The sequence below is a fragment of the Bacteroidota bacterium genome (assembly GCA_018816945.1).
GTDB lineage: Bacteria > Bacteroidota > Bacteroidia > Bacteroidales.
Window position 1 is genome coordinate 1 of the sequence record JAHIVC010000074.1, and the last position, 46,896, is coordinate 46,896.

Consider the following 46,896-nt stretch of genomic DNA (forward strand, 5'->3'; position numbering starts at 1 on the left):
CGCTGCCTTCGCTTTTGGTGTTCCTCTGTGTATCTACGGATTTTACCCCTACACACAGAATTCCACGCACCTCTCCAATACTCTAGTCTATTAGTTTCGAATATAGATACACAGTTGAGCTGTGAACTTTTACACCCGACTTAGTAGACCGCCTACGGACGCTTTACGCCCAATGATTCCGGATAACGCTTGCACCCTCCGTATTACCGCGGCTGCTGGCACGGAGTTAGCCGGTGCTTATTCTTCAGGTACCTTCAGCTATCTACACGTAGATAGGTTTATTCCCTGATAAAAGCAGTTTACAACCCATAGGGCTGTCATCCTGCACGCGGCATGGCTGGTTCAGGCTTTCGCCCATTGACCAATATTCCTTACTGCTGCCTCCCGTAGGAGTCTGGTCCGTGTCTCAGTACCAGTGTGGGGGAAAATCCTCTCAGAACCCCTAGACATCGCTGACTTGGTGAGCCGTTACCTCACCAACTATCTAATGTCACGCATGCCCATCTTTAACCGCCAAAGCTTTAAATAAGAAAAGATGCCAGATCTTATTATTATGAAGTATTAATCCCGATTTCTCGGGGCTATTCTCCAGTTAAAGGTAGGTTGCATACGCGTTACGCACCCGTTCGCCACTCGTGTACTCCCGAAAGAGCCTTACCGTTCGACTTGCATGTATTAGGCCTGCCGCTAGCGTTCATCCTGAGCCAGGATCAAACTCTTCATTGTAAAAATTTGTTCTTAAATGTCTCAGATTTATTATTCCTTAAAGAATTCACTTTATGGGATATTTGCTACTATTTTTAGGCTTGTTGCTTCAATATTTTCAAAGAACTTTCGTTTCTTTCTTTTATGCTTTTACCCTTTAGGGTCAATTGCGGCTGCAAAATTAATTTCTTTTTCTGAATCTGCAAACTTTTTTTTTAAAAAGTTTTAATTTTCTTTATCTCCTTCTTAAATCGTGTCTAACTATCTGAAATTGGTTGTTTTGCAAGTTTTAAAAGAACGTGTCGCTAAATGCGGATGCAAAAGTAATATTTATTTTTTAATCTCCAAGTTTATTTGTCTTTTTTATTTAAAAAAAAATCAAAAAAGTTTCAAATACTCTTTAACTCGTTGATTGAACTTATACTACATTTTTTAAATGAACATCTTCCTTAAAGCGGGGTGCAAAGATACATTCATTTATTTTAATTAAGCAAGAATTATTTCCTGAAAAATGAAATTATTTGAAAGGTTATTTTTATTTGCTTCTATATGTTGTAATTAGCAAATTTAGTTCACCAATTATTTTTTAAAACAGATCATTCTTCCGAGTCTTTTAGGATAGATAGGAGAAGGACTGAAATGTAATATTTACTGTTTTTGTAATATTTCTGTGAAGAAAAAATAGTTATCACGAAGTAATTTCGCTCCTGTTTTTATCTTTATTTTCCTGAAAAAAATAGGACCGTCAAATACAAAAGAGTGAAATTCTCCATTTTCACCGCAAGGATCGCATGCAGTTGGGAGATCATTCAGGAAGTTTTGATCGAAAATTCGCCCTGAAAATTTAGGATCGATTGCGCGTATATCGACGCAACTTATGATTGATTGAAAACCTTTTTTAATAAATTCATTCACGATTTCGCTTGTATTTATGCCCCATAAGGGGAAAATGGCTTGCATTCCAATGCGCGAAAGTTGAGAAATCCGGTAATTTTTAACATCCTCAAGATAAATATCTCCAAAAATAACACTTGATATTCCTTGCTTTTGAAAATGAGTTAGCGTCTTTACCATTATCATTTCATAATCTTCATTGCTGCAATTTTGAGGTATCTCAATCTTGTACAGGGGGATTCCAATTGATTTTGCCTGCTCTTCCAGTAAATCTACCGAAATTCCATGCATGCTTATTCTATTGTACCCTTCGGTGATGGTTGTAATTAAACTAAAAATTTCAAATTCACCTACTTCAAGTATTTTATGAAGAGCTAAGGCACTGTCTTTTCCTCCACTCCATGAAAAAATTACTTTGGTTTTTTCTTGTTTACTCAACGGCTAGTGTATAATTGGTTTGTTTTTCGGTGAAGATAATTTTGATGATTTCCAAAACTATAAAATCTACCAAAATATTTTCTGCTTTAAATTTTGGAATCATGGCCAGGTTGCAAAATTCATTTAAGGTAATTTGAGTATGATGATTCAGGTAGTTGAGGAGAATTTTTTCAGCTTCTTTGTATTCTATCTTGATTTGAATATTTTTTTCTTTTTTGTTCCATACCTTTAATAATATACGGTCTGCAAGTAAATTCTGATCTCCAACCCTGATAAAAATCATCATTTTTCCGTCATGATTCGGGGCTTTATGTGGAATACCGGTACGTTTGGCAATTTTAATTTCTAAAATTGGTTTACCATCAACAATCCATTCCTTGGCTTGAAAAGAAATAGGAGGGGAACAATACATCTCAGCCGCCGCTTCAAGCATGTGGTATTCTTCACTTGAATTGATACCTGTTATCGAACCATTATCTTTTACACCTATTAATAAGGTGCCTCCATCCGTATTGGAAAATGCAGAAAGCGTTCGTGCTATTTTTTTTGAATCGGTGATTTCGAACTTAAAATCTAATTGTTGATGCTCTCCCCGGGCAATTAAATCTTTTATGTATTTGTTTTTCGGATGCATATTGCTTTATACAAAAAGAGCTTCCTTTTTGGGAAGCCCTAAAATATTTATTGTAAGCTATTAAATAAATACCATGTTATCTTTGGCGGTGAATTTCTCACAATAGTTACATCTTAATTTTGGTTGACCCTCTTCATCAATATGAACATCAAATTTCGTTTCAATATTTTCGTTATTCGTAATACAATTTGGGTTAACACATTTTACAAATTGCTTGATGGTTTTAGGTAGCTCGACATTCTTTTTATAGACCACTGTAAAGTCTTTAATTACAATCAGTGTAGCTGTGGGAGCAACAAGTGCAATTTTATTCAATTCCTGAGCCTCAAAGTATTTATCGTTTACTTTGATGATGCCTTTGGTTCCATATTTCTGACTTTGCAAGTTGTTTCCAAACAGAATTTGGTTTGGAATGGCGTTCAGCTTTAATATTTTAACTACCTGAAATAAACTCTTTGCAGGAATATGATCTATTACCGTACCATTTTCAATGGCCGATACTTTTAATTCTTTTCTTAAATCACTCATTTTACACCAAGTATTGAGGTTAATATTGCTTGACGGACGTAAACTCCATTTTGAGCTTGTTGAAAATAATATGCCATGGGATTTGCATCTACATCTTGGGTAATTTCATTTACCCGTGGCAATGGATGTAATACCTTCATGTTTTCTTTGGCTTCTTCCAACATGCTGTTTCTCAAAATATATGCATTCTTTACTTTTTCATAATCAATTGGATCAGAGAAGCGTTCCTTTTGAATACGTGTCATATATAATATGTCAGATTTAGGAATTGCTTCGGTTAGATCGGTATATTGATAGTATCTTAATTTTGCATCTTTAATATGTCGTTTTACATAACTGGGTAATTTTAGTTCCGGTGGTGAAACGAAATGAAAAATGGCATTGAAATTACATAGGGCGATAACTAAAGAGTGAACAGTTCTGCCATACTTTAAGTCGCCAACAAAAGTAATATGAATATTATCAAGCCTACCTTGTGTTTTTCTGATAGAATATAAATCCAATAAGGTTTGACTGGGATGCTGGTTGGCCCCATCACCTGCATTGATAATTGGAACTGGGGAAACCTCACTCGCGTAACGTGCACTGCCTTCGCGAGGATGACGCATAACGATAATATCCGAATAATTGCTCACCGTAAGGATCGTGTCGTTTAACGACTCTCCTTTTTTAACACTTGAAGAGGATGCATCAGAGAATCCTATTACTTTGGCTCCTAAATAAGAAGCTGCACTTTCAAAACTTAGGCGGGTACGGGTTGAAGGTTCAAAAAACAGGGTCGCGATTACGTTTCCTTCTAATATTCTTTGTTTGGGGTTTTTCTCAAATTCTTCTGCAAGATCAAGTATTCTAAGCCATTCTTCTTTGCTGAAATCTTCGATGGATACTAAACTTCTGTTTTTCATATGTGGGTTTAAGTTTTGTCAAAAATAGGAAATTTTATACTTCTTTAAAATTGAAATTATGAAATTATGAAATATTAATTGAAAAGGAGGGATGGCTTCCCCGAAAAAGGGAAGCCATCCCTCGGTTTGCACATTTTCAAATTGTCACACCAGCCTGTGTGAGGCAGGTTTTCAAATTATTAATTGATCTTATACTCATCCCAACTTTTAATCGTAATGTCATCCATCGTGTATTTGCAGAATGCAATGATAAAGGCACTGGCTAATCTGGCATTTGTGATGAGTGGAATATTATGATCGACGGCCGCTCGACGGATGTGATAGTCGTTGTACAATTCATCCTGACTTAAATTTTTAGGGATATTGATGATTAAATCAAGTTTACGTTCTCGAATATAGTCGATGGTATTTGGCTTTTCTTTCGAATCGGGCCAATATAGAACCGTGGATTGAATCTCATTGTCAGCTAAAAACATAGCAGTGCCCTTGGTCGCAAATAAATTATATCCTTTCTCCACCAATAATCTCGCACTATTAAGCAGTTCAGTTTTTGATCGTGAAGGCCCTGTTGATAACAGAATGTTTTTCTTTGGAATATTGTATCCGACAGAAAGCATTGATTTAAGGATGGCTTCGTAATAATCTTCGCCAATACATCCTACTTCACCTGTTGATGACATATCCACTCCTAAAACTGGATCAGCTTTCGCCAATCGGGAAAAAGAAAACTGAGGTGCTTTCACCCCAATATATTCCAAATCAAATAATGATTTATCAGGCTTTTCGACAGGAATATCTAACATGATCTTAGTCGCTAAATCAACAAAGTTTGTTTTTAATACTTTGGAAACAAAAGGAAGACTTCGGGATGCCCTTAGATTGCACTCTATTACTTTAATGTCGTTGTCCTTTGCTAAATATTGAATATTAAAGGGACCTGAAATATTAAGTTCGGCAGCGATCCGATTCGTTATTTTTTTAATTCTACGAATGGTTTCAACATAAACTTTTTGCGGAGGAAACATCATTGTTGCATCTCCTGAGTGAACTCCGGCAAATTCGATGTGTTCGGAAATTGCATAAGCCAGCACTTTACCTTTGTCAGCCACTGCATCCATTTCAATTTCCTTGGTGTTTTCCATGAATTTAGAAACAACGACCGGATATTTTTTAGACACATTAGCGGCTAAATTTAAGAAGTGTTCCAATTCTTCCTTGTTAGAAACCACATTCATCGCTGCACCGGAAAGAACATAGGATGGCCTAACCATCACTGGAAACCCAACTTTTTCGGTAAATTCAAAAACATCCGAAACACTACTTAATTCCTTCCATTCAGGCTGATCTACTCCTAATGTATCCAGCATCTGAGAGAATTTATAACGATTTTCTGCACGGTCGATAGATTCGGGAGAGGTACCTAATATAGGTACTTGCTGATTATGTAGTCGTATAGCCAGATTATTGGGGATTTGCCCACCTACAGAAACAATCACACCTTTTGGGATTTCTAAATCGATGATGTCCATCACTCGTTCAAATGAAAGCTCATCAAAATATAAGCGATCGCAAATATCATAATCCGTACTTACTGTTTCAGGATTATAGTTAATCATTACAGATCGGTATTTCTGTTCTTTTACTGTTTCTAATGCATTTACACTGCACCAATCGAACTCAACACTGCTTCCAATCCGATAAGCTCCCGAGCCGAGAACAATGACCGATTGGCCGTCATTCTCATATTCAATATCATTGAATTCACCGTTATAAGTTAGGTAGAGATAATTGGTCTGAGCCGGATATTCAGCAGCCAGGGTATCTATTTGTTTTACTACAGGGATTATTTGATGGGATTTCCTGAAGTTTCGTATCTCCAGAATCTGCTGATCTGAACCTTCAAAATTTTCTTTAAAAATTGAACGTCCCAACTGAAAATCGGAAAATCCTGCTTGTTTGGCCTTTTTAAGGAGATTTATCGGTACTTCTTTTAAGTTATCGTAAGCAGCAATTTTTACGTTAATGTCAACAATATTTTGAAGTTTTTCTAAGAACCATCGGTCAATTTTTGTGAGTTGGTGAATCTTTTCAACACTCCAACCTTTTTGCATGGCCATTGCTATTACGAATATGCGCATGTCGGTTGGCCGACTCAATTCCGTCTCGATATCATCAACTTGAATCTCTTTATTGTCAACAAATCCATGCATAGCCTGGCCTATCATACGCAGGCCCTTCTGAATGGCCTCCTCAAAAGTTCGCCCGATAGCCATTACTTCACCTACACTTTTCATGCTGCTGCCAATTTCTTTTGAAACACCCAGGAATTTTCCCAGATCCCAGCGAGGAATTTTACAAACAATGTAATCTAATGAAGGTTCAAAGAAGGCAGAAGTTGTTTTTGTGACCGCATTTTTAATGTCGGGAAGCGCAAAACCCAGCGCTAGTTTTGCGGCAACAAAGGCAAGCGGATATCCTGTAGCTTTTGAAGCAAGTGCACTTGAGCGAGATAGTCGGGCATTAACTTCGATAACACGATAATCTTCAGAATTAGGATCAAGGGCATATTGAACATTACATTCACCAACAATTCCTATGTGCCGAATGATCTTGATTGAAAGCTGCCGTAATTTATGATATTCAGAATTGGTAAGTGTTTGAGAAGGCGCAACTACAATACTTTCTCCGGTATGAATTCCCAATGGATCAAAATTTTCCATATTACACACCGTGATGCAATTATCATAGGCATCTCTCACTACCTCGTATTCTACTTCTTTCCAACCTTTAAGTGATTCTTCAACCAAAATCTGATTAGAATAAGCAAACGCCTTTTCAGACATTGCCCTTAATTCATCTTCAGTATTACAAAAACCACTTCCTTGACCGCCTAAGGTGTATGCGGCTCTAATAATGACAGGAAATCCTAATTTTCGTACTGCTAAAATTGCATCCTCAACCGTATTTACGGCAAAACTTCGTGCTGATATGACCTCAATTTCATTTAATTTGTTAACAAAACTCTCCCTGTTTTCGGTATCCATAATTGCCCGGATAGGAGTGCCTAATACTTCAACATTATTGTTTTTTAAAATATCCTGTTTAAATAATTCAATACCGCAGTTTAAGGCAGTTTGACCTCCAAATGCCAATAAAATACCTTGCGGTTTTTCTTTTTTAATAACCTTTTCAACAAAGAATGGTGTTACAGGCAGGAAGTAAATTTTATCGGCAATTTTTTCGGAAGTTTGAACAGTGGCAATATTGGGATTAATCAGAACGGTTTCAATACCCTCTTCTTTTAATGCTTTTAAAGCTTGCGAACCCGAATAGTCAAATTCGCCGGCCTCACCGATTTTGAGGGCTCCCGAACCCAGAACAAGAATTTTCTTAATGTTGAGTTTCATCTAATTTATTATTTTTGATTTCAATTTTAAGTGACTAAAGTACTTCAAGTGAATAAATTACCAGCTATATGGACATTGAGCGAAGTCGAAATGTCAGATATGCTAATGCAGAGAAACTTCGACTACGCTCAGTTTCCTTTCCAAAGTAAAAAAATCTAATTGTCTCCATATTTTCTAATTTCTATCAATTTTCGGTCGCCAAAATCTCGCTAATCCGCCTAAACTTGTTTCTTTGTAAGCATCCTGTAAATCCTTACCGGTTTGCATCATGGTATCAACCACTTCATCAAAACTAACTTTGTGAACGCCATCCGATAATAATGCATATACTGCGCATTCCCATGCTTTAACAGCTGCAAATGCATTTCGTTCGATGCAAGGAATTTGAACATACCCTTGCAAAGGGTCGCATGTCAAACCTAAATTGTGCTCAAACCCCATTTCAGCAGCGTATTCAATTTGATTTGGGCTTCCGCCTTTTAATTGAGTTGTGGCTCCTGCAGCCATGGCACATGCAGTTCCAACTTCTCCCTGACAGCCTACTTCTGCGCCTGATATAGATGCATTGGTCTTTACAAAATTTCCAATGATACCGGCAGTAGCTAAAGCTTTTAAGATCTTAGCATCCGAAAGTTGATCATGTTCTTTTAAGAAATATAAAATTCCAGGTAAAACTCCGCAAGATCCGCAAGTGGGAGCAGTTACCATCAAGTTACCAGCTGCATTTTCTTCAGAAACGGCCAAGGCATAGGCAAATATTTTTCCAATATTTTTTTGAGATCCGGTGGCATTTTGTGATTTAACGAAATAAGATGAGGCTTTTCGTCTGAGTTTCAAGGTGCCGGGAAGAACGCCCTCATTTTCTATTCCTCTTTTAACAGCCTGTTGCATTATATCCCAGACTTCTGCCAGATAGTTCCAAACATCAGGGCCCTCAATTTCTTCAACATACTCCCACATTGATTTACCTTCTGATGAGCACCAAGCAAGGAGTTCTTCCATATGGGTAATTTTGTATATGCTCGTTCCTGAAAATTTCCCTGTTTCTGAAAAATCGCCACCACCAACACTATATACTTCATACTGATCGATTTCCTCATCTTGCTTATAAGCTTTGAAGATTAATCCATTGGGGTGTTTTGGTAAAAAAATTTCGGGTTTCCATATAATTTCTATTTCCTTGCCGCTAAATACTTTCTGTATACTTTCATCAGTTTGGTGACCTTTGCCTGTTGCAGCAAGACTTCCATACAACCATGCTTTATATTTATCAGCAGATGGATTTCTGTCCAGAAAAATTTGAGCAGCCTTACGCGGTGCCATACTATGACTTGACGATGGACCGTATCCTATTTTATATATTTCTTTTATACTTAGCACTTTTAAATGATTATTTTAGAATGACTATTTTTTTAACTTTTAACTCCCGCCCGAACGTTCCGTTCGGAACGGGCGGGCATAACTCATAACTTCTCACTTAATCAGCATTTTCATAAAGTCGTTAAATAAAAAATCGGTATCAGTTGGGCCACTTGATGCTTCCGGATGAAATTGTACCGTGAAGACTTTTTTTGTTTTATGTTTAATCCCTTCATTGGTTCCATCATTGATATTGGTGAACAAGGTTTCCCAGTCGGATGATAGGGTTGAATCGTCAACGGCAAAGCCATGATTTTGAGAGGTAATGTAAGCTTTTTTTGTATTTTTTAATATGACCGGTTGATTGTGGCTGCGATGTCCGTATTTTAGTTTATATGTTTTAGCACCCGAGGCCAGGGCCGTAAGTTGATGCCCCAAACAAATTCCAAAAATTGGGATTTTTTTTTCAAGAGAAATTTTTAGGTTAGCGATGGTGACATCACACATTTCCGGGTTACCCGGGCCATTCGAGATGAATAAACCGTCATAATCTTCATGATGGTAATTATAATCCCAAGGAACTCTTATCACAGTGGTATCTTTTTGTAAAAAGTAACGAATAATATTGTTTTTAACTCCACAATCAATGAGCAGGATTTTATATTTACCGGATCCATAGATTTGTTTTTTTGCAATGCTAACCTGTGCAACCAAATTCTCCTTATTCGGATCATAAAACTCACAATCAATATCATCAATAATTATTTTGCCCAGCATACAGCCTTTTTCACGGATTATTTTCGTCAGCTCACGTGTGTCAATTCCGTAGATACCCGGAACCTGATGTTCTATCAGCCAATCACCCAGACTTTTCGTTGCGTTCCAATGATTGTATTTGAATGAATAATCCGAAATAATCAAAGCCGAAACCTGTACTTTTTCTGATTCAAAAAATTTAAGCATTTGGTCTTCCTGTTCAAATCCGGGGACACCGTAATTCCCTACTAAAGGGTAGGTCAGCACAAGTAATTGTCCTTTGTATGATGGATCCGTTAAACTTTCGGGATAACCCGTCATGGCAGTATTGAAGACCACTTCACCTGCTGTGGATCCTTCGTAGCCAAAAGAAAAACCCTGAAAAATTGTTCCGTCTTCTAAAATCAGTTTAGCACTCTTTGATTGCTTCATTTTTATTTTTAATTGTTTGCGAGTATTTTAATACTTGAATTCAAGTTTACGATAATTTTCTGTATTACTTTTTACCAATGAATTAGTTATTTATTTTAATAAAATTTTACAAAATGGTTATTAAAAGAACAATATACCAACAAAAAAGTCTAAAAAAAAGCGGCTTAAAAAGCCGCTTTAAAATTATTTTTTCAATTTGTATTTAACGATGAAGTCGTCAACGATTTCCTCCAGGTTAGGATTTCCAATTTCTTGCAAATCATAATAAACCCTTGTAGAAGGTTTGTTGATTTTAATGATACGGTTCAAGTCAATTGGGGTTCCAATAACAACTGCATCACAGTCAACATTATTAATAGTTGTTTCCAGATCCTTCAATTGTTGTGCACCGTATCCCATTGCAGGTAATAAAATACCAATATTAGGATAAATTCTGAAAGTTTCAGATAGTTTACCAACTGTGAACGGACGAGGATCAACTAATTCGGCAGCACCGAATTTTTTTGCTGCAACTGTTCCTGCACCTAATTTCATTTCTCCGTGAGTTAATGTAGGTCCGTCTTCAACAACCAATACTCTTTTTCCTTTAATCAATGCAGGATTATCAACTTTTATTGGAGATGCACCATCCACAACAATTGCTTTTGGAGCTACTTTAGCAATGCTCTCGCGCACGGTTTGAATGTCTGCGGCATCAGCGGTGTCCATTTTATTGATAACGACAACATCAGCCAATCTTAAGGTTACTTCTCCAGGATAGTAAGTTAATTCGTGTCCCGGTCGGTGTGGGTCAACCACGGTAATGTTCAGGTCCTGAGTATAAAATGGGAAATCGTTATTTCCACCATCCCATAAAACCACATCACATCCATCCGGATCCTGTTCAGCAGCTCTTAAAATTGCTTCATAATCAACACCTGCATAAATTACGTTTCCACGAACAACATGTGGTTCGTATTCTTCCATCTCTTCAACCGTACATTTGTGTTTGGCAAGATCAGAAACCTTTGCAAAGCGTTGTACTTTTTGTTCGTTTAAATCGCCGTAAGGCATAGGGTGTCGAACCGCAACAACCTTTAATCCTTTGGCCATTAACAATTCGATAATTCTTCTTGAAGTCTGGCTTTTTCCGCAACCAGTTCTTACTGCACCAACAGCAATTAATGGTTTGGTACTTTTTACCATGGTGTCCTTAGGCCCTAAAAGAATAAAATTAGCTCCTGCTGCATTTACTCTTGCGCTCATTGCCATCACTCTTTGGTAAGGCACATCACTGTATGAGAATACACAGTCGTCAACCTTTAAATCTTTTATTAGTTTTTCCAAATCCTCTTCTAAATGAATTGGAATTCCTTCAGGATACAAATCTCCTGCAAGTTCTTTTGGGTACTTCCTGCCAGCAATGTCAGGAATTTGAGCAGCTGTATAAGCTACTACATTGTAAGCTTCATTGCCCCGATAATAGGTATTGAAATTATGAAAATCCCTTCCGGCGGCACCAATGATTAATACGTTCTTTTTCATCTGTTTTTTAATTTTAAAGTTAAATATGACAGATTTCGAATCCCGCAATGCGAGAGAACCTCACACAAGCAAAATTTTGAATATGTGATTCTTTCATGTAAAAAAATATATCGAGAGCAAAGGTAAAAAATAATAATGCATGGAAATTAGAATCTAAAAATTTTATTTAAGGTTATATAACTATCTGACATTCTAATCTTTATTTTTTCTAAGAATTCAGAAGTTGGAATACATCCTAATTTGTGAAGATGTCATTTGAAATTGTTAAATAAGATTTGAATATCGATCTCGTTACAATGGGTGTAAATATGTCGGTTATAAATGGCTTTGAAGCTTCCCGAGCAATTAAAAACTTGAGTCCGAATTTAACCGAGACTAATCCTTAAAGAATTAATGAATTATTTCTATCTACAAGGTTTAGAATAAAAGGGTTTTTATAAGATAAGTCATATTTAAATAAAATATTTGTTTGAATTCTTTTTTTTCTTAAATTTATTGGCTTAAAGCTATGCCTGTTAATATACGTAATGGTCATTATTTCATTATAATACTCACCATCATTTAAGGTCTGGCATATCATTCTATGGTCAAATTTTTTTATAAAGCTTAGTCCCAATAAATAAACCTAAAAAATGTATGATGAAAAAAGTAGTTTTATTGCTAATCGCTATATTTGTTTATAGCATTAGCTATACACAGCAGCGGGTTGTGACAGGTAGAGTTCTTCTATCAGATGATTTTGGAATTGGAAATATTTTAATAACCGCAAAAAAATCAAAAGCTACCGTATTATCAAATCCGGATGGAACTTTTACAATCTTTTGTGAGGACAATGATGTTCTTAAATTTAAATCAAAAAGTTTTTTTCCAAAAACCAAGTCGGTAAGTGGAATCGATACATTAACAGTTTATTTAGTTTTTAAAGAAGGACAAAAAAATGTTGATCTGGCTCACGAAGAAGGATATTTGTCAAATGAAGGAATAAAATTTATTTCACAAAATCTTTCAAATGCTTCGAATGATTTTTCAAGTTATAGCGATGTTTTCGAGTTAATCAGAGGTAAATTTAATGGAGTGGAAGTTGCCGGTAATATAGTTCGGATTAGAGGATCTCATTCACTATCAGGGAGTAATGCTGCTACTTATCTGGTTAACGGTACTTTTGTCAACGATATTTCGGATATCTTGCCAATTACTATTGAATCAATAAAAGTGTTAAAATCTACTGAGGCAGCTATTTATGGTTCGCAAGGCCTTTACGGGGTTGTCGTTATTAATACAAAAAAGTAGATTCTGAAACAAGTAAACAGATTAATCGAATTCTATTTTTTTCTGTAAAAATTACAGTTACTTTTTTTTAGTAATGAAAGAGAATTTAAAAAGGATGGAATCCACTTAGAGGAAGCCATCCTTTTTATTTGATCGAATCTTACGAATATTATTCAGGGGTTTCTGCTCCGGGCCAATTTTGTTTGAAATCGATCCAATATTCTTTAACAGTTGATTTCATATCCTTTCTTAGTAATAATATACCAACTAGATTGGGTAAAGTCATCAATACAATTGCAATATAAGAAACCTTCCAAATGATGGTTGTATCGGTAAACGAGGCCAAGAAAAATGCTAAAATATACACCACCCTGTAATAAGGAACCCCTTTTGTGCCAACCAGGTAGGTTATCGCCCGATCACCGTAATACGACCAAGATATTACCGTTGAAAATGCAAATAAAAGTAGTCCGATGGAGACGATAAATTTACCTTTATCACCCATAAAGCTCTGTTTAAAAGCTTCGGTTGTAAGTGGAGCCGAGTGTAGCAATGATTTTCCGTTCATGACAATTCCTTCCTTTGCCAGATCTGGTTTTCCCTGAGATACGGCCACTTTACCATTATACGGAACTTCACCCTTTGAAATAATTACATTTTCTGCAAGTGAACGGGCGTGAATAATTGAAAGATCATTCTGAATCTTTCCTTCAATAACCTCTAATTCCCCATTGAATGGAGCAAGTGTTTCAGAACCTAAAATATGTTTTCGTAACTGTAAAACTCCTTGTTCATTCTGATCGGTATAACTCGATGAGAGAATTTGAAGATCACTCATCTCGAATTTGTTATCATATTTTGTGTTCCAAACTCCTGAAGAAAGTAAAACAAGTCCTGTTAAAGAACAGATGATAATTGTATCGATAAATGGTTCTAACAATGCAACCATTCCTTCAGAGACCGGTTCGTGAGCCCTTGCGGCCGCGTGTGCTATTGGTGCAGAACCCTGACCGGCTTCGTTCGAAAATAAACCACGATTAACTCCGCGATTAAATAAGAAAGCAAAACTTGCACCTAAAAATCCACCCATTGCTGCTGAACCGGTAAAAATTTGACCGAAAATTGCTCCAAAGGATGGAAGTATATTCTGATAGTTTGAAATGATGACTGCAAACGCACCAACAAAATAAATAATTGCCATTGCAGGAACCAGTTTCTCTGTAACTTTTGCAATTCGTGAGATGCCACCAATTATTACCATGCCAAGTAATACAGCAAGCACAGCACCTACAATCCATTGTTGAACTCCAAAAGTGGCATTAAGTGAACTGGAAATACTATTAATTTGTGGCATATTACCGGTGCCAAATGATGAAATTACTGTAGCGATCGCAAATATAACAGCCAACCATTTCATATTTAGTTTATTTTTCATGTAGTACATCGGTCCACCTGCTACCTGGCCTTTAGAATCCATTTCGCGGTACTTGTGCGATAAGGTTACTTCAACAAATTTGGTTGTCATACCAAGCATGGCTGTAACCAACATCCAAAATAAGGCAGCCGGTCCACCTTGATGTATTGCCAAAGCAACACCCGCAATATTTCCTGTTCCAACTGTTCCTGATAGGGCAGTTGTTAATGCCTGAAAGTGGGAGGTGTCTCCTTTGTCATCTGCTTTATCATACTTTCCTTTTACGATTCGGAGAGCATATTTGAAATAACGGATTTGTGGGAACTTGAGATAGATCGTGAAAAATAAACCTACGCCTAAAAGAAAATAAGCAAACCATGCGGCACTGCCCAGAAATCCATCCAGGGTGTCGAGAAAATTACCAAATTGATGCATAATTTAAAGGGATTGAATTTTAAAAAGGATAAAAATAGGAACTTATTCTTTCTTATGAAAATATTTTGGACATTTATGGAATAGTTATCTATAAAAGACAGATTTTTGTCAAAAGAAATCAGGTTTGAAACCATAAACTTGGAGGGATTATTTATTTTTAATTAGGGACTTTGAATTCTCATGAGAATTTTAAAAAATGGTTGACATTAAGATTAATATTCGCAGGCTGAATCACATGCTTCAGCAGCTTTCTCTTATTGGTAAGGATGAGCGAGGAGGCATAACCCGGCTGGCTGGGACGGATGCAGATAAGGAAGCCAGAGATTTGGTGGTAAATTGGATGAAAGAAGAAGCCCTCATCATCCATTTTGATAGGATTGGAAATATCATAGCAGTAAGGGATGGAATAGAAAATTCAAAGCCAGTAATGACCGGATCACATATTGACACGGTTGTTTCAGGTGGGATGTATGATGGATGTTACGGCGTTTTGGCCGGGTTGGAAGTAATAAAAACCCTTAATGAGTTCAATATAAAAACAAGACATCCCATTGCCTTAGCGGTTTTTACAAATGAAGAAGGGATCAGGTACACCCCTGATATGATGGGCAGTTTGGTTTTTTCAGGCGGATTAAAGGCTGAGAAAGCCATGAAATCAATAGGAGTGGATGGCAGCATTCTCGAAAACGAATTGAAAAAAATTGGTTACATGGGCAATCTGCAAGATGGTGCGTTGATCCCATCAAATTATGTAGAGTTGCATATAGAACAGGGCCCAATTTTAGAAATGAAGGGACTGAATATTGGGGTTGTTGAAAATCTGCAAGGCATTTCATGGAAAGAGATTATCCTTACCGGAGAATCGAACCATGCTGGAACTACACCTCTAATTTATAGGAAAGATGCAGGTTTGGCTGCTGCAAAAATCATTAATTATTTGAGTGATCTGTGCAGTTCGGTCGGAGGAAGTCAGGTGGCGACCTGTGGCAAAGTGATATTTGAACCAAATGTCATCAATGTTGTCCCGGGAAAGGTTAAAATGACCATTGATTTGAGAAATAGCAGTGAAGAGGGATTGAAGCAAGCCGAAAGTCTTTTACATGGATTTCTTGAACAACTTGCAGAACATGCATCCATTGATATTAAAATAAATCAACTTGTGAGGCTTCAACCTGTGCAGTTTGATGGGACTATGACCCAAATAATTGAACGGGTTAACAATCGTCTGGGATTGACTTATCTTAAAATGACATCCGGAGCAGGTCATGATGCCCAGATGATGGCAAGAATATGTCCTTCAGCTATGATATTTGTTCCAAGTGTCGACGGAATTAGCCATAATCCAAATGAATATACTTTTACTCAGGATATAGAAAACGGAGCAAACGTATTGTTAAATACTATTTTAGAGCTATCCAATAAAATTTAGAAGTATAAAAATGAATGGTTTAAAATGGTTCCGAATTTAAGAATCAATAATTTCAATTGGAAAAACCGAAAACAATACCCCGAGCTATACGAATATAATCATCAACTGATAGGATGATCGAATTTGTAAGTGAGCCGGCATTAAAAGCGATTCTTGTATTTTGTAAGATCGATTGATCAATATATAAATCCATATCAAAAAATGGCTTTGCAAATGGAGGTACAGCTCCGGATGTTAAGCCAGTTAATTTTTTTAACTCATCACTATTGACAAACCTCAGTTTCTTTACGCCAAATTGTTTTTTAATTGCATTTGAATCTATTTTTTTTGAGGCGCTCAAAACAAAGATTTTAAAATCATTACCCACTTTCATAATGATTGCTTTTCCTCCTATAGAAAGATCTTCTCCACGGGCTTTAGCTGATTGGGCTGAGGTTAATGTTGGCTCATGTTGAATTAGAGCAAATTCGATTTTTTGTGATTGGAGCCAGAATTTAATTTCTTCAAACATAAAGCAAGGTTTTATACAAATATAGTAATTGAAATGAGGTTAGCTATCGAGTTTTTATTGCTTAGATGGCATTAACCGATTAATTAAAAAAATATTAATTTTTAAAGAATATCTAATCAGGCAGATAGCATTCTTATTTTTTATTTCAGCAAAAATGGAAAACTTTGGTCTGCTTTTTGGAATAAGACAGGTATAATCTTTAAACATCAATGTCATGAAAAAATTAGCAATCATACTCGGGATACTTTTTATAGCCAGTCTCAGTTTACAGGCACAAAAAAGAGAAGAAAGAACTACCACCGCAAAATCATACAAAAAAGATGAGAAGAGCGAAAAAAAAGCAGAGAATAAGTCTGAAAAGAATTATAAACCAACAGTTAAAATCGAGAACCGTAAAACAATAAATTTAAATACTGTTCGATCCGCTGAAAAACGTAATACAAATTTAAATGTCCAAAGACCAAATAACCAATCTAAGGTGAATAGGAATTTGAATGTAAGACCCAATATTCAGAGAATTGGAAATGTTGACAATTCCAACAGAAGAATTATCCGCACTGACCGTCGTCCATTAAGTGTCGTTAGAACTCCAAATGTAAATAATATAAGGATCCGTCACGGGTATATTGATAATTCAAATCGTCGTTATGGATATTTGTCACATCATATTATGAATTTCCCGATGCGGGTAAGATATCCATTTTATAATAATTATCAGTTATTGCTCATGCACAGCTATCAGCCTCAAATAGAATATCCTTGGGCCATATATGAATCTGAGAATGGCGATAATACAGCTTCAATTGAAGGCGAAGTAATTGATATAGAATACAATCGCAGAACCAATCAGTATATCCTTCAATTTGGTCGTAAATCACCATATCAAAGTGCTACGGTTATTATTCCGGATTATCTTTCAAGACAACTCAATTATAGAGATCTTCGAAAACTGAAAAGAGATTATGTATCAGTGTACGGAAGATTTACTAATTATGGAAATGTTCCGACAATCATACTTAACAGCTTTGATGAATTTTATGTAAACGATATGACATTTGCAGATTTTATTTACAATAACTAAATAAATAACAGAAATCAAAAAGCCTGACCAGAATAAAGGTCAGGCTTTTTTTTGAATTGAATACCTGTATTTTTAAAACTAAAAACTTATAATTTATAACTTAAAACTTATAACTTATCCCCGTCTTATACTCTATTAAGTGAGTGCGTGGAGCATCAGGATTATTTTTGTTGATCGCATTTAATTGATACTTATAAACCGGGGAGAGGTTAAAATAGAAATGTTTGCTGAAAGGGTATTCCAAGCTTATCCCTATACTACTTTTGTAAATCAATGAATTAATATCATTGGTGTGGCCAACTGATTGATTGTTTCCCTTTCCAATAAAAACATTGTTTCTGACCAAAATATTTGCATTGAGTCCACCTAACAAATAAACGTCAATTTTTTGGTTGAGGATTTTATACTTAATAATAAATGGAATTTCGACGAATTCAAATTGCTGTATCAGATAATCATTGAATTGGGAGATTTGGTTGTTTAGATCTACATTCACCTGATAAACAGGGCTGGATCGACTTAGTAATACATTGGAAGTAAACTCAACGGTGCCCGAGTTTGTAAATGTTGAAAGCCGGTTATTATATGCTGCCTGATTCGATAAAACTGAATAATTCTGAATTTCTTGTCCTTGTTTTAGATAGTACAAGCCGGATTGTATGCTCCACTTTTCCGATAAGATGTAATTTACGGCAAGGCCACCGGAGTATGCATTAACAATTTCTTCAGAACTATTTGTAAGTGGCAAGCTTCCGGGTACGTTTGAAAAATCATATTCAGCCTCTGTCCCACTTCCTCGCTGGGGACTACTATTCGCATAGCTTGGCGAATACTCACCACCAATCGACCATCGATTTTTGATGTTTTTTGTTCGCGAGGCATCAGCAATCAAATTATTTTTTAATAAAAACTCATTTAAATCTGCTTCTAAAACTATGGGCAATTGTTTTTTCCCTTTTGATGGATGATTTAGTAGCCCGGACCATTCAAATTCAAGAATTATAGAATTGGCAGCAATGAAAGTCATTTTTGAAATTTTAATTTGATTCTCATCCTTCCGGACATCGTCTAAATCCGATTTTGCATATAAACTTTTATTGGTTGATATATTCATTGGATCGACAACTTTTTCAGGGTCCGGGACATTTTCAGCCAAATTTTCCCTAAAAGTTGGAGTTGGGACAATAATGCCGGAATCAATAATTTGAACAGTGGAGTCTGAAGCTAACTTTGTTAAGTTTGCCGGTGTAGTTTGTTGTTTATGATATAAAAATCCTATCCCGACAGAAAGTAGAATAATGATCATTGCTGCACTGGCAATAATTCTTCTGTAAAAAATCAATCTACGGTTCTTATCGGCATAATTCATACTATTGGCAATCTGCTCCCAAGCTTTTGGGGGCGGACTGACTTCAGCATTCATTAATCGCTGACGGTATATGTTTTCTTTATTTATGTCAGGTTTACTCATGTAATTTTCTCCCTGAGAGTTTAAATTGGTTCATTACTTTTTTTTGCAAATTCATTCTGGCCCTTGCTAAATTTGATTTCGAGGTTCCCTCGGCAATGTCAAGCATTTTACTAATTTCCTTATGCGAATAACCCTCAATTGCATAAAGATTAAAAACCATTTGATAAGCAGGGGGCAATTCCTGAATCATTTTAATGAGTTCACTGGTGCTGAGTTGACTTACTGCATCTCCATCTTCAATATATTCAGGATAATCGATATCTTCATTAATTGAATATAGAATTCTTTTTTTCCGATAGAGTTCGAGTGCTGTGTTCATAAATACTCTCCTTATCCAGGCTTCAAATGGACCATCACCTTTAAACTGTTCAATCTTTTGAAAAACTTTTATGAAACCATTGTGAAGTAAGTCTTCAGCATCATCCTTATCCTTCGAATAATAAAGGCACACCGCATACATTTTGCTTGCAAATGCATTGTACAATTGCTCCTGGGCTTTTCGATTACCCTTTTTGCATGCCTTTACGATATCTGATAAGTCGATTGTCTCCACTCAATTTGTTTTCATCAATGCCAAAGAACTTCAAAGATAGTCATAAGCATGGTTTCATGATTAATTTGTCATATATTAATGGTTAAAAAGTGTTAGCTTTTAAGTCCAAGACATTATTCTGAAATTTCAATCTTGCTTAATAATTGAATACTTTGCCCCGAATAATTGTACTGATAAAATCCATCTTCGCCAATTAATAAAAGATTCCCGTTTAATGGAATTACATCGTACGCGAAAATATTTGGGAAATGTGCTATTTGATGATCATCAATACTTAAGGGATCGCTCACATCATAAACTTTTAATCCTGCACTTCCATCACATATGAAGAGCAAATTCCCATCTACACCAAGCCCATAAGGTCCAACCATTGGGTATGCTTCTATTAGTTTAGGGTTTCGATAATCTTTAATCGAAATGACATTTAATTCATTTACATTATTCTGACAATTGTTCCCCCCCCGTAAAGTAACATAGGCAATCGTATCCTGAATCACGACAGGATCACAACTGGTTACATGCCAAAATTGGCTCAGGTACATAGGTGAAACAGGAACCGAAATATCATAAATCAGCATTCCATTAGTTGTCCCGAAGAACATATGATCTCCCAAAATAAACATGGTTTCAATACCCCATCCGATCCCATTTGATTTTACTAGTACCGGTGACTTAGGAACGGAAATATTATAAATATGTAGATTCGAATTATCGACAATGTATAAGGTTGTCCCTGATATACCGAAACGGGCCATCGATCCTCCTACACCAACTCCACTGCTATTAATACCTTGAGCTGCTGCATCCATCATCGAAAATTCTCTCATCAACGGGTAATAATAAAAAGTGGGGCTTTGCTTAACTTTCTTCACTTCCCAGCCAATTACAACTCCTTTGTCTTCGTCAATCTGAGCTAGAGGATAATCCTCATCATAAGGCGGCAGTATGTAAGGTAATATATCCTCACTTCGATAAACTACTTTAATATCTGTTAAATTTGATAAATCGAGGGCCACCAAATCGATATAACTGTCGGTGTATAAAATTTGTCCTTTTATAGCAATATCAACGGTTCCTGGGATTTCAATAAAACTTATATTTTGAGGTGAACTTGGGTTTGAATTATCAATCACATGAATCCCTTTCATTTGTTCCACGATGAAAATGTAGTTGTCTTTAAAATACATTTTTCCGGGTTTTTTCAATTCCTGAGGTGCAACCTGTTTTACAGCCGACCGGAGTTCTTTATAACTCATGTAAATAGGACTATTTGCCATAAAGATTTCCGATATTTTATCGGTACATGAGTTCAATATCAAAGCTATTAGTATGATTAGATAATAGATGTGCTTTTTCATTTCTATCGTGTTTATTATTTGAATAATATTCCAAGCTTAATTTCCAGACGGTTCATATCAATTTCAAGTACTTTATCAAATTCTTCCCCTTCCTTGTCATAATTGAGTCGTTGAAATCTGTATGCGATGCTAAAGGTGATTCCTAAATTTTCGCTGAACATCGATTTTATGCCAACACCGGGGTTAATTAACCATCCACCTTTTGGCTTCATTATATCATAACCCGACCAAATTGAACTATAATAAATCAAATGATATCTTTCGGTTTCATTATCGAGAGGTACTGAATATCCCCCTTGAAAGAATATAAAAGGAGAAAGTTTTTGTGTACGAAAATAATAACGGGCATCTAGAACCAAAGGCAGATAACTCTCCTGCAAAAATTCTGCACCAAATCCAAAGCCTACGGCGATCTGATCAGTCACCCCATACCCATTAATCATCATGAATGAAAAAGGTGCTTTGTTCTCATTTTTTGTAGATCCGGCCAGGATTCCAAAATTTGTAGCATTGTAATATCCTTTATGTGAGAAAGTAGTTTCGCTTTTCTCTTCCTGGCCCTGAACTGCTGAACCAAACAGCATAAGAACCAATAAAATGTTTAAATTTTTCATTATTCCCGGTTAAAGTTTAACATATACTTTATAATGATGCAGCGATTGCAAATAGGTTGCGTTGGATCAATTTTTTTTGAATTGAAACTTTAGGGGATTTGACGTACTTTTGCAAACGAATTTAAGTTGTCACAATGATTGAACAAATTTTAACTAATTGCATTTCTAAAGCCTGTCTTGAGCTTTTTGGCACACAGCCTGAGGATCAGCAGATTCAAATTCAAAAAACCAAACGCGAGTTTGATGGTGACTTGACATTAGTGGTATTTCCACTGGTGAAAATGTCGAGAAAATCACCTGTAGATACAGCTAAAATGTTAGGAGAACACCTTCAAAACGAGTTGACAGAGATCGTTGGGTTTAATGTTGTTCAGGGTTTTTTGAATTTAGTTATTGCCGATGCATATTGGTTTGATTTTTTAAGATCACATGCCAATGATCAACAATATGGTAAATCAGAATCAAAAGCACAAGCACCGGTAGTGATTGAATTTTCTTCACCAAACACCAATAAACCATTGCACTTAGGTCATATTCGAAATAACCTTTTGGGCCATTCGGTTACAGCCATTGTTGAAGCTGCTGGTTATGATGTAAAGCGTGTGAATTTGGTGAATGATCGGGGGATCCATATTTGCAAGTCGATGCTGGCATGGCAGAAGTGGGGGCATGATATTACTCCTGAAAAAGCCGGTAAAAAAGGTGATAAATTGGTCGGTGATTTTTATGTCTTGTTTGATCAGAAAAATAAAATTGAAATTCAGAAATTGATTGAATCGGGCGTAGATCCAAAAGCGGCGGAAAAAGAATCTCCATTAATGATAGAGGCTCGGCAAATGCTTCAGAAGTGGGAGCAGGGCAATGAAGAAATCAGAAGCCTGTGGAAACGTATGAATGATTGGGTTTATAGCGGCTTCGATAAAACATATGCTCGCATGGGCATTCATTTTGATAAAACTTACCACGAATCGGAAACTTATTTATTAGGCAAGAGCCTGGTTGAGGAAGGATTGACAAAGGGCGTATTAATTAAAAAAGAGGATGGTTCGGTTTGGGCCGATTTAAGTGATTCCGGTATGGATGAGAAATTACTTTTACGCGCTGACGGGACTTCCGTTTATATGACTCAGGATTTAGGAACGGCTAAACTTCGTTATGATGATTATCGTGCCGGGAAATTAATTTATGTGGTTGGCAACGAGCAAAATTATCATTTTGATGTATTGAAAATAGTGTTGAAAAAGATCGGGTTTGACTGGGCTGATCGAATTAAACACTTATCGTACGGAATGGTTGAATTACCTGAAGGTAAAATGAAGAGTAGGGAAGGGACCGTTGTTGATGCTGATGAATTGATGGAAGAAATGTTTCAAACTGCAAAAAACCTCACCAATGAATTAGGTAAAGTTTCTGATTTCACCAAAAAGGAATCTGCGGAATTATTTGAAATGGTAGGATTGGGTGCTCTTAAATATTTCATCCTTAAAGTAGATCCTAAAAAGAATATGATGTTCAACCCTGAAGAATCGGTTGATTTTACAGGCAATACAGGGCCTTTTATTCAATATACGCACGCACGTATCAGTTCATTGTTGCGTAAGGCAAAGGAACAAGGAATTACATTTGAGAATGAAGCAGATTTTAATTTTGATTTGCACCCAAAAGAAATCCGTATCCTTCACCAATTGCATGAATATCCAAATACAATTGCTTTGGCAGCCGAAAACCTAAGTCCGGCGATGCTCTCGAATTATATTTATGATTTAGTAAGAGAGTATAATCAGTTTTATCAGGAAGTTCCAATTTTAAAAGAAACCGATCATGATAAAATGGTCTTTCGACTTCAATTATCCAAATTTACAGCGCAAGTCATTAAATCGGGTATGGAGTTGCTGGGAATACAGATGCCGGATCGGATGTAATCTTAATAATCGAAATACAGGAACGAAGAGCCTTAAACTCATAAAAATAAAAAGGGTGCCTCAACTTTCATAGCTAAGGTACCCTTCTTTTAGTTCTGATCTTTTATAAATGAAAGACCAGGTATTATATTACTACATCATTTTTTTTTTCAATAATTCTTTCACTGCTTCCTCAATTTGCTGGTCACGGCCTATGGCCATTATAGCGGGCTCATTGCGTACCATGATATCAGGTTCTGTTTGGTGATTTTCCAGGAATGGTTCACCTATTGGTCGCCATCCACCCATTGGGATTCCAAAGGTAATGGTCGGATCAATCTGATTTTCCCACCAAACAAAAGTTCCTGTTCCAGGAACAGGCATTCCTAATAATTTTCCACCTCCTTTTATCTTATATGCCACCGGAAACAAATGAGCATCCGAATAATTACTTTCGCCCATGACAACAATAGATGGCTTAATCCATCTGTTTCCGGGCTGATAACCCACATTTTGTCCGTGAGGAATAATATCCATGTATTTTTTCCCGGTCAAGAAATCGGAAAGCTGATCGTGCAAGTTGCCACCACCATTAAATCGGGTATCAACTATAAGTGCATCGGCCGAAAGGTGTTTTCCCAAAGCATCTTCGAAAACTGTTCTCATGCTTGCATCATTCATGCCGCGCACATGAACATAACCTAGTTTTCCTCCTGAAAGACGTTCGACTTCCGCACGGCGAGTTTCAACCCAACGGGTATAAAGCAGTTGGCCTTCGGCACCCAATGAAATTGGCTTAACAACCTCTTCCCATCGGGTATTATTAGTTGGATTGTACATTGACAATAATACATATTTATCTGTTTTTCGGTTTAAAAGCTGATAAAAATCTATTGAAGGGGTAATCGCTTCTCCATCAATTTTCTCAATAATATCATTGCTTCGGATCTTGGATTTAGCATTGTTAAGCGGCCCACCTTTAATTACTTCAGCAACTTTTAGCCCATTTCCCAGATATGCATCATCGTATAAAAGGCCCAGCGATGAAGTTTGATCCCCATTTTCGATTCTGTTACGATAGCTTGCACCGGTGTGAGATGCATTTAATTCGCCCAACATTTCGCTCAACATTTCAGCAAAATCATAGTTATTGTTTATATAGGGTAAGAATTTTTTGTATTCGGTATAATAATAATCCCAATTCACACCTTGTAAATCTTCAACATAAAATTTCTCCCTAACCTGTCGCCAACTATGATCATAAATATAAGCACGTTCATCCGCTTGTTTTAACAACATCTCACCATTGGTTCTGATTGATTTGCTCTTACCATCCGATGTGGTAACTTTCATGGCTTTTCCATCTGCTAAAATGAATAAAAACTTTCCATCAGCAGAAATTTCCATGCTTACGCTGTTGGCACCAATTTTTGTGAATAATTTGGTTTCTTTTTTTCGCAAATCAGTCATCCACAAATCGTTTCTACCCTCAAATCGGGTTAAATAATAGAGTTTGTCTCCTTCTTTTGAAAGTACGCCATCACCTATGCTTGAGGTATTAACCGTAAGCTTTTGTTTTCGATCACGTAAGTTTTCCCAGTCAAATATCAGGTCTTTAACCTCTTTTGAATCTTTCTCTATAGCAATTGGTTTTTTATCTTTTTTATCTGCTTCGGGTTTTTTCTCCTCTTTTTTATCTTTCTTCTCTTTTTCTTCAAGCAAAGCAAAATCTTCTTCTGATAATTTAAATCGGTCAAAGCTTTCTTGTGTGAAAAACATGCCAAAAATATCTCGGAAGGCAATTCGGTCATTTTCCGACTTGGTGCCTTCACGAGAAGAAAACCAAATCATCATTTTACCATCCATGGCCCATTTTGGTCCACCATCGGAGTATCCGCTTTGCGATAGGTTCATGAGTTCACCTTTACCCGAAGCACTAATCAATCCTACTTCGCCATCCATAACACGTTCGGGTTGTCCGAATTCAACCAAAAACCATTTACTGTCGGGCGACCACTGATACCATTGATCTCCGTCTGAATAGGAATAATTGTATTTAGCAGGCAATATGGTTCGTGATTGTTTACTCGCCAAGTTAACTACTTTTAAAGTAGTCCGATTTTCAAGATAAGCCACCTCTTTTCCATCAGGTGAATAAGCGGGCTGAAATTCTTCAGCCGGAGTGGCGATAATGGTCTCTTCTTTTAACAACGTTGAAGTATAAAAATAAGGTTCTTCTGCTCTCACAATTGATTTGGAATATACATTCCAGCTTTTATCGACTTCGGCTGCATAAACCAATGATCGACCATCGGGACTGAAGCTGACACTGCGTTCCTGCCATGGTGTATTTGTAATCCTTTTGGTAGTACCGTGTTCTATACTGCTCACAAAGATTTCGCCTCTGAAAACATAGGCAAACTCTTGCCCGTTAGGCGAAAGGCTTGCATCGGTAAAGCCAGCGCTCACCGGTACGATTTTATCCAATGTACCTCGTCCATCATAAGCTATTTGAATATTAATTTTTTTGGGCTCATTACCTGAATCCATTGTATAAATTTCTCCTTGATAGCTAAAGCAGAGGGTATTGTCTTTTGAACTGGTTAAAAATCGGATCGGATTTTTAGTAAAATTCGTTATGGCAGTATTTTTAGAGGGATCGCTCAGGGAGCTTTTATGGATATTGAAAGAACCGCTTTCTTCTGATAAATAATAAAAATCATTATTGTTACTGTCGAAAACCGGATTTCTGTCCTCTCCTTTAAAATTAGTCAGCATTTTAAAATTCTTAGAGTCCATATCATAAACCCATATATCACGGGTGATAGCAGAGGTATGGTGTTTTCTCCAAATGTTTTCATAACCTTTTATATCATGAAAAATTAATTTTTTACCGTCGGGGCTAAAGGTTGCATCGATGGCAGGCGAGGTAATGATTTGAGAAACCCGGCCACCTTCTATAGGAACACTGTAAAGTTCGGTAAGGGTTCCCATCGGAAATTGAACATTGGTGTGCAAATCCTGACGAGCTGCCGAAAAAACAATTTGTTTGTCATCAGGAGTAAATGCGCTGGGAATTTCAGCATTTGAATGAAACGTTTTTCTTACTGCTTCGCCGCCGTTTGCAGGCATCATAAATACATCAAAATTACCGTATCGATCGGATGCGAAAGCAATATTTTTACCGTCGTGACTCCAAACCGCCCCATATTCATAACTGTCGCTCATATTAAGTGGAACGGCTGTACCGCCCGAAGCAGCCACTTTATAAATATCTCCTTGATAGTTAAACAAAATGGATTGACCGTTTGGTGAAATGGCAGGATATCTTAGCCACAGTGGGTTTTCCTGTGCCAAAAGAGGCACTGAAATAATAAACAACAAACCGCTTATTATTAAATTCGTGATTCTTCTCATAATAAATTTATTTAGATTATACTGTGTTTCAAATATAGGAAAATCTATTATGATATTTAACTATTCTAAAGTCAAGTTTAAAAAATTAAGGTCTTGAGCAGATCATAAAAACAGTTTCAATTTATGTTACCCGTAACAAAATTGAATGCAAAATTTGCTAATAATATTAATACCGTCTATCCGTTTTCGATAATGTTATTAGTAGTATCAAGGCTTGCACAGGATTTCATTAATTCATGAATGAATATGGGAAACAGAATGAGTGCAATAAGACTCGTGAAATATCCGACAAAAGGTATAAGACTAATGATGCAAAGAATAAGAATCAAGTTTCCTAATACACTGGATTGGTGGATGGAAACATTTTTTGCTGTTGCGATGGCATTGAGATCTTTGGATATTTTTCCGTACGAAAGAAATGCCCAGTAAAAGTTATAGAATGGGATGAACAAATATCCAATAGCTTGCCCCGGTGTTTTAATCGTTGGAATTAGGTTCAATCGTTTTGATTCGTTGATTGAAAATTGCCATACCCTGTAAAACATGATTAAAAACAAGATTTGCGCAATCATTATAACGATCAGTCCAATGATCAAAAAAATCAAAACCGAATTTCGGTCCGTATTATCAAAAGAGTTTTGAGCACCGATTAGACCTGCCATCCCAATCAAATATGGAATAATGCCGATCACTAATAAAATAACATACACAATGAAATTTCCAAATTTCTTTAATGAGAGATTTGAATGTTCCGATATGCTTTGTGTCAGGTTTCCAATTTTAATGACACCAACAATCAGGAATGTGTATGAAAAGATGGATAGAAACATTCCAATACGCCCGTAAATCTGATAAAAATTTGATAACTCTTCTGATTTTACAATGATTGGAACTAATCTCCACAGAAGAGAATTTAAAAACTCTATACCAAATCCAATGATAAAATAAATCCCATTCGCGGATTTTAATTTTATAAGACAAAAAATAAATAGAACAAGGCTCATAAATGGATATGCCCATTGTTCGATAAATTGAAAAATTTCCATATTGATTCCTCCAAAATTAAGTGAATGATTAATAAATATTTCTATTTAATACTATATGTCAAATAACATTTTCTTAATGCCCAAATAAGGGAATGAGAAATTAGCATGCAAAATGCAATAACAAAAAGACTTGCTCACCACAATCGCTTAATTCATTTATATAGGTACCTTCTTTTAAAACACCAATATTCAGAAATCGTGTACAGTTCTTGTAATCAAATCTTTTATCGATTCGTAAAAAACCGATCTAATCTTCTACAATTTAGGAAAGCTGAAAATCTTTGATCAATAAATTCAATTCCGGGTAAAAAGATTTTCAGGTTAAAAATAGAAAAAAAAATATATCCCGATAAAAAAACACCTGATATTTTAGACTGCCACAATAAGAAATTTCAAAATCCTAATACACATAAGCCTTATCATGATCTGAAATTAAGTTTTGTCAATGAAATTTGTAATTTACCTGCCATAATTCAGTTTGATAAATTTGATCAGTGAGAGTATGATTTTGATTCTAAAAATCATTTAGCCGAACTTTTTTCTCTTAACCTGTAAAAAATTCCGGCACTTATCCAAAAAACATCCTCGTTATCATCCGTAATCCAGCAAGTAAAAAAAGGTACTTGCCATCCGGCGAAACATAAGGAAACCGTTGCCCTTGATCAGTATTAATGGTTGTACCTAAACTAAGAGCCTCAGTCCAACTTCCATCTGCTTGCCTGAAGCTTATAAAAATGTTTTGGACCGAGTTGAGACTAGTGGAACAGAATAGCAGATAGCTCTCATCAATTATTACAAAAAATAATTTTTTTATTTAACCAACCGATATATCGGTTAATATTTCAAATATTTTTTTAACATTCTTAGTAATAAAATCCTATCTATTGGCTTCGATATGTAATCATCGCAACCTGCCGCTAGTGCTTTTTCCCTGTCGCCGGGCAAAGCATGCGCCGTTTGTGCGATAATTATGATGTCTTTGTTAAACTGTCTGATTTGTTGAGTTGCTTCATACCCATTCAAAAAAGGCATTTTAATATCCATTAAAACCAAATCAATATCCTGATTTGATTTGCATATTTCTACGGTTTCCGAACCATCTTTTGCCCAAACTAAGTTTAAATCAAGATTTTCGAGTATGACCTCAAAGAGCCTGTAATTATATTCCTCATCTTCAGCTATTAAAATGGTAAGCATCTGTTTAGATTTATTGTCCTCATCAATTAGTTCATCTGATGATGAAATTCCTATGACCCTTTTAAAGGGAATCGAAAAGTAGAAGGTAGAACCCTTGCCAAGCTCCGATTTTAACCATATTTTCCCACCAAAAAGATAAGCATATGCTTTTGAAATGGTCAATCCTAAACCGGAACCCCCAAATTCACGCGTAGAATTACTTTCGACCTGTCGAAAACGATCAAATATGACTTCAGCCATTTCCGGTGAAATACCAATACCTGTATCCTCAACAAAAAATTCAAGATTATTATCCTTTATTTCATATCCGAAATTTACATGCCCTTTTTTCGTAAACTTTAAGGCATTACTTAGCAGATTTGTGAGTACCTGAATTAATTTTGTTTCATCTGTAATGATTAATATTTCTTTATTTATCAGGGGATTTTTTATTTGAAAAGAAATATTTTTCTCCTGAAATTGGGTAAAAAACTGATCATTGATTATTTCACAAATATTGCTAATGTTAACCTGACTTTCATGAATCTTTTCCTGTCCGGCTTCAATAGTTGCTATACTAATGATATCTGTTACGATGGAAAGTAATTGGTTACTGCTTTTTATTATCACTTCGGTGAAGTGCTTTCGGCTTTCATCCGATAGTTCAGGATCGTTCAAAAATTCAGAGAAACCAATAATCGCATTCATTGGAGTTCTGATCTCATGTGAGATGTTGTTTAAAAAAGCAGTTTTTAATTGATCGCTCTCTTCAGCCTTTTCCTTTGCTACAATCAGGTCCATCAATGCTTTTTTACGTATGGTTATATCTCTTGTCACCCCAAATACTCCATTTGGTTTGCCTTTTTCATCAAATAATAAAGATGCTTTAGTTTCAGTCCATACCGTACTGCCATCTTTTCGGAACATTTCCAACTCTAGAACCACTGGTTCAGTCAAGTAATTCGTAACGAATTGACCACTTTGAATCTCTTTTTCAAATGTTGATATTACAAGTTTTAAGGATTTAGGGGTGAAAACATTCTCAATTTTTAGGTTAATAGCTTCTTCTGGCGTGTATCCTATCAAATGGTTAACTGCAGGACTGACGAAAGTCTGCTTTAAATTCAGGTCGAGTATAACAGTAACATCAGATGAATTGTTGACTAATAAGCGGTAAAGAGCTTCGCTTTTTTCAAGGGCCAATTGCTTGTTTTCAAGTTCATGATATTGATATGCACTGGTTAACAAAGATGGTAACCTGAAAAGATAATTAGGTCGTTTTACCAGATATTCGTCTACTCCTAAACGCAATGCTTCGATGGCAATTTCTTCATTACCCTGACCGGTAACAACGACAATTGCTACAGCCAATTTGCGTTCCCGGCGGATAATTTTTACAAATTCCAGTGCATCGATGCCTGATAATCGATAATCTAACAGAATGATACAATATTTGCAAGGATCGTCAGAAGTTAAGGGTAGTTTCTTAAGGGCTTCTTCTGCGCTTGTCACCGCAGTGATAAGGAAATTTGGTGCATAACTCTTAAAATGACGTTGTGTAAGTTCGATATCGGACTTATTATGCTCAACATAGAGTACGGCAATTTTGCGATTACTGATTTTCTGTTTTTTTTCGAAGTTCTTTATAGCCAAAGTAATAGAGTCCGGCAGGGATTTAAGGTAATTTGTTTTTTTTGTAAGATAGTCATCCGCTCCGGCTTTTAGAGCTGCCACAGCAGATTCTTCGTCGCCTGAACCCGTTAAAACAATGACAGTACAATTTATGTTTTTTTCCCGAAGCTCAACCAAAAATTCCAATCCATTCCCGTCGGGGAGATGCATATCAATCAGAGCCAAATCATATTCCTTGTCTTTTTTAAGTCTTTTCCTTGCTTCTGATAGGGTATCTGCATGAATGATTTCACAATCCTTAAATGTTTGGGTTAATTTTCTGGTGGTCAGATCGGTGTCGGTCGAATTATCTTCTATATATAATATTTTCATAAAGCATCTTTATTTAAAGTGTAATTATTAGCCCGATTAAGAACTTAATTCGTTATAAACTCTCCAATAGAGATCAATTTGCGCCGCTACTTCAATAAATTTATCCAGCTCTACAGGTTTTACGATGTACGAATTAGCTCCTAATTTATATGCAGTTTGAATATCTTTACTTTCGGCTGATGTGGTTAAGATGATAACAGGAATGGTTTTATATAACTCATGTGATTTAAATTCCTTGAGTACTTCAAGTCCGTTATAACGCGGAAGGTTAAGGTCGAGTAGGATCACGATAGGGGTGGGCTCACCTTCATCCCATTTTTGAATCCAGTTCAGCGCCTCTTCACCGTCACGTGCAACTTCTATCTTATTTTTAAGGTTATTCTTCTTAAATGCTCTCAGGGTCAGATCAATATCTACCGGATTGTCTTCAACCAAGAGGATCGGTTTTTCATAACTTATTGTTGCCATTTGATTCTATTTTTGGTATTTCAATATAAAATGTTGATCCTTTTCCTACTTCACTTTCGGCCCAAACTTTTCCATTTAAGCGTTCAATGGCTTTTCTGACCATTGCCAGACCAACTCCCGTACCTTCATAATCTTCACTGCGGTGCAGCCGCTGAAATATCTCAAAAATCCGATCATGAAACTTCATATTGAATCCAATTCCGTTATCTTTCACAAAGATAGTGTGTGTTGAGTCATGATCCTGATAACCAATTTCTATTTTCGGATTAATTTGCTTTTGCGTGAATTTAAATGCATTTTCAATCAAATTCCTAAGAGCCAGATTCAAGCCGGCCTTATCTGTATATATTTCGATTTCAGGGATGGTTGTGGTAATCTTAAAATTGTTGAAGATTTTTTCGGAAGTTTTGTTTAGAACTAAAGTTTCAATGAGATTTTTGATATTGACTTTCGAAGGACGTAAAGTTTGCCGTTCCAATCGTGAATACTCCAGTAAATCGTTGATCAACTGATTCATCTGCATGGCACTTTCACGAATTGTCCGTAAAAAGCGTTTACCTTCTGCATCGAGTTTACTTTCATATTCTTTGAGCAGGATCTGGCTGTAACCATCAATCCCGCGAAGAGGGGCCTTCAGGTCATGCGATACGGAATAAGTAAATGTTTCAAGTTCTTTGTTTTTGGCCCCAAGCAATTTGGAATTTTTTTCTAATTCGACGGATTTTTCATTTAAATCTTCCACTAAATTTAAAAGTGCTTTCTGGCTATTTAAAAGTTCTGATGTTCTGACTCGAACCCTTTGATCAAGTTCCTGGTTTATTTTTTTAATTTTTTCCTCTGCATTTTTCCGTTCTGTAATGTCTTGAACTGCTCCATATATACCTATCAATTTATCTTCTTTGTCGTTCCAAGTAGGGTTGGCATAAACCCTAACCCATAACAGCGTACCATTTTTGTGATAAGTACGAACCTCAGTTATTACTTTTTGGTTTTTATGAAGTTTTTCCATGTCCAGGTCGTCCTTCCCTAAGTCGTCGGGATGCAAAGTTTTTCTCCAACCTCCTAAGGCTATGTATTCATCAAGTGAATAACCGGTAATGTTTTCAAAGGCACCGGCAACCCAATTGAGTTGGATCTTTCCTTCATCATTTAGGATGGATGTGAACATATAATCGGAAGTAACTCCGGAGATAAGCCGATATTTTTCTTCACTCTTAAGTAAAGCTTTTTCCGCTGTTTTTCTTTTCGTTGCTTCTTTTAATACAGTTCTGGCTTTTGTGAAGAAGTAAAAATAGACCAGTATAATGATGATGAGTACCGAGAAAAGAAGGATTAGTCGGTTTTGGAAACCTGCAATGGTTTTATAAACCTCTGTTTTTGGAATAGAGATTAAAATTGTCCAGTAAGTATTTCCCAGAGGAATTCTATAAAAAACGACATGCTTTTCACTATTATCAAATGTTTCTGATTTATCATGAATACAATTTAAGTACCCAAAATTTTCTTTTTTAATTTCTTCAATTAATTTTATGACAGTGGGATCATTATTCGAAACATCCACGATTGAGGTGCCTATATGTTCATAATATGGACAATATATTTCTATATTATTTTCACTTAACAAGAGTGCATACCCAAATTCCCCACGTTTTATGTTTTCGAGATAGCGTTTCCCAATTTTATCAATGGCAATAAGCACCGCCAGGCTGCCATTAAATAAATTATCTTTAAAAACAGGGATATGAATCGCGATTGCCAGATATCCCTGAACGGACATGAATACATCACTGATTACCGGTTTCTGTGATTCGATTATTTCATGAATATGTCTCTGATCAGATATGTTTTTCCCGATAACCTCATTGTTCTCGGGGTAAGTTGCTATGATTATTCCATTTGAGTCAGTTCTGGTTATGGCTTCGATTTGTTCGGCACTGTTCTCATAATATTTTTTTAGTAATTCTTTGCCTTGTTCATCGAAATCAATAATGCCAGTGAAACGCGATAAGAAGGTCAATTCTGATTTACAATCATCCATATAATCGAGAATTCCCCTGGATGCTGCTTTCGCAATCATTATTTGTTCAGAATTGAACTGGGCAATGGTTTTATTTCTTACTTCCTTATAGATAGCGAGTATCAGTAATAAAAAAATAATTAATAATATCGGGATAAAAAAGAAGCGTCTTAAATATCTCATTTGTTAAAGTTATTAAGCAGTATTATGTAGTATTTTTATGTAGTTTATTAAAACAATTTAATGATTTAATGAATGAGGGATTTTTTAATAATACAATATACGATTTTTTATGTAACAGATACAATGCTTGGAAGAAATTAAAAAACTCTTGCTTTATTTATTATTTAAATTTCAAGGTATTTAGAATATGTTTTACCCAGATTTATTGATAAATTTTCGGGAATTGCAATTTTTTTGATGAAATGTAAAAATCATGGAAATTGAGTGTAGATTTGCAGTGTGAAAAAAAATGTAAGCGCAATAGTTTTAGTTAATTTCCTGGTTCTTTATGGCTTAAGTCTAAGTTTGTTCGATAGCCAAATTATTGGTTCCGACAATTCTTCTGCTAAAAACCAACCTTGCGAAAATGAAAGTTATTATGCAATAAACCCTCTGGATACACTCCGTCATTGTATTAAAACGGAGAATCTGGTCGATGGATTTAATAACCTGCCGGTTACTGCATTAAAAAAACACTTTAATGCCTTTTCAACAAAGATAAAAACTGCCGAATTATTTCATATAAATGAATTTGCAAAGTATATTTCTTATACAAAAAACGCTGTCATTGATTTTGAGCAATCAGATATTATTTATCCCTTCCATTTTTTTTTGTAAAACAATAATCCTTCAGATGCTTTGGTAAACAAAGCGATTTAACTATTTGAACAGATGACATCTATCATAATATAGATGAATTTGTTGTATTAATATTTTACAAAGTTTAAAACAATAAAAAAATGGAACTAGGAACAATCATTACGGGCATCATATTATTGTTGGCGTTTGTTTTGCCAATCGTATTTTTAAATAAGAAAAGTTCGAAAAAAGGAAAACAATTTTCTTCAGAGCTTATTAATTTTGCGCTTAAAAATAATTGCAAAATATCAGAGCATGAACTTTTTAATAATATGGCTTTAGGCATAGATAAGGAAACACATCAATTTTATTTTGTAAAGAATTCTGCGAATAATAAAATAAAGCATAAGATCGACTTACTGGAAATTCAAAAGTGCAGAATAGTGAATACAAGTAGAAATATTAAATATAAAGGCGAAAACCATAGAGTAATTGATAGACTGGAATTGGCTTTTATATCCCGCGATAAAAGTAAAGCTGAAATTTTTCTGGAGTTTTACAATACGGACACTGATAGTACCGCACTTAACGGAGAACTCCATCTAATTGAAAGATGGTTTAAAATTATTGATGAACAGTTAGCAAAAGTAACTCAAGAAAATCATAAGGAACAACTTGCTTAAAACATAATTGGGCTGTCTGAAAAAACATGATAAATGTTAGATTAAGCTTACGCCAAAGCCGGCTGGTGCTCGATGTGACAAGATTTAGATCGTGTTGGCTTTTTAGACAGCCCCTTCTTTTCTTAGGGGAGTAGGATTAAGTCAGACGAGAAATTTAATAAAACCATTAATTCAACTCTGGTCTGATGAACTCATCATTCATCACCCATAACTCCCGCCCGAACGTTCCGTTCGGAACGGGCGGGCATAACCCATAACTCATCACTTATAAATCATAACTTTAATAATAAGTAGTCTATCGCCACGACTTTATGAAAAACAAAGAGATAATGCCGAAAATCTCAAGTCGGCCCAAAAGCATATTAATAGTAAGTATAAACTTCCCTAAATCAGGGAGTCCGCTAAAGTTACCCATTGAACCTACCTGACCGAATCCGGGACCAACATTACCAATTGTGGTTACCGAACTTGAGAAGGCAGTCATCATATCTACATTAAGGAAGGATAGCAGTAAAGTGGTTATAAATATAATAAACAGGTAAAAAATAATAAATACCATGGTGTCTTTTTCAATGTCTTCATCGATTGCTTTACCCCCAACTTTTAGCAAAAATACCGCACGAGGGTGTTGAATCATTTTAACATGTTTAACAATGGCTTTGAAAAATATCCAAACCCGGTCGAATTTCAATCCACCGGAAGTTGAACCTGCCATGGCACATTGGATGGTAAAATAGATGAGTATTAATTGAGCAAATCCTGGCCATCCAACTGAATCAGCGGTTGCAAATCCTGTGGTGGTCCCTACAGAAATGACCTGAAATGCAGCATATCTTACAGATGTCCACCAGGGATATGTGCCGTTAAAATATAATTTTAATGAAACCAAGGTAACGCCCACAAAAAGGAATATCAAAAATGCCCTCGTTACTGAAGATTTGAAAATGTTATTGCTTTTCCCTAAAATTGTGTTGAATATCAATCCAAAGTGAAGACCTGATAGGATCATAAAGACCATCAGAATAATTTCGATAGGAACACTATTAAAGTAGGCAATGCTGATGTTTTTAGTCGAAAAACCACCTGTTGCAATGGTTGCGAACGAATGATTAATGGCATCAAAAAGGCTCATTCCGGCAATCATCAAAAAAACGGTTTCTAGCAATGTCAACCCAAGGTATACATATAATAATATTCTTAGAATTTCTTTGGCCCTGTATTTAAAATCAGCTTTAGCCAGTTTCGACATTTCTGTGTTTAACAGGGTTAACTTTGAAGTGTTTGATTTCGGGAGAATCAGGAGTGTAAATAAGATAATTCCAATTCCACCTATCCAATGAGTTGATGACCTCCAAAAAATTAAACTTTTTGGAAGCACTTCTATATCAGTAAGAATAGTTGATCCTGTAGTTGTAAATCCTGAAACACTTTCGAACCAGGCATTTATGACTGAAAATTCGCCTCCCCACAATATATAAGGCAGTGCACCCACCACACAAGTGGTTATCCAGCCAAACACAACGATGGTAATCCCTTCTAATATGGATATATAACTAGTTTGCTGGACGTAAATTATTGGTAAAAGACCAAATATTAATGCAATTAGCGTGCTATACAATAATGAAATATCTGTCGGTTCGGAAAGGAACAGCGCTAATAGAAATGAAATAAATAAAAATACCGCATTAAATATCAGCACCAAACCGATGTACCGTAACACAATTTCGAACCTCATGATTAATAGGTTTTTTTAAATCTATAGATCAGACTTTGTATTTCTTTTTCAAGTTCTTTAAATTCATCTTTTGTTACAATTCCTGCTTCGAAACTTTGAGTTTGGGAAGTGTGCCTTTTTAAAGATTGGATGATGTCAACAATTGGTTTTACATAATACCTGCTGATGAAAAAATTGAACATGACCAAGAATACAAGAGAGGCAATTATGGCTACAATCCCGGGCATGATTGCTCTACGTGCTTTTTCTTTTAATTTTGTCGATTCCTGATACATGCTCTCCTGATTTAAGATCATCAGAGCCCGTACGTCATTTTTTGCAGCCAGAAAATAGTTATGTAAGTCTGTGAAATACCAATCGATACTATTTTCCTTAGCGGTCCCAACTATAGGTGGTTCCCACCTTTCTTTAAATCTTAAATAAGATTGATCTATTTGTTCGATATACTTATCTTCATTGGTTTCAGTAATATTATTTTTTGCAATGTTGAAAGCAGCTAAAAATAAACTATCGGCCGAATCCAATATTTCACGTCCTTTCTTCCAATGACCTGATAATAACAACAGAATGCCACTATCTTCTCTTTCCAGTGCTTCAAGCATTGTTTTTGAGGCCTCGATGGTTTTGTAATTGTCATCAATTAATGCTGTAACCGATTTACTTAATCGTGAAAATTCATAAATCGACACAATCCCTGCAATGACGAGCATCATAATGATAAGGATAAAGCCCGAAAGAATTTTGAATTTTATTTTCATACCCATACTTATTATCTGATTTACTGTTCTTTATGCCTATTGTAGGATTAAATTAAAATATTCTTGCTTAAAACTAAATCTCACTTGTTTTGCAACATTAAAGATCAAATATAATTTTAAATCTGCAAAAAATATAAATCATTCAAATTATTATGTGATCATTGATGATGAAGCATTAGCTTTTTCCCTTAATAATGATTTTCTTTTTCTTGAATCAGTTATCAATGACATTGCCATGATAATACTGGTTGCAATGATGACCACAAATAAAACGCCACTTTCAATCCCTGCATTTTTAAGAGAATCTGGAATAGCAAAAAATAAAAGTATTGATATCAATCCTCTTGGTGCAATAAAAACCTGGGGGTAAATATCTTTTCTTTCAACGACTGCAAAAAGCAAAAAGCGCAGCATATAAGCAACTGCTAGAAAAGTAACACTGATAATCCATACCCTCCAGCTTATAAGAGAAGCGAGAGGCAATGTCATCCCGAATACTACAAAAAAGAAAGTGCGAACCAGAAAAGAAGTTTCAATAGTTATCAAACGAAATTCTTTATATACTTCATCTATTTTATCGTCATACAACCAATCTTCCAATTTTTTGAAAAGCAAAACTTTATGATTTCGAAGGAGTAAACCGAAAAGAAGAATGATGATTAGGGATGAAAGATGAAACATTTTTCCGATTGAATAGAGTAATATCAGAACTGCAAGAAACAGAAAAAATTTTGCATCCCCTTTTATATTTTGAATGATATACAGTAAAACATAGCTTAATACTGCAGAGATAGAAAGGGTCATTAAAATATTCCCGCCAACCGTAAAACTCAACCTGCTAACACCTTCAACATTCATATTTTCTATGATCAGATAAAAAACCATAATGCCCAGTATGTCCGAAAAGGTACTCTCGTAAATCATAAATTCCTTTTTGTAATTAGAGAGGTTGGTAACACTTGGGATTATGATGGCACTACTTAGAATAGAAACGGGAATGGCATAAATAATGGAAGATAGCGTGCTGACATCGGGTATGAAAAGCTTGATGACAAATGAAAGTGCAAAGGAGGTAAGCCCGAGTGATAAAGCTGCGATGGTAAACGATTTCCAAATGAGTGGCCATTTGGACCAACTAAGTTCCAAGTCGAGCGCTGCTTCAAGAACGATCATGATCAATCCAATGATTCCTAAAATTTCCAGAATGCTATATAATTCGGCCTCAATTTTAAAATGTTCAAGCAATTGCTGAATCCCAACACCTAGCAAAATTAGGAGCAAAGCGCTTGGGATGCTTGTCTTTTTAGCAAGGGAGCTGGCAAAAAACGAAAGGATTATTACGATACAAAGCCCAATCAGAAATAAATATGAATTCATAAAATGCTATTTTGATCAAGATACAAAAAATAATTAACCTCTTTTTTCGATTTCCTCTAACCTTGATAGGTCAGTAATCCGGATATCTTTATTATTTAATTGTAGTATGCCTTCCTTTTCAAACTCCTTTAAGAATTTAATGGCACTTTCGGTTGAAATTGACGCAAAATCTGCAATATCCTGTCTGCTCAAATATTTAAATACTTCTTCATTCGTAAGTTCTTCTGAGGACAGATAGATTAATGTTGAAGCTAATTTGCCACGCATCTGTTTATAGGAAATGCTTTTTATAATTTCGTATAGGTGATGTTCGTTTTGTATGTTTCGTGAAGTGATGTGCATTGCAAAATCAGGCTTTTCAATTAACAAACGGCTTAAAGCTGTTTTATCAATCATGCAAATGGTAGAATCTTTCAGGGCCAGTGCCGAATAATGATATATGTTTTCTCCAAAAACAGAAGAGAAAGCCAAAAAATCTCCTTTCTTAGCTAATCGCAGATTGATTTGTTTATCATAGCCGGTTTGAAGATAAACTTTTACCAGTCCGTCAATGATGTACATGACATAGGGAGAAAAAGCCCCTTGTTTGAACAGGTTTTCACCTTGTAGATAATTGAGTTGTTTCTTTTTACTATTGATAGAATCAAATTCTTCATGGTACAGCTCATGGAAACAACATCCTGCACCACTCATCTTATTTTCTGCACTCATTAAATTTTATTAATGGAATTTTATAAAATGCAAAAATACGATTCAGTTCCGAATATGTAAGTGTTTTTTTTATTGGCTTTTAGCTGTTAGCTCTTAGCCTTTCGATTTTTACTTCTCACAACTTGCATTTTGAAAATACTGCTTATTACTAACAGCTAACAGCCAATAACCAACAGCTAAAAGCTATCTATAAACTGAAATTTGACAGGAATTATGCCATCAAATGATAGTCCAATTCATGAACTCTCCGATGCCTTATTTCTTGTGAGGTATTTGGTACTGATCTAATTTTGCCAAAGAAAATAAATCGTGATAAGTGACAAATGATGAATGACAAATGATGAATGACAAATGATGAGTGATGAATGATGAATGATGAATGATGAATGATGAATGATGAAACAATTACTATCTAACATCTAAAGTCTTGAATCTAATATCTTGTGTCTTGAATCTTGTATTTAAAATTTAAAAATGAAGCGAGTAGCTATTCCGGTTGTAAATGAAAAATTGAGCGAGTATTTCGGTCAATGCAGTCATTACGAAATATTTGAAATAGATGGGAAGCACATCAAACGTCATAATATGGATGTTTCACCCATGAATGAACTGGCTGATTTGCCAACTTGGACAATTTCTCAGGGTATTACAGATATCATCGTACATAAAGTGGATAAGCGGATTATTACCTTGTTCCTGGCACATAAGATTAACCTTTTTGTCGGCGTAACCGTTGATTATCCACAAAATTTAATCGAGGAATACCTGAGTGGCAAATTAAGATCGAACAACAACATTATAAACGAAATAACCCAATAAGATTATGACTAAGATACTGTCAAAAAATCGTATTTATATTCTCATAGTTCTTGGAATAATGATTTATGCAGGGGTAAGTCGATATCATATTTCGTTATGGTGGGTTATTGGTTTTGGTGTTTTCGTTGGAATTATTTGGGGAAAGGTTTTTTGTCGTTGGATGTGCCCTATCGGGTTGATGATGGAGTTGATGATGAAACTAAGCCCCGACGACACTTTTAAAAATATGTACCAGTATCACAAAATCGGTTGTCCGATCGCATGGATTTCAGGCTATTTAAATAAATTCTCGTTTTATAAAATTCAATTTAATCAAGATAGTTGCAAAAATTGTGGGCTTTGTGATAAAGCCTGCTATTTGACCAATATCGATCAAAAGAAATTTAGCTTATATAAACCCCAAATGATAAATCCGGCAATAAATTATAGTTGTTCGAAATGTCTAAGTTGTGTTGCCGAATGCCCGAACGGAAGTTTAAGTTACAAACCATTGATCCCCTTCATCAAAACAAAGATTTATAAATAATCAATAAAAAATCAAAAATAAATATTAACAAATAATCATTTAGAAATTATGAAATTACTACAAACAAATATTCATGAGATTGAAACAGCAAGTGAATTGGAAAAAATCATCAATGAAAACGAAAATGTAATGGTATGTTGTGGACGCATGGGGCCAATGTGTATCCCTGTTTACGAATTGATGGAAGAATTGGAAGAAGAACGTGAAAATGTGAAATTCTATACCATGGCATTTGATAATCCGCAAGCAGCACCTATCCGAAATGCAACTCAAACCCGTGGATTTATGGGAATTCCTTTTACCATGTATTATAAAAATGGAAAAGTGATAGAGGCCACTTCAAGCATACAGAGCATGAAGCAAGTGACCAATATATTAGATGAGCATTTTTCATCTTAAATTTTTAGTATTGATTTTTGAAGAGTCATTATAGAGTAACATAAAAGCGGATTATTAAAAACTAGTTAAAAAGTGCAAATTTTAGATCATAAATAATGGACACAACATACGATGTAATCATACTGGGTGCCGGAGCAGCCGGATTAAGTGCCGGAATTTATACCTCTCGGGCCAGGTTGAGTACCCTGATCCTGAATGAAGGAGCAGTAGGTGGCCAAATGGTGCTTACTCACGAAATTGCCAATTATCCGGGTGTTGAAATAACTAACGGATACGCGTTGGCCAATATTATGAAAAAGCAGGCCAAGGATTTTGGGTGTAAAATTAAATCGAATGTAAAAATTGCGAATTATGATTTTAGTGGTGATTTAAAAACCATCAGCCTTAACGACGGTAGAAGTTTTCAGGCAAAATCTGTGATCTTAACCCCGGGTGGCAGGCCACGAAACCTAAACATTCCGGGTGAGGACCAATTTAAGGGAACAGGGATTTCATATTGTGCAACCTGTGATGGTGATTTTTTTACGGATAAAGAAGTTGTTGTTGTTGGTGGAGGTAATTCGGCGCTGGAAGAAGCGGTTTCGCTGACCAGGTATGCTACAAAAGTTACTATTGTTCATCAGTTCGATCAATTTCAGGCATTTAAACATGCCATCATCGAAGCACAGGAAAACCCTAAAATAAATTTCATTATGGAATCGGAATTGAAGATGTTTTCAGGGAACGGGAAGTTAAATGCAGTTCAAATTGAGCATCTACCAACCGGGAAAGTTTCAGAAATGAAAACCGATGGTGCTTTCATTTTTATTGGATACTTGCCAAATACAGAAGATTTGCACGGTGTTGTTGATTTAAATAACAGGGGAGAGATTGTGGTGGATACTGACATGAAAACCAATGTGCCTGGAGTTTTTGCAGCCGGGGATTGTATCGTTAAAAAATATCGGCAGGTAACCACAGCAGTTGCGGATGGTACCATTGCCGCATTGAGTGTAGCCGATTATTTAAGAAGCAAAAATTAATTTTAAGATGATAAAAATAAATTCATTTTCAGATTTAAAGGCACAAATCGCCGGAAAGGAAAAATCCTTTTTATTGCTCTATAAATCAGGTAGCGAGCAAAGCGATTGCGCATTCAAACAAGTAAAGGAAGCAAGTGAGCAGGTGGATGAGGTGCATGTTATGTTCGCTGATGTCAATCAGGTTCGTGATATTCATCCACAATATCAAATTACAAGTGCACCGGTTTTGCTTGAATTTGAGCAAGCTAAGTTTAAAAATGTGGTAAAGGGTTGCAATAACTCCGGTCAATATAAAGCCCTGTTCGAAGATTCCATTTTCTTTGCCAAAGCAAAAAACGAAGAAAGCCCGGCAAAAAGGGTGACTGTTTATTCAACCCCCACATGTAGCTGGTGCAATACGCTTAAAACGTATTTGCGACAAAATAAAGTTTATTTCTCGGATATTGATGTTTCTCGTGATCAAAGAGCTGCAGAAGAAATGGTTAGAAGAAGCGGGCAACAAGGAGTTCCTCAAACTGATATTAACGGCGAGATGATCGTGGGATTCAATAAAGCACGGATCAATGAATTATTGGGAATTAATAATTAAAAATCTAAAATAATTAATTTAAAATGAGAGAATTACAACCCATAAATCAGAATGTACTTTTAGATTTTTCTGATGACAAGAAAGAGCAAAAAACTGCTTCAGGTATCATCATCCCTGATTCAGCCAAAGAGAAACAAAATATTTCAAAAGTATTGGCCATGAGTAATATCGACAATGCAGAAATTGCCGTTGGAGATACTGTTTTGTACAAAGCGTTTAGCGGTACCGAAACAGAATTGGAAGGCAAAAAATATCTGCTAATTCAGTATGCCGATATCATGGCGAAAATTGTTGAAACAGAAGCAATTTAGTTCAATAGGATGATCTTTAGGGACGTTTTCCTTACTTTTCGGAGGGATTACGTCCCTGAATTTTTATTGTTTTTCAGCTTTGAAAAAATATTCCGACACGAAGGAATTTATCAATAATTGAATAATAGAATAATAGAATTTAAGAAGAACTATTGTATCCACTAATTATTCTTCATTTTGATATTACTGCTATTATGAGGAATGACTTAAAGTTTGTCATTCTCCCCAAAAAATTTCAGTTTTTAAAATTTATCTCCTTTACCTTTCGTTATTCATCGTATTGCCAATAAATTTTGAATTATTTTCATTCAAGAAGTTCAATAATAATCTTTCACCAATCAATCTGATTTTAGGTCCTTCGACTGTTTTAGGATCGCTTTAAATTATTCTTCAGAAAAAGTTCAAAATAATTTTTTAATTCTTGTTGCACCAAATTTTTTATTATTTACATTTATAAAAAAATGGGTAATATTCCGCAGTAAAACTAACATATTTGAATTTTTAAAAAGGAATTCAATGAACATAGCACTTCCATTAGTTTTAGCCATCATCGTGTTCTTTTTTGCTTACCGATTTTACGCAAAATACATTTCAAAAATTTTTCAAATTGATGCGGCTAAAAAGACCCCATCGGTAGAAATTAATGATGGAGTCGATTTTGTGCCAACAAAACCTGGCGTTCTTTTTTCACATCATTTCGCGTCTATTGCCGGCGGAGGACCAATTCTGGGCCCCACCATTGCTTTAATATACGGTTACCAGATCAGCCTTTTCTGGATCATACTTGGATGCGTTTTATTTGGGGCGGTTCACGACTTTGTTGCATTAATTATTTCGATACGCGAAAAAGGAAAATCAATTGCCGAAGTAGCGCGAAAAACGTTGGGCGATGCAGGTTTTTTCATTTTTGTCGGATTTACGGTAATCTGTTTAATCATGATTATTGTCGCTTTTCTCGGAGCTACGGTGTCTGCCCTAACTTCTACTTATCCAATCGAACAGCTTGGTCTAGGGCCAGATCAAACACTGTTAAATACGATTACCGAGAATGGGATTATTAAAGGGAAAATCGGGGGGATTGCTTCAACATCAGTATTTATTATTACAGGTTTTGCCCCTATTTTGGGATATCTATTATACATCAGGAAAATCCCAATCATTATTGCCTCAATCATTGCCGTTGCAGTCTGTTTCGTTTCAATAATTATTGGAGTGGCTTTTCCGGTGACAATGCCTCCGGATATTTGGCGCATTGTATTATGTTTTTATATTTTCATTTCAGCCGGAATTCCGGTGTGGATTGTTCTACAGCCAAGGGATTTCTCAAATTCCTTTATTTTATATATTGGCATAATTGTAATTATGGTAGCATTATTAATCGGCGGAGCAGCAAGCTTATTCGGATTTGGATCTGCTGAGGCATTAAGTGTTTTTCACATAGGTGCTCCGGCTTTTAATTTTGCAGAAGGCGGCATTTTGCTTGGAGCTGTTTGGCCCATTTTATTTATTACCATTGCATGTGGTGCGATATCGGGCTTTCATGCACTTGTTGCAAGTGGAACCTCCTCAAAGCAAATTAGCAACGAAACTCATGCTAAAAAAATCGGTTATGGAGGAATGTTGCTTGAAGGGCTTTTTGCAATCGGGGTTCTTTCAGTAGTTGCTGCAGGTATCAATTTTTCGGATTATAAGGAAATTGTATTTCCAACAACACCGGGCGCATCGAGCAACCCGATTCTGGCGTTCGCTCTTAGTTTGGGATCAGTTATTCATCAGGCCTTTGGAATAAATCAAATATATGGAACAATATTCGGCATTTTACTTGTCGAAGGTTTTGTTGTTACAACCTTGGATACTTCGGTGAGGCTTTGTCGTTATCTTTTAGAGGAAATATGGAACGTCAGCTTTAAAAAGGTTCCGAAAATCCTTAAATCGTATTATTTCAATGCAGGTTTAATTGTTTTCATAGGCTATCTTTTGTCATTAACAAATTCAATTACCAAAATATGGCCAATTTTTGGTTCGGCTAATCAACTGCTTGCCGCTTTGGTTTTAACGGTAGTGGCCGTTTGGCTTTTCAAGAAAGGTAAACCTACCTGGTTTGTTACATTACCTGCTTTATTCATGCTCGTTACAAGCATTTCATCTCTCGTTTATCTTTTGTTTGTAAAATATTTGCCTTCAGGCAATGTTCCGTTAATAGTTGCCGATATTATGCTGGCTGTACTTTCGGGAGCATTTATCATGTTGATTATAAGAAATTTTTTATATCGCCGAATTACCAAACAAGTGAGTTGAAAATTGTTAAACTTTACATGTTTTTATAATAAAATGCGCCAGCAGGAATAATAAAAACTATCAAAGTGAATTATCCTAGAATGAATATCCCAAGTTAAGGGAAAGTGGTATTTTAATGCCCGGGTTATTCGGGAATATATTACCATTCGAATAATGTCCAATTTTGATTTCAGCATTATAATTACGCTTTTCTCCAAAAAATACACCAAGCCCGATATTATCCTGGAAAGTGAAACTTTCCCCCGTCAGCTTATCGTCAATAATGGATTTGGAAATATAAGTGGGTCCCGCGACTGAATAATAGAGATAAGCATCAACAGGTTTGGAATGTAAGAAGGTAAATTTGAGCACAGGGAATAAGGATAAGGTAAAAAACTCCTCCCTGTTAAGATCGCTTTGCCAAACCGAAAAATTAATCCCCCAATCCATTGAAAACACCTTTGAAGAGTGGAAAATATTACGCTGGTAATTGATTGAAAACCCCTGTCTGACTTGTACACTTCCACCCCAAAACAGGTGAACTTTTTCTAAAGCATTATTGATCCCATATCCTAGTGTGTTATTTGAATATCCAAATTGGATTATTTGTTTAGGATAAATATAGCCTGAATGGGCAGTTTCTTCAAGCTGCTGTTCGGTGTAAGGTTGGAGATGGAATATAAGACCTGCAGACACAAAAGTAGTAGCCGGTTGCTTTTCTTTTATGTTTTTTGGCGAAAAGACCGTGCTGAGCGACAATCCTAATTTATTACTGAAATCGTATGTTAAGCCCCCACCGATTAAGTATGAACTTATCTTTGCGTCTTTAATCACAGGACCGTTAATATCACTAAAACCATGACGGGTTACAATCGTGTAACCGCCTTCGGCAAACATGTTAAAATGATCGTTAAAGCGGTATTTATATTTAAGTGTTAAACTGCCATAATTCATCCATACTGTTTTACTGCCGGTTAAAGGTTCCTCAACCCCATTAATTATGTAATTATATCTGATCCACGAAACCGGACGCATATAGGTAATCCTGGCCGATAAAGCATCAGTGAAATCATAGCCAAGTAGAACCAAACGAACTGCTGTTGGGGGAATGTGCACCGATTGAAAGGTATAACCCTGCTCGA

37 protein-coding genes and 1 rRNA gene are annotated in these 46,896 nt (G+C 35.8%); 13 read left to right on the forward strand and 25 right to left on the reverse strand.

The features are described from left to right. The 9 genes from KKG99_12075 to KKG99_12115 form a co-directional block, all read right to left on the reverse strand. Window positions 1-726, reverse strand: a 16S ribosomal RNA gene (locus KKG99_12075); the annotation flags it as partial. 627 nt (window positions 727-1,353) lie between these two features. Beyond that, window positions 1,354-2,037, reverse strand: a complete 684-nt coding sequence (locus tag KKG99_12080) for a diphthine--ammonia ligase (protein ID MBU1013734.1) — start codon at window positions 2,035-2,037, stop codon at window positions 1,354-1,356. Next, the gene (locus tag KKG99_12085; protein MBU1013735.1) at window positions 2,030-2,671 is read right to left on the reverse strand and encodes an ATP-binding protein; all 642 of its coding nucleotides are present in this window, start codon (window positions 2,669-2,671) and stop codon (window positions 2,030-2,032) included. Before KKG99_12085 ends, KKG99_12080 begins: the two co-directional genes overlap by 8 nt. A gap of 60 nt (window positions 2,672-2,731) precedes the next feature. Beyond that, window positions 2,732-3,199, reverse strand: coding sequence for an aspartate carbamoyltransferase regulatory subunit (locus KKG99_12090; protein ID MBU1013736.1), 468 nt, complete (start codon window positions 3,197-3,199; stop codon window positions 2,732-2,734). After that, complete coding sequence (pyrB, locus tag KKG99_12095; GenBank protein MBU1013737.1) at window positions 3,196-4,104, reverse strand: aspartate carbamoyltransferase; 909 nt, start codon at window positions 4,102-4,104, stop codon at window positions 3,196-3,198. Before pyrB ends, KKG99_12090 begins: the two co-directional genes overlap by 4 nt. Window positions 4,105-4,283: 179 nt before the next feature. Beyond that, window positions 4,284-7,511 (reverse strand): carbamoyl-phosphate synthase (glutamine-hydrolyzing) large subunit, encoded by a 3,228-nt coding sequence (gene carB / locus KKG99_12100; GenBank protein ID MBU1013738.1) that lies wholly within the window; start codon window positions 7,509-7,511, stop codon window positions 4,284-4,286. A 174-nt stretch (window positions 7,512-7,685) separates the two neighbouring features. Continuing rightward, a complete protein-coding gene (locus KKG99_12105; GenBank protein MBU1013739.1) occupies window positions 7,686-8,891 on the reverse strand; it encodes an L-serine ammonia-lyase in 1,206 nt (401 codons plus the stop codon). A gap of 93 nt (window positions 8,892-8,984) precedes the next feature. Then, on the reverse strand, window positions 8,985-10,058 hold the full coding sequence (gene carA / locus KKG99_12110) for a glutamine-hydrolyzing carbamoyl-phosphate synthase small subunit (GenBank protein ID MBU1013740.1): 1,074 nt from the start codon (window positions 10,056-10,058) through the stop codon (window positions 8,985-8,987). Window positions 10,059-10,241: 183 nt separating this feature from the next. After that, window positions 10,242-11,582 carry a cyclic 2,3-diphosphoglycerate synthase gene (locus tag KKG99_12115; GenBank protein ID MBU1013741.1) on the reverse strand — a complete coding sequence of 447 codons (1,341 nt, stop codon included), beginning with the start codon at window positions 11,580-11,582 and terminating at the stop codon, window positions 10,242-10,244. Window positions 11,583-12,218: 636 nt separating this feature from the next. Here KKG99_12115 and KKG99_12120 point away from each other — a divergent pair. Then, a complete protein-coding gene (locus KKG99_12120) occupies window positions 12,219-12,872 on the forward strand; it encodes a TonB-dependent receptor plug domain-containing protein (protein ID MBU1013742.1) in 654 nt (217 codons plus the stop codon). A 148-nt stretch (window positions 12,873-13,020) separates the two neighbouring features. On the opposite strand, the gene KKG99_12125 is transcribed toward KKG99_12120, so the two are convergent. After that, window positions 13,021-14,700, reverse strand: a complete 1,680-nt coding sequence (locus KKG99_12125) for a sodium:alanine symporter family protein (GenBank protein MBU1013743.1) — start codon at window positions 14,698-14,700, stop codon at window positions 13,021-13,023. A 196-nt stretch (window positions 14,701-14,896) separates the two neighbouring features. Between KKG99_12125 and KKG99_12130 the strand changes: the two genes are divergently transcribed. Further along, the gene (locus tag KKG99_12130) at window positions 14,897-16,129 is read left to right on the forward strand and encodes a M20 family metallo-hydrolase (GenBank protein MBU1013744.1); all 1,233 of its coding nucleotides are present in this window, start codon (window positions 14,897-14,899) and stop codon (window positions 16,127-16,129) included. 52 nt (window positions 16,130-16,181) lie between these two features. Here the strand turns inward: KKG99_12130 and KKG99_12135 are convergent, their stop codons facing one another. Then, window positions 16,182-16,640, reverse strand: a complete 459-nt coding sequence (locus tag KKG99_12135) for a hypothetical protein (GenBank protein MBU1013745.1) — start codon at window positions 16,638-16,640, stop codon at window positions 16,182-16,184. 214 nt (window positions 16,641-16,854) lie between these two features. On the opposite strand from KKG99_12135, the gene KKG99_12140 reads away from it, so the two are divergent. Then, window positions 16,855-17,721, forward strand: coding sequence for a DUF2681 domain-containing protein (locus KKG99_12140; GenBank protein MBU1013746.1), 867 nt, complete (start codon window positions 16,855-16,857; stop codon window positions 17,719-17,721). Window positions 17,722-17,821: 100 nt separating this feature from the next. Here the strand turns inward: KKG99_12140 and KKG99_12145 are convergent, their stop codons facing one another. The 4 genes from KKG99_12145 to KKG99_12160 all read right to left on the reverse strand — a co-directional run bounded on the left by KKG99_12145 (window position 17,822) and on the right by KKG99_12160 (window position 21,717). Next, entirely contained in the window at window positions 17,822-19,192 is a 1,371-nt protein-coding gene (locus KKG99_12145; protein MBU1013747.1) for a PorT family protein, read from the reverse strand. Beyond that, window positions 19,185-19,736, reverse strand: coding sequence for an RNA polymerase sigma factor (locus tag KKG99_12150; protein MBU1013748.1), 552 nt, complete (start codon window positions 19,734-19,736; stop codon window positions 19,185-19,187). Before KKG99_12150 ends, KKG99_12145 begins: the two co-directional genes overlap by 8 nt. A 122-nt stretch (window positions 19,737-19,858) precedes the next feature. Then, the gene (locus KKG99_12155; protein MBU1013749.1) at window positions 19,859-21,103 is read right to left on the reverse strand and encodes a hypothetical protein; all 1,245 of its coding nucleotides are present in this window, start codon (window positions 21,101-21,103) and stop codon (window positions 19,859-19,861) included. A gap of 14 nt (window positions 21,104-21,117) precedes the next feature. Next, window positions 21,118-21,717 (reverse strand): hypothetical protein, encoded by a 600-nt coding sequence (locus KKG99_12160; protein MBU1013750.1) that lies wholly within the window; start codon window positions 21,715-21,717, stop codon window positions 21,118-21,120. 134 nt (window positions 21,718-21,851) lie between these two features. Between KKG99_12160 and KKG99_12165 the strand changes: the two genes are divergently transcribed. Beyond that, window positions 21,852-23,639 carry an arginine--tRNA ligase gene (locus KKG99_12165; protein ID MBU1013751.1) on the forward strand — a complete coding sequence of 596 codons (1,788 nt, stop codon included), beginning with the start codon at window positions 21,852-21,854 and terminating at the stop codon, window positions 23,637-23,639. 132 nt (window positions 23,640-23,771) lie between these two features. Here KKG99_12165 and KKG99_12170 read toward each other — a convergent pair whose 3' ends face one another. From KKG99_12170 to KKG99_12190, 5 genes are all read right to left on the reverse strand, one after another. Continuing rightward, a complete protein-coding gene (locus tag KKG99_12170; protein ID MBU1013752.1) occupies window positions 23,772-27,035 on the reverse strand; it encodes a peptidase S41 in 3,264 nt (1,087 codons plus the stop codon). Between the two features lie 176 nt (window positions 27,036-27,211). Continuing rightward, on the reverse strand, window positions 27,212-28,081 hold the full coding sequence (locus KKG99_12175; protein MBU1013753.1) for a hypothetical protein: 870 nt from the start codon (window positions 28,079-28,081) through the stop codon (window positions 27,212-27,214). Between the two features lie 834 nt (window positions 28,082-28,915). Further along, window positions 28,916-31,261: a response regulator gene (locus tag KKG99_12180; GenBank protein ID MBU1013754.1), complete on the reverse strand. Its 2,346-nt coding sequence runs from the start codon at window positions 31,259-31,261 to the stop codon at window positions 28,916-28,918. Window positions 31,262-31,297: 36 nt separating this feature from the next. After that, complete coding sequence (locus KKG99_12185; protein ID MBU1013755.1) at window positions 31,298-31,729, reverse strand: response regulator; 432 nt, start codon at window positions 31,727-31,729, stop codon at window positions 31,298-31,300. Then, complete coding sequence (locus KKG99_12190; protein ID MBU1013756.1) at window positions 31,710-33,929, reverse strand: PAS domain S-box protein; 2,220 nt, start codon at window positions 33,927-33,929, stop codon at window positions 31,710-31,712. The genes KKG99_12185 and KKG99_12190 overlap by 20 nt, the downstream gene beginning before the upstream one ends. Before the next feature lie 279 nt (window positions 33,930-34,208). On the opposite strand from KKG99_12190, the gene KKG99_12195 reads away from it, so the two are divergent. Both KKG99_12195 and KKG99_12200 read left to right on the forward strand, forming a co-directional pair. Then, window positions 34,209-34,586, forward strand: coding sequence for a hypothetical protein (locus KKG99_12195; protein MBU1013757.1), 378 nt, complete (start codon window positions 34,209-34,211; stop codon window positions 34,584-34,586). A 122-nt stretch (window positions 34,587-34,708) separates the two neighbouring features. Further along, a complete protein-coding gene (locus tag KKG99_12200) occupies window positions 34,709-35,230 on the forward strand; it encodes a hypothetical protein (GenBank protein MBU1013758.1) in 522 nt (173 codons plus the stop codon). 295 nt (window positions 35,231-35,525) lie between these two features. Here the strand turns inward: KKG99_12200 and KKG99_12205 are convergent, their stop codons facing one another. The 4 genes from KKG99_12205 to KKG99_12220 all read right to left on the reverse strand — a co-directional run bounded on the left by KKG99_12205 (window position 35,526) and on the right by KKG99_12220 (window position 39,811). After that, the gene (locus KKG99_12205) at window positions 35,526-36,965 is read right to left on the reverse strand and encodes a TrkH family potassium uptake protein (GenBank protein ID MBU1013759.1); all 1,440 of its coding nucleotides are present in this window, start codon (window positions 36,963-36,965) and stop codon (window positions 35,526-35,528) included. Between the two features lie 2 nt (window positions 36,966-36,967). Further along, complete coding sequence (locus tag KKG99_12210; GenBank protein MBU1013760.1) at window positions 36,968-37,723, reverse strand: hypothetical protein; 756 nt, start codon at window positions 37,721-37,723, stop codon at window positions 36,968-36,970. Window positions 37,724-37,873: 150 nt separating this feature from the next. After that, window positions 37,874-39,100: a cation:proton antiporter gene (locus KKG99_12215; GenBank protein ID MBU1013761.1), complete on the reverse strand. Its 1,227-nt coding sequence runs from the start codon at window positions 39,098-39,100 to the stop codon at window positions 37,874-37,876. A 33-nt stretch (window positions 39,101-39,133) separates the two neighbouring features. After that, the gene (locus KKG99_12220) at window positions 39,134-39,811 is read right to left on the reverse strand and encodes a Crp/Fnr family transcriptional regulator (protein MBU1013762.1); all 678 of its coding nucleotides are present in this window, start codon (window positions 39,809-39,811) and stop codon (window positions 39,134-39,136) included. A gap of 474 nt (window positions 39,812-40,285) precedes the next feature. On the opposite strand from KKG99_12220, the gene KKG99_12225 reads away from it, so the two are divergent. The 7 genes from KKG99_12225 (at window position 40,286) to KKG99_12255 (ending at window position 45,775) form a co-directional block, all read left to right on the forward strand. Continuing rightward, window positions 40,286-40,630: a hypothetical protein gene (locus KKG99_12225; protein ID MBU1013763.1), complete on the forward strand. Its 345-nt coding sequence runs from the start codon at window positions 40,286-40,288 to the stop codon at window positions 40,628-40,630. A gap of 4 nt (window positions 40,631-40,634) precedes the next feature. Then, window positions 40,635-41,156, forward strand: coding sequence for a 4Fe-4S binding protein (locus KKG99_12230; protein MBU1013764.1), 522 nt, complete (start codon window positions 40,635-40,637; stop codon window positions 41,154-41,156). Window positions 41,157-41,204: 48 nt separating this feature from the next. Next, window positions 41,205-41,555, forward strand: coding sequence for a thioredoxin (locus KKG99_12235; protein MBU1013765.1), 351 nt, complete (start codon window positions 41,205-41,207; stop codon window positions 41,553-41,555). Between the two features lie 95 nt (window positions 41,556-41,650). Then, window positions 41,651-42,577 carry an FAD-dependent oxidoreductase gene (locus KKG99_12240; GenBank protein ID MBU1013766.1) on the forward strand — a complete coding sequence of 309 codons (927 nt, stop codon included), beginning with the start codon at window positions 41,651-41,653 and terminating at the stop codon, window positions 42,575-42,577. Between the two features lie 160 nt (window positions 42,578-42,737). Next, complete coding sequence (locus KKG99_12245) at window positions 42,738-43,166, forward strand: NrdH-redoxin (protein MBU1013767.1); 429 nt, start codon at window positions 42,738-42,740, stop codon at window positions 43,164-43,166. A gap of 23 nt (window positions 43,167-43,189) precedes the next feature. Continuing rightward, window positions 43,190-43,477, forward strand: a complete 288-nt coding sequence (locus tag KKG99_12250) for a co-chaperone GroES (protein ID MBU1013768.1) — start codon at window positions 43,190-43,192, stop codon at window positions 43,475-43,477. A 516-nt stretch (window positions 43,478-43,993) separates the two neighbouring features. Continuing rightward, window positions 43,994-45,775, forward strand: a complete 1,782-nt coding sequence (locus KKG99_12255; GenBank protein ID MBU1013769.1) for a carbon starvation protein A — start codon at window positions 43,994-43,996, stop codon at window positions 45,773-45,775. A 75-nt stretch (window positions 45,776-45,850) separates the two neighbouring features. Here KKG99_12255 and KKG99_12260 read toward each other — a convergent pair. Beyond that, a partial coding sequence (locus tag KKG99_12260) for an acyloxyacyl hydrolase (protein MBU1013770.1) occupies window positions 45,851-46,896 on the reverse strand: 1,046 nt, incomplete at its 5' end.

Bases quoted from the DNA above. Each gene is read 5' to 3' on its own strand.
- KKG99_12185 (MBU1013755.1), bottom strand. From the start codon at position 31,729: ATGGCAACAATAAGTTATGAAAAACCGATCCTCTTGGTTGAAGACAAT.
- KKG99_12210 (MBU1013760.1), bottom strand. From the start codon at position 37,723: ATGAAAATAAAATTCAAAATTCTTTCGGGCTTTATCCTTATCATTATG.
- KKG99_12170 (MBU1013752.1), bottom strand. From the start codon at position 27,035: ATGAGAAGAATCACGAATTTAATAATAAGCGGTTTGTTGTTTATTATT.
- KKG99_12120 (MBU1013742.1), top strand. From the start codon at position 12,219: ATGATGAAAAAAGTAGTTTTATTGCTAATCGCTATATTTGTTTATAGC.
- KKG99_12165 (MBU1013751.1), top strand. From the start codon at position 21,852: ATGATTGAACAAATTTTAACTAATTGCATTTCTAAAGCCTGTCTTGAG.
- KKG99_12190 (MBU1013756.1), bottom strand. From the start codon at position 33,929: ATGAGATATTTAAGACGCTTCTTTTTTATCCCGATATTATTAATTATT.
- KKG99_12220 (MBU1013762.1), bottom strand. From the start codon at position 39,811: ATGAGTGCAGAAAATAAGATGAGTGGTGCAGGATGTTGTTTCCATGAG.
- KKG99_12175 (MBU1013753.1), bottom strand. From the start codon at position 28,081: ATGGAAATTTTTCAATTTATCGAACAATGGGCATATCCATTTATGAGC.
- KKG99_12230 (MBU1013764.1), top strand. From the start codon at position 40,635: ATGACTAAGATACTGTCAAAAAATCGTATTTATATTCTCATAGTTCTT.
- KKG99_12125 (MBU1013743.1), bottom strand. From the start codon at position 14,700: ATGCATCAATTTGGTAATTTTCTCGACACCCTGGATGGATTTCTGGGC.
- KKG99_12135 (MBU1013745.1), bottom strand. From the start codon at position 16,640: ATGTTTGAAGAAATTAAATTCTGGCTCCAATCACAAAAAATCGAATTT.
- KKG99_12115 (MBU1013741.1), bottom strand. From the start codon at position 11,582: ATGAAAAAGAACGTATTAATCATTGGTGCCGCCGGAAGGGATTTTCAT.
- KKG99_12085 (MBU1013735.1), bottom strand. From the start codon at position 2,671: ATGCATCCGAAAAACAAATACATAAAAGATTTAATTGCCCGGGGAGAG.
- KKG99_12240 (MBU1013766.1), top strand. From the start codon at position 41,651: ATGGACACAACATACGATGTAATCATACTGGGTGCCGGAGCAGCCGGA.
- KKG99_12235 (MBU1013765.1), top strand. From the start codon at position 41,205: ATGAAATTACTACAAACAAATATTCATGAGATTGAAACAGCAAGTGAA.
- KKG99_12090 (MBU1013736.1), bottom strand. From the start codon at position 3,199: ATGAGTGATTTAAGAAAAGAATTAAAAGTATCGGCCATTGAAAATGGT.
- pyrB (MBU1013737.1), bottom strand. From the start codon at position 4,104: ATGAAAAACAGAAGTTTAGTATCCATCGAAGATTTCAGCAAAGAAGAA.
- KKG99_12215 (MBU1013761.1), bottom strand. From the start codon at position 39,100: ATGAATTCATATTTATTTCTGATTGGGCTTTGTATCGTAATAATCCTT.
- carA (MBU1013740.1), bottom strand. From the start codon at position 10,058: ATGAAGCAATCAAAGAGTGCTAAACTGATTTTAGAAGACGGAACAATT.
- KKG99_12250 (MBU1013768.1), top strand. From the start codon at position 43,190: ATGAGAGAATTACAACCCATAAATCAGAATGTACTTTTAGATTTTTCT.
- KKG99_12180 (MBU1013754.1), bottom strand. From the start codon at position 31,261: ATGAAAATATTATATATAGAAGATAATTCGACCGACACCGATCTGACC.
- KKG99_12140 (MBU1013746.1), top strand. From the start codon at position 16,855: ATGAAAAAATTAGCAATCATACTCGGGATACTTTTTATAGCCAGTCTC.
- KKG99_12130 (MBU1013744.1), top strand. From the start codon at position 14,897: ATGGTTGACATTAAGATTAATATTCGCAGGCTGAATCACATGCTTCAG.
- KKG99_12205 (MBU1013759.1), bottom strand. From the start codon at position 36,965: ATGAGGTTCGAAATTGTGTTACGGTACATCGGTTTGGTGCTGATATTT.
- carB (MBU1013738.1), bottom strand. From the start codon at position 7,511: ATGAAACTCAACATTAAGAAAATTCTTGTTCTGGGTTCGGGAGCCCTC.
- KKG99_12155 (MBU1013749.1), bottom strand. From the start codon at position 21,103: ATGAAAAAGCACATCTATTATCTAATCATACTAATAGCTTTGATATTG.
- KKG99_12255 (MBU1013769.1), top strand. From the start codon at position 43,994: ATGAACATAGCACTTCCATTAGTTTTAGCCATCATCGTGTTCTTTTTT.
- KKG99_12245 (MBU1013767.1), top strand. From the start codon at position 42,738: ATGTTCGCTGATGTCAATCAGGTTCGTGATATTCATCCACAATATCAA.
- KKG99_12160 (MBU1013750.1), bottom strand. From the start codon at position 21,717: ATGAAAAATTTAAACATTTTATTGGTTCTTATGCTGTTTGGTTCAGCA.
- KKG99_12145 (MBU1013747.1), bottom strand. From the start codon at position 19,192: ATGAGTAAACCTGACATAAATAAAGAAAACATATACCGTCAGCGATTA.
- KKG99_12225 (MBU1013763.1), top strand. From the start codon at position 40,286: ATGAAGCGAGTAGCTATTCCGGTTGTAAATGAAAAATTGAGCGAGTAT.
- KKG99_12200 (MBU1013758.1), top strand. From the start codon at position 34,709: ATGGAACTAGGAACAATCATTACGGGCATCATATTATTGTTGGCGTTT.